This window comes from Enterobacter sp. RHBSTW-00593, assembly GCF_013784105.1.
In the GTDB taxonomy this organism is placed as follows: Bacteria; Pseudomonadota; Gammaproteobacteria; order Enterobacterales; family Enterobacteriaceae; genus Enterobacter; species Enterobacter ludwigii.
Genome location: NZ_CP056393.1, coordinates 3,961,740 through 4,018,342, shown reverse-complemented (window position 1 = coordinate 4,018,342; position 56,603 = coordinate 3,961,740). Strand labels below are relative to the sequence as shown.

Annotated in this window: 56 protein-coding genes, 1 tRNA gene and 1 pseudogene (1 of these 58 only partly in view); 31 read left to right on the top strand and 27 right to left on the bottom strand. The window is 53.5% G+C overall.

Annotated features, from left to right (window positions below):
- Positions 1 to 447: the 5' portion of a MurR/RpiR family transcriptional regulator gene (locus HV242_RS19220; RefSeq protein WP_040018863.1), read on the bottom strand. It extends 285 nt beyond the left edge of the window; only the first 447 of its 732 coding nucleotides appear in the window; the start codon lies at positions 445 to 447; the stop codon falls past the left edge of the window.
- A 266-nt stretch (positions 448 to 713) separates the two neighbouring features.
- On the opposite strand from HV242_RS19220, the gene trhA reads away from it, so the two are divergent.
- Positions 714 to 1,373: a PAQR family membrane homeostasis protein TrhA gene (trhA, locus tag HV242_RS19215; protein ID WP_014171517.1), complete on the top strand. Its 660-nt coding sequence runs from the start codon at positions 714 to 716 to the stop codon at positions 1,371 to 1,373.
- 108 nt (positions 1,374 to 1,481) lie between these two features.
- Here the strand turns inward: trhA and ygfZ are convergent, their stop codons facing one another.
- A complete protein-coding gene (gene ygfZ, locus HV242_RS19210; protein WP_020883730.1) occupies positions 1,482 to 2,462 on the bottom strand; it encodes a tRNA-modifying protein YgfZ in 981 nt (326 codons plus the stop codon).
- 294 nt (positions 2,463 to 2,756) lie between these two features.
- Between ygfZ and sdhE the strand changes: the two genes are divergently transcribed.
- On the top strand, positions 2,757 to 3,023 hold the full coding sequence (gene sdhE, locus HV242_RS19205) for an FAD assembly factor SdhE (RefSeq protein WP_003863437.1): 267 nt from the start codon (positions 2,757 to 2,759) through the stop codon (positions 3,021 to 3,023).
- Positions 3,004 to 3,414 carry a protein YgfX gene (locus tag HV242_RS19200; protein WP_014171514.1) on the top strand — a complete coding sequence of 137 codons (411 nt, stop codon included), beginning with the start codon at positions 3,004 to 3,006 and terminating at the stop codon, positions 3,412 to 3,414. Before sdhE ends, HV242_RS19200 begins: the two co-directional genes overlap by 20 nt.
- A gap of 6 nt (positions 3,415 to 3,420) precedes the next feature.
- Here HV242_RS19200 and fldB read toward each other — a convergent pair whose 3' ends face one another.
- Positions 3,421 to 3,942: a flavodoxin FldB gene (gene fldB, locus HV242_RS19195; protein WP_014171513.1), complete on the bottom strand. Its 522-nt coding sequence runs from the start codon at positions 3,940 to 3,942 to the stop codon at positions 3,421 to 3,423.
- A gap of 101 nt (positions 3,943 to 4,043) precedes the next feature.
- Here fldB and xerD point away from each other — a divergent pair, with 101 nt between their 5' ends.
- The 5 genes from xerD (at position 4,044) to lysS (ending at position 10,132) form a co-directional block, all read left to right on the top strand.
- Entirely contained in the window at positions 4,044 to 4,940 is an 897-nt protein-coding gene (gene xerD / locus HV242_RS19190; RefSeq protein WP_050737268.1) for a site-specific tyrosine recombinase XerD, read from the top strand.
- Positions 4,941 to 4,963: 23 nt separating this feature from the next.
- On the top strand, positions 4,964 to 5,677 hold the full coding sequence (gene dsbC / locus HV242_RS19185) for a bifunctional protein-disulfide isomerase/oxidoreductase DsbC (protein WP_020883731.1): 714 nt from the start codon (positions 4,964 to 4,966) through the stop codon (positions 5,675 to 5,677).
- A 5-nt stretch (positions 5,678 to 5,682) separates the two neighbouring features.
- Positions 5,683 to 7,416, top strand: a complete 1,734-nt coding sequence (gene recJ / locus HV242_RS19180) for a single-stranded-DNA-specific exonuclease RecJ (RefSeq protein ID WP_050737267.1) — start codon at positions 5,683 to 5,685, stop codon at positions 7,414 to 7,416.
- Between the two features lie 90 nt (positions 7,417 to 7,506).
- A protein-coding gene (gene prfB / locus HV242_RS19175) for a peptide chain release factor 2 (RefSeq protein WP_104440355.1) occupies positions 7,507 to 8,605 on the top strand; the annotation gives its coding sequence in 2 pieces (ribosomal slippage) (positions 7,507 to 7,581 and positions 7,583 to 8,605; 1,098 coding nt in all).
- 9 nt (positions 8,606 to 8,614) lie between these two features.
- Positions 8,615 to 10,132: a lysine--tRNA ligase gene (gene lysS, locus HV242_RS19170; RefSeq protein ID WP_044866096.1), complete on the top strand. Its 1,518-nt coding sequence runs from the start codon at positions 8,615 to 8,617 to the stop codon at positions 10,130 to 10,132.
- Positions 10,133 to 10,171: 39 nt separating this feature from the next.
- On the opposite strand, the gene idi is transcribed toward lysS, so the two are convergent.
- Positions 10,172 to 10,714 (bottom strand): isopentenyl-diphosphate Delta-isomerase, encoded by a 543-nt coding sequence (gene idi / locus HV242_RS19165; RefSeq protein ID WP_050737266.1) that lies wholly within the window; start codon positions 10,712 to 10,714, stop codon positions 10,172 to 10,174.
- Positions 10,715 to 10,876: 162 nt separating this feature from the next.
- On the opposite strand from idi, the gene actS reads away from it, so the two are divergent.
- The 3 genes from actS (at position 10,877) to HV242_RS19150 (ending at position 12,380) form a co-directional block, all read left to right on the top strand.
- Positions 10,877 to 11,617 (top strand): amidase activator ActS, encoded by a 741-nt coding sequence (actS, locus tag HV242_RS19160; protein WP_014171504.1) that lies wholly within the window; start codon positions 10,877 to 10,879, stop codon positions 11,615 to 11,617.
- 80 nt (positions 11,618 to 11,697) lie between these two features.
- Positions 11,698 to 11,771, top strand: a tRNA-Gly gene (locus HV242_RS19155).
- A gap of 375 nt (positions 11,772 to 12,146) precedes the next feature.
- Positions 12,147 to 12,380 carry a hypothetical protein gene (locus HV242_RS19150; RefSeq protein WP_050737261.1) on the top strand — a complete coding sequence of 78 codons (234 nt, stop codon included), beginning with the start codon at positions 12,147 to 12,149 and terminating at the stop codon, positions 12,378 to 12,380.
- A gap of 992 nt (positions 12,381 to 13,372) precedes the next feature.
- Here HV242_RS19150 and HV242_RS24570 read toward each other — a convergent pair.
- A pseudogene (locus tag HV242_RS24570) lies at positions 13,373 to 13,484 on the bottom strand (SOS response-associated peptidase); the annotation flags it as partial.
- 234 nt (positions 13,485 to 13,718) lie between these two features.
- On the opposite strand from HV242_RS24570, the gene HV242_RS24565 reads away from it, so the two are divergent.
- The 3 genes from HV242_RS24565 to HV242_RS19135 are packed head-to-tail and all read left to right on the top strand — an operon-like array spanning position 13,719 to position 14,888.
- On the top strand, positions 13,719 to 13,886 hold the full coding sequence (locus tag HV242_RS24565; protein WP_249039596.1) for a hypothetical protein: 168 nt from the start codon (positions 13,719 to 13,721) through the stop codon (positions 13,884 to 13,886).
- Positions 13,887 to 13,892: 6 nt separating this feature from the next.
- Positions 13,893 to 14,291, top strand: coding sequence for a hypothetical protein (locus tag HV242_RS19140; protein ID WP_133164442.1), 399 nt, complete (start codon positions 13,893 to 13,895; stop codon positions 14,289 to 14,291).
- Between the two features lie 33 nt (positions 14,292 to 14,324).
- The gene (locus HV242_RS19135; RefSeq protein WP_063858428.1) at positions 14,325 to 14,888 is read left to right on the top strand and encodes a hypothetical protein; all 564 of its coding nucleotides are present in this window, start codon (positions 14,325 to 14,327) and stop codon (positions 14,886 to 14,888) included.
- Between the two features lie 536 nt (positions 14,889 to 15,424).
- Here the strand turns inward: HV242_RS19135 and HV242_RS19130 are convergent.
- From HV242_RS19130 to HV242_RS19105, 6 genes are all read right to left on the bottom strand, one after another.
- Positions 15,425 to 15,637 carry a hypothetical protein gene (locus HV242_RS19130; RefSeq protein ID WP_080471935.1) on the bottom strand — a complete coding sequence of 71 codons (213 nt, stop codon included), beginning with the start codon at positions 15,635 to 15,637 and terminating at the stop codon, positions 15,425 to 15,427.
- A gap of 69 nt (positions 15,638 to 15,706) precedes the next feature.
- On the bottom strand, positions 15,707 to 16,666 hold the full coding sequence (locus HV242_RS19125) for a LacI family DNA-binding transcriptional regulator (protein ID WP_025203317.1): 960 nt from the start codon (positions 16,664 to 16,666) through the stop codon (positions 15,707 to 15,709).
- Between the two features lie 77 nt (positions 16,667 to 16,743).
- Positions 16,744 to 17,649: an ROK family protein gene (locus HV242_RS19120; protein WP_063858426.1), complete on the bottom strand. Its 906-nt coding sequence runs from the start codon at positions 17,647 to 17,649 to the stop codon at positions 16,744 to 16,746.
- A gap of 41 nt (positions 17,650 to 17,690) precedes the next feature.
- A complete protein-coding gene (locus HV242_RS19115; protein ID WP_020883743.1) occupies positions 17,691 to 17,999 on the bottom strand; it encodes a PTS lactose/cellobiose transporter subunit IIA in 309 nt (102 codons plus the stop codon).
- A gap of 23 nt (positions 18,000 to 18,022) precedes the next feature.
- Entirely contained in the window at positions 18,023 to 19,345 is a 1,323-nt protein-coding gene (locus tag HV242_RS19110) for a PTS sugar transporter subunit IIC (protein ID WP_014171498.1), read from the bottom strand.
- 14 nt (positions 19,346 to 19,359) lie between these two features.
- Positions 19,360 to 19,671, bottom strand: coding sequence for a PTS sugar transporter subunit IIB (locus HV242_RS19105; RefSeq protein WP_014171497.1), 312 nt, complete (start codon positions 19,669 to 19,671; stop codon positions 19,360 to 19,362).
- A 169-nt stretch (positions 19,672 to 19,840) separates the two neighbouring features.
- Between HV242_RS19105 and HV242_RS19100 the strand changes: the two genes are divergently transcribed.
- The 5 genes from HV242_RS19100 (at position 19,841) to manA (ending at position 27,498) form a co-directional block, all read left to right on the top strand.
- A complete protein-coding gene (locus tag HV242_RS19100) occupies positions 19,841 to 21,112 on the top strand; it encodes a PTS sugar transporter subunit IIC (protein ID WP_020883745.1) in 1,272 nt (423 codons plus the stop codon).
- 208 nt (positions 21,113 to 21,320) lie between these two features.
- The gene (locus tag HV242_RS19095; RefSeq protein WP_025203318.1) at positions 21,321 to 22,658 is read left to right on the top strand and encodes a maltoporin; all 1,338 of its coding nucleotides are present in this window, start codon (positions 21,321 to 21,323) and stop codon (positions 22,656 to 22,658) included.
- Between the two features lie 11 nt (positions 22,659 to 22,669).
- Positions 22,670 to 24,865, top strand: coding sequence for a CBM35 domain-containing protein (locus HV242_RS19090; RefSeq protein WP_181616860.1), 2,196 nt, complete (start codon positions 22,670 to 22,672; stop codon positions 24,863 to 24,865).
- Between the two features lie 51 nt (positions 24,866 to 24,916).
- Complete coding sequence (locus HV242_RS19085) at positions 24,917 to 26,335, top strand: glycoside hydrolase family 1 protein (protein WP_063858424.1); 1,419 nt, start codon at positions 24,917 to 24,919, stop codon at positions 26,333 to 26,335.
- Entirely contained in the window at positions 26,332 to 27,498 is a 1,167-nt protein-coding gene (gene manA / locus HV242_RS19080) for a mannose-6-phosphate isomerase, class I (RefSeq protein WP_063858423.1), read from the top strand. The genes HV242_RS19085 and manA overlap by 4 nt, the downstream gene beginning before the upstream one ends.
- Before the next feature lie 77 nt (positions 27,499 to 27,575).
- Here manA and HV242_RS19075 read toward each other — a convergent pair whose 3' ends face one another.
- The 5 genes from HV242_RS19075 to HV242_RS19055 form a co-directional block, all read right to left on the bottom strand.
- Entirely contained in the window at positions 27,576 to 28,646 is a 1,071-nt protein-coding gene (locus HV242_RS19075) for an ABC transporter ATP-binding protein (protein WP_020883751.1), read from the bottom strand.
- Positions 28,639 to 30,408 (bottom strand): ABC transporter permease, encoded by a 1,770-nt coding sequence (locus tag HV242_RS19070; protein WP_020883752.1) that lies wholly within the window; start codon positions 30,406 to 30,408, stop codon positions 28,639 to 28,641. Before HV242_RS19070 ends, HV242_RS19075 begins: the two co-directional genes overlap by 8 nt.
- 78 nt (positions 30,409 to 30,486) lie before the next feature.
- Positions 30,487 to 31,575 carry an ABC transporter substrate-binding protein gene (locus tag HV242_RS19065; RefSeq protein ID WP_020883753.1) on the bottom strand — a complete coding sequence of 363 codons (1,089 nt, stop codon included), beginning with the start codon at positions 31,573 to 31,575 and terminating at the stop codon, positions 30,487 to 30,489.
- A 168-nt stretch (positions 31,576 to 31,743) separates the two neighbouring features.
- The gene (locus tag HV242_RS19060) at positions 31,744 to 32,445 is read right to left on the bottom strand and encodes a response regulator (RefSeq protein ID WP_014171487.1); all 702 of its coding nucleotides are present in this window, start codon (positions 32,443 to 32,445) and stop codon (positions 31,744 to 31,746) included.
- 3 nt (positions 32,446 to 32,448) lie between these two features.
- Positions 32,449 to 34,086, bottom strand: a complete 1,638-nt coding sequence (locus tag HV242_RS19055) for an ATP-binding protein (RefSeq protein ID WP_050737253.1) — start codon at positions 34,084 to 34,086, stop codon at positions 32,449 to 32,451.
- A 178-nt stretch (positions 34,087 to 34,264) separates the two neighbouring features.
- Between HV242_RS19055 and yjdI the strand changes: the two genes are divergently transcribed.
- On the top strand, positions 34,265 to 34,495 hold the full coding sequence (gene yjdI, locus HV242_RS19050; RefSeq protein WP_020883756.1) for a 4Fe-4S mono-cluster protein YjdI: 231 nt from the start codon (positions 34,265 to 34,267) through the stop codon (positions 34,493 to 34,495).
- A gap of 10 nt (positions 34,496 to 34,505) precedes the next feature.
- Positions 34,506 to 34,778 (top strand): GNAT family N-acetyltransferase, encoded by a 273-nt coding sequence (locus tag HV242_RS19045; protein WP_014171484.1) that lies wholly within the window; start codon positions 34,506 to 34,508, stop codon positions 34,776 to 34,778.
- A gap of 28 nt (positions 34,779 to 34,806) precedes the next feature.
- Here HV242_RS19045 and HV242_RS19040 read toward each other — a convergent pair whose 3' ends face one another.
- The gene (locus HV242_RS19040) at positions 34,807 to 35,418 is read right to left on the bottom strand and encodes a LysE family translocator (RefSeq protein ID WP_032680350.1); all 612 of its coding nucleotides are present in this window, start codon (positions 35,416 to 35,418) and stop codon (positions 34,807 to 34,809) included.
- Between the two features lie 116 nt (positions 35,419 to 35,534).
- On the opposite strand from HV242_RS19040, the gene HV242_RS19035 reads away from it, so the two are divergent.
- Positions 35,535 to 36,008, top strand: a complete 474-nt coding sequence (locus tag HV242_RS19035) for an Lrp/AsnC family transcriptional regulator (protein ID WP_032670215.1) — start codon at positions 35,535 to 35,537, stop codon at positions 36,006 to 36,008.
- Between the two features lie 32 nt (positions 36,009 to 36,040).
- Here the strand turns inward: HV242_RS19035 and HV242_RS19030 are convergent, their stop codons facing one another.
- Both HV242_RS19030 and HV242_RS19025 read right to left on the bottom strand, forming a co-directional pair.
- Complete coding sequence (locus tag HV242_RS19030; RefSeq protein ID WP_032678908.1) at positions 36,041 to 37,270, bottom strand: amino acid permease; 1,230 nt, start codon at positions 37,268 to 37,270, stop codon at positions 36,041 to 36,043.
- A gap of 118 nt (positions 37,271 to 37,388) precedes the next feature.
- Complete coding sequence (locus tag HV242_RS19025; RefSeq protein WP_014171480.1) at positions 37,389 to 37,850, bottom strand: multidrug/biocide efflux PACE transporter; 462 nt, start codon at positions 37,848 to 37,850, stop codon at positions 37,389 to 37,391.
- Positions 37,851 to 37,953: 103 nt separating this feature from the next.
- On the opposite strand from HV242_RS19025, the gene HV242_RS19020 reads away from it, so the two are divergent.
- The 3 genes from HV242_RS19020 (at position 37,954) to HV242_RS19010 (ending at position 41,093) form a co-directional block, all read left to right on the top strand.
- The gene (locus tag HV242_RS19020) at positions 37,954 to 38,820 is read left to right on the top strand and encodes a LysR family transcriptional regulator (protein WP_014171479.1); all 867 of its coding nucleotides are present in this window, start codon (positions 37,954 to 37,956) and stop codon (positions 38,818 to 38,820) included.
- A gap of 93 nt (positions 38,821 to 38,913) precedes the next feature.
- Positions 38,914 to 40,092, top strand: coding sequence for an acetyl-CoA C-acetyltransferase (locus HV242_RS19015; RefSeq protein ID WP_020883759.1), 1,179 nt, complete (start codon positions 38,914 to 38,916; stop codon positions 40,090 to 40,092).
- A gap of 317 nt (positions 40,093 to 40,409) precedes the next feature.
- Positions 40,410 to 41,093, top strand: coding sequence for a porin (locus HV242_RS19010; RefSeq protein ID WP_014171477.1), 684 nt, complete (start codon positions 40,410 to 40,412; stop codon positions 41,091 to 41,093).
- Between the two features lie 151 nt (positions 41,094 to 41,244).
- Here the strand turns inward: HV242_RS19010 and HV242_RS19005 are convergent, their stop codons facing one another.
- Complete coding sequence (locus tag HV242_RS19005; RefSeq protein WP_181616859.1) at positions 41,245 to 42,420, bottom strand: oligogalacturonate lyase family protein; 1,176 nt, start codon at positions 42,418 to 42,420, stop codon at positions 41,245 to 41,247.
- Positions 42,421 to 42,718: 298 nt separating this feature from the next.
- Between HV242_RS19005 and kduI the strand changes: the two genes are divergently transcribed.
- The 3 genes from kduI (at position 42,719) to araE (ending at position 46,109) form a co-directional block, all read left to right on the top strand.
- Positions 42,719 to 43,555, top strand: coding sequence for a 5-dehydro-4-deoxy-D-glucuronate isomerase (kduI, locus tag HV242_RS19000; RefSeq protein WP_049023257.1), 837 nt, complete (start codon positions 42,719 to 42,721; stop codon positions 43,553 to 43,555).
- A gap of 63 nt (positions 43,556 to 43,618) precedes the next feature.
- Positions 43,619 to 44,380: a 2-dehydro-3-deoxy-D-gluconate 5-dehydrogenase KduD gene (gene kduD / locus HV242_RS18995; RefSeq protein WP_050737251.1), complete on the top strand. Its 762-nt coding sequence runs from the start codon at positions 43,619 to 43,621 to the stop codon at positions 44,378 to 44,380.
- A gap of 313 nt (positions 44,381 to 44,693) precedes the next feature.
- Complete coding sequence (gene araE / locus HV242_RS18990) at positions 44,694 to 46,109, top strand: arabinose-proton symporter AraE (protein ID WP_014171472.1); 1,416 nt, start codon at positions 44,694 to 44,696, stop codon at positions 46,107 to 46,109.
- A gap of 38 nt (positions 46,110 to 46,147) precedes the next feature.
- On the opposite strand, the gene HV242_RS18985 is transcribed toward araE, so the two are convergent.
- From HV242_RS18985 to HV242_RS18970, 4 genes are read right to left on the bottom strand one after another with little or no spacing between them, the layout of a single operon-like run.
- On the bottom strand, positions 46,148 to 47,434 hold the full coding sequence (locus HV242_RS18985; RefSeq protein ID WP_050737351.1) for an ABC transporter substrate-binding protein: 1,287 nt from the start codon (positions 47,432 to 47,434) through the stop codon (positions 46,148 to 46,150).
- A gap of 14 nt (positions 47,435 to 47,448) precedes the next feature.
- Positions 47,449 to 48,576: an ABC transporter ATP-binding protein gene (locus HV242_RS18980; protein ID WP_050737250.1), complete on the bottom strand. Its 1,128-nt coding sequence runs from the start codon at positions 48,574 to 48,576 to the stop codon at positions 47,449 to 47,451.
- A gap of 12 nt (positions 48,577 to 48,588) precedes the next feature.
- Positions 48,589 to 49,491: a carbohydrate ABC transporter permease gene (locus HV242_RS18975; protein WP_025203331.1), complete on the bottom strand. Its 903-nt coding sequence runs from the start codon at positions 49,489 to 49,491 to the stop codon at positions 48,589 to 48,591.
- On the bottom strand, positions 49,484 to 50,374 hold the full coding sequence (locus HV242_RS18970; RefSeq protein WP_181616858.1) for a carbohydrate ABC transporter permease: 891 nt from the start codon (positions 50,372 to 50,374) through the stop codon (positions 49,484 to 49,486). Before HV242_RS18970 ends, HV242_RS18975 begins: the two co-directional genes overlap by 8 nt.
- Before the next feature lie 540 nt (positions 50,375 to 50,914).
- Here HV242_RS18970 and wzz(fepE) point away from each other — a divergent pair.
- Positions 50,915 to 52,039, top strand: a complete 1,125-nt coding sequence (gene wzz(fepE) / locus HV242_RS18965; RefSeq protein WP_050737249.1) for an LPS O-antigen length regulator Wzz(fepE) — start codon at positions 50,915 to 50,917, stop codon at positions 52,037 to 52,039.
- A gap of 41 nt (positions 52,040 to 52,080) precedes the next feature.
- On the opposite strand, the gene HV242_RS18960 is transcribed toward wzz(fepE), so the two are convergent.
- A complete protein-coding gene (locus HV242_RS18960; RefSeq protein WP_020883766.1) occupies positions 52,081 to 52,404 on the bottom strand; it encodes a cupin domain-containing protein in 324 nt (107 codons plus the stop codon).
- A gap of 136 nt (positions 52,405 to 52,540) precedes the next feature.
- Between HV242_RS18960 and HV242_RS18955 the strand changes: the two genes are divergently transcribed.
- On the top strand, positions 52,541 to 53,233 hold the full coding sequence (locus tag HV242_RS18955; RefSeq protein ID WP_020883767.1) for an aspartate/glutamate racemase: 693 nt from the start codon (positions 52,541 to 52,543) through the stop codon (positions 53,231 to 53,233).
- Here HV242_RS18955 and HV242_RS18950 read toward each other — a convergent pair.
- A complete protein-coding gene (locus HV242_RS18950) occupies positions 53,228 to 54,151 on the bottom strand; it encodes a LysR family transcriptional regulator (RefSeq protein WP_050737248.1) in 924 nt (307 codons plus the stop codon). The two genes, HV242_RS18955 and HV242_RS18950, sit on opposite strands and share 6 nt — an antisense overlap.
- 122 nt (positions 54,152 to 54,273) lie before the next feature.
- On the opposite strand from HV242_RS18950, the gene lysA reads away from it, so the two are divergent.
- Positions 54,274 to 55,536 carry a diaminopimelate decarboxylase gene (gene lysA, locus HV242_RS18945; protein ID WP_025203335.1) on the top strand — a complete coding sequence of 421 codons (1,263 nt, stop codon included), beginning with the start codon at positions 54,274 to 54,276 and terminating at the stop codon, positions 55,534 to 55,536.
- Here lysA and HV242_RS18940 read toward each other — a convergent pair.
- On the bottom strand, positions 55,506 to 56,543 hold the full coding sequence (locus HV242_RS18940; protein ID WP_050737247.1) for a LacI family DNA-binding transcriptional regulator: 1,038 nt from the start codon (positions 56,541 to 56,543) through the stop codon (positions 55,506 to 55,508). The two genes, lysA and HV242_RS18940, sit on opposite strands and share 31 nt — an antisense overlap.
- Positions 56,544 to 56,603 lie beyond the last annotated feature (60 nt).

Here is a 56,603-nt window from a genome sequence, read left to right as displayed (position 1 = left end):
CGGGAAATAAGGATCGTCGATGTGGTTGCTGAATTTACCGATATTCGAAAAGAAGCGTGCGCCATATTTTGCCAGCGAGCCAGACGTGCCCGCACCGACAAATATAATACGTTCGGAAGATAAAATAATATCGACCGCCTCATCTAATAAAGCATCGAACTCTTCGTTATTAACGCCTTTAAAGAAGCTAATAATTTCACTGGCACCAAAATTTGCCTGCTGAGGTTCGTTCTGCTCTAAATAGAGCTTAAAGCGCACGCGGAATTCAGAGTAGCCTTCGCAGTTGAGTTTGCGGCAAAAGCGCAGGATAGTGGTCGTTGAGACGCCAGCCGCATCCGCCAGCTCGCGGATGGTCATGTACATGACTTTGTCACGATTTTTAATGACATAGTTGTAGACCATCATTTCCAGATTATTGAGACTGGCAATGGCTGCGTGGGTGAACATACTCACAATGGCGAAACTCTCATTCAGACATCATTTATTCATCATAACATGCAGCAAGTCGGCAGGATCCAATTTTATGCCCTTGATTCTTAATGATTAAATTTTAATGTGAACAAATGTTAGGTGAATAATTTGTTTATGTTCATGATTTATAGATAAAAATTATGTTTGTGAAATTATTTTAGCTAACAGGTGTTCACTGGAATCATTCTCAGTTAGCATAGACAGGTGATGAATATTCATCGTTAGTTTTCCCGGAGTTTTGTATGGTGAGCAGACCATTAATTGCACAGGGATATTCGCTGGCTGAGGAAATAGCCAACAGTATTAGCCACGGTATTGGCCTGGTTTTTGGGATTGTCGGTTTAGTGTTATTGCTGGTGCAGGCGGTGGATACGAATGCCAGCGCAATGGCCATTACCAGCTACAGTCTGTATGGCGGGAGTATGATCCTGCTGTTCCTGGCGTCGACGCTGTACCACGCTATCCCGCATCAACGGGCCAAGATCTGGCTCAAGAAATTCGACCACTGCGCTATCTATCTTCTTATTGCAGGTACCTACACGCCTTTCCTGCTGGTGGGTCTTAACTCGCCGCTGTCGCGTGGCCTGATGATTGTTATCTGGAGCCTGGCGCTGCTGGGGATCCTGTTTAAGCTGACCATTGCCCACCGGTTTAAGGTGCTGTCGCTGGTGACCTATCTCACGATGGGCTGGCTTTCGCTGATTGTGGTTTATCAACTGGCGATCAAGCTGGCGGTAGGGGGCGTGACGCTTCTGGCCGTTGGGGGCATCGTCTACTCGCTGGGCGTCATTTTCTATGTCTGCAAGCGTATCCCGTACAATCATGCTATCTGGCATGGGTTTGTGCTGGGCGGTAGCGTGTGCCACTTTTTAGCGATTTATCTCTATGTGGGGCAGGTTTAATTTCAGAACGTTGATCTTCTTGCCCCCGCCCTCTCTTCGTGAGAGTAAGCAAAAAAAACGGTAACCGTCAGGTTACCGTTTTTTATCTCGTCGCCGGGCAATGACGCCTTACTCTTCCAGCGAATACGGCAGTGGCTCAATGCTCAGCGTATTGGCATCGTCACGCACGCGGAACACGCTGTCGGCTTCCATATCGTTGTTCATGACGGCCTGAACCAGAAGGCGGCCATCATCCAGTTGAACTGCGGCTAACACCGTGCCGGTACGGCGCCAGTTCTCGCCCATCTTCAGCTCTAAATCTTCACCAGCGTCAGGCACGCGGCTGGCGTGGCCCGCCAGGGTCCACAGTGCGCGTTTGTTGGCTCCGCGGAATTTGGCGCGTGCCACCATCTCCTGGCCGGTATAGCACCCTTTCTTAAAGCTAATGCCACCCAGCGCCTGCAGGTTGGTGGCCTGAGGAATGAACTGCCCGCTGTTTGCGGCGTCAATCACCGGCAGACCAGCTTCAATGTTCAGCGCCAGCCACTGTTGGCTGTTATTAAACTGGGCTTCACCACGCAGCGCCTCGGTGACGCGTTCGGCGGTCGCGGTATCCGTGACTAACAGAAAGCGTTCCGCCGGGTGTTCAAACCACAGGATAGACGTTGCGCCTTCGCTGACGACCTGTTTCTGGGCATCCGGGAGCTCACTGAACAGATTTTTCAGCGCCGCACGGGCCTGGAAGCCTGCCACGCCCAGCAGAACGTGTTCATCATCCGCGGCGATAGTGACTTTTGAGAAGACCGCGTATTTTTTCAGCTCGGTGAGCTGCGCGTCCCGCAGGCTGCGGCGCTCAATAAAGGCAAAACCCTCCTGGCGACGGAACAGGCGCAGGTTGCTCCACATCTTCCCTTTTGGATCGCAGTGTGCGACCAGCAGATGCTGGTGTTCGTCCATCTGGCTGACGTCGGCGGTTACCTGGCCCTGCAGGTATTTTTCGCTGTCTGCACCGGTGAGTGTCGCCAGCGCCCAGTCATCAAGAGTAATAAGCGTCAGCGGCAGACGCGCAGAGGCGGCGGGCTGGCGAGGAGAAAATGGTGTAAAGGCCATAACGATATCCTGAATTGCTTAACGCTTTGATAATGCCTAATGGTAAAAGAGCCTGCTGGCATTGCAAGCGCTTTCAACAGGCCATTTGTGCCATAACCCGGTTATGCGTAGTGCCACGCAAAATAGTGTAATCCGCTGTCTTTATAGGGTTTATTGTGGAAGCGCGCTCGTGGTTCGCAATATTCCAGTAAAGAAACGGTCAAAAACACGTTACACTAGCTGGTGTCCCCGCAGAGAAATCAAGAACACTGGACGGGGTGCCGACTGTGCCAAACGTAATGCAGGAAACAGAACATGGATATTAACAACAAGGCCCGTATTCACTGGGCGTGCCGTCGCGGCATGCGTGAACTTGATATTTCCATCATGCCTTTCTTCGAATATGAGTATGACAGCTTAAGCGATGATGATAAGCGTCTGTTTGTTCGCCTGCTTGAGTCTGACGATCCTGATTTATTTAACTGGCTGATGAATCACGGCAAACCCGCCGACACCGAGTTGCAACGGATGGTGCAATTAATTCAAACACGGAATCAGGAACGTGGTCCTGTGGCAATCTGACCTTCGCGTCTCGTGGCGCTCGCAGTGGATGTCGTTGTTGCTCCACGGCCTGGTCGCGGCCTTTGTGTTACTGATGCCGTGGCCGCTTAGCTATACGCCTCTGTGGCTGCTGTTGCTGTCGTTTGTGGTGTTTGACAGCGTGCGCAGCCAGCGCCGCATTCATGCCCGTCAGGGGGAGATCAAATTACTGATGGATTCCCGCCTGCGCTGGCAGGGAAAAGAGTGGGAAATTCTCGGTATGCCCTGGATGATCGCTTCCGGCATGATGCTGCGGCTACGTAGCGTGGACAGCGGGCGTCGCCAGCATCTGTGGCTGGCCGCGGACAGTATGGATAGCGCTGAGTGGCGGGACCTGCGTCGGATGTTATTACAGCAGCTGACGCAGGAGTAATTCGCGTTAGCTGAACTGTTCTGCCATTTCGCCCAGAATCTGCTCACACCAGCTTTGCAGGCGCTCATCGCTGAGATCGTACTGGTTGGTTTCATCCAGTGCCAGCCCGACAAACAGCTGCCCATCGGCAATAATCGGTTTCTTACTGGTGAACTCGTACCCTTCGGTTGGCCAGTAACCGATAAACGTGACGCCCTTCGGTGCCAGTTTGTCGTGCAGCATGCCGAGTGCGTCCAGGAACCACTCACCGTAACCCAGCTGATCTCCCATGCCGTACATGGCAATGATTTTGCCGTCGAGGTTAAGCGTATCAAGCTGGTCCCAGATGGCTTCCCAGTCTTCCTGTATTTCGCCGAAATCCCAGGTCGGGATGCCGAGGATCAGCACGTCGTACTGCTCCATCAGCGTAAGCGCGTCATCTTTCAGGTTATGCAACGTCACCAGTTCCGGGCCAATGATGTCCCGAATTTTCTCTGCCGCCATTTCGGTGTAGCAGGTGCTGGAACCATAGAACAGACCAATATTCATCGCGTGACTATCTCAATTCTTGCTTTGACTTTGCGCGTAGTGTACCAGAAACCGATCGCAATCAGGCATAATGGCCTGACTGCAGAATCAAAGGGGCTGATGTGGAAAAGGATCTCGCACTCATCGAACAGTTTCTCGATGCACTGTGGCTGGAGAAGAACCTGGCCGAGAATACGCTCAGTGCCTACCGGCGCGATCTCACCATGCTGGTGGAGTGGCTGGCGCACCGTGGGCTGTCGCTGGCGAACGCCCAAAGCGACGACCTGCAGGCGCTGCTGGGCGAGCGGATGGAAGGGGGCTACAAGGCCACCAGTTCCGCACGTTTGCTCAGCGCAATGCGTCGGCTGTTCCAGCACCTCAACCGTGAAAAAATTCGCGAAGACGATCCCAGCGCGCTCCTGGCCTCCCCGAAACTCCCGCAGCGGCTGCCGAAAGATCTCAGCGAAGAACAAGTTGAGAGATTATTACAGTCACCCGCAGTTGACCTGCCGCTGGAGTTACGCGATAAAGCCATGCTTGAGCTATTGTATGCTACCGGTTTGCGTGTTTCTGAACTGGTCGGCCTGACGATGAGCGACATTAGCCTTCGTCAGGGCGTGGTTCGCGTAATCGGTAAAGGAAACAAGGAAAGGCTGGTGCCGCTGGGTGAAGAGGCGGTGTACTGGCTGGAAACGTATCTGGAGCACGGTCGTCCATGGTTGCTTAATGGCGCTTCAATCGACGTCTTGTTTCCCAGCCAGCGCGCACAACAGATGACGCGGCAAACGTTCTGGCATCGCATCAAACATTACGCCACACTGGCGGGTATCGACAGTGAAAAGCTTTCGCCACACGTTTTGCGTCATGCCTTTGCGACGCATCTGCTGAACCACGGCGCCGATCTGCGCGTGGTGCAGATGCTGCTGGGACACAGCGATCTTTCCACGACCCAAATTTATACCCATGTCGCGACGGAACGGCTGCGGCAGCTACATCAACAGCACCACCCACGAGCGTGAGTGCCGACGAATTAGGATCTTATATGAAAAAGTCTTTCGCGCTGTTCACCCTGCTGGCAGCCTCATTTACCGGTTTTGCCCATGCGGATGACGCCGCTATCAAACAGTCTCTGGCGAAGCTAGGCGTCACCAGCAGTGATATCCAGTCTGCACCGGTTGCCGGCATGAAAACGGTTCTGACGAACAGCGGCGTGCTGTACGTGACCGAAGACGGAAAACACATTATTCAGGGGCCAATGTACGACGTGAGCGGTGCACAGCCGGTCAACGTAACCAACCAGCTGCTGATGAAAAACCTGAACGCGCTCGAAAAAGAGATGATCGTTTATAAAGCGGCGCAGGAAAAACACGTCATTACCGTCTTCACCGACATCACCTGTGGCTACTGCCATAAGCTGCATGAAGAGATGAAAGATTACAACGCGCTGGGGATCACCGTGCGTTATCTGGCCTTCCCGCGCGCGGGCGTTGAGAGCAAGCCAGAGCAGGATATGAAAGCTATCTGGTGTGCGAAAGACCGCAACAAAGCCTTTGATGACGCGATGAATGGCAAAGGCGTGCAGCCTGCATCCTGCGACATTGATATCGCTAACCACTACGCGCTGGGTGTGCAGTTTGGGGTGAACGGTACGCCAGCGATTGTCCTGAGCAATGGCTATGTTGTTCCGGGTTATCAGGGACCTAAAGAGATGAAAGAGTTCCTCGACGCGCACCAGAAACAGTTTGGTGGTAAATAATTCGCGTGAAAGCCCCAATAAAACTGCGCCGCCGCGAGGCGGTTGAACATGCTGATTTGCCTGACGACCTCCCGCCGCTGCTAAAGCGGCTATACGCCAGCCGTGGCGTGCGTACCGCCGCCGACCTTGAGCGCAGCGTTAAAGGGATGTTGCCATGGCAGCAGTTAAACGGCATCGAAAAAGCCACAGAAATACTCTACAACGCGCTGTGTGAAGGTACGCGCATTGTGGTGGTGGGGGATTTTGATGCTGATGGCGCAACCAGTACCGCGCTGAGCGTGCTGAGCCTGCGCGCGCTGGGCTGCGCCAACGTGACATATCTGGTGCCGAACCGGTTTGAAGATGGTTACGGCCTCAGCCCGGAAGTGGTCGATCAGGCCCATGCCCGCGGCGCACAGCTGATCCTGACCGTAGATAACGGGATCTCTTCCCATGCGGGCGTCGATCATGCGCATCAGCTGGGGATCCCGGTGCTGGTTACCGATCACCACCTGCCGGGTGAAACGCTGCCTGCCGCGGAAGCGATCATCAACCCGAACCTGCGCGACTGCGATTTCCCGTCGAAATCACTCGCAGGCGTCGGCGTGGCATTTTATCTGATGCTGGCGTTACGCACGCTGCTGCGTGATAAGGGCTGGTTCGACGCCCGCGGTATTGCCGTGCCGAACCTGGCCGAGTATCTCGACCTGGTCGCACTGGGGACCGTCGCAGACGTGGTGCCGCTCGATACCAATAACCGTATTCTGACCTGGCAGGGCTTAAGCCGCATCCGGGCGGGCAAATGCCGTCCCGGTATCAAAGCGCTGCTTGAGATTGCTAACCGCGATCCGCTCAAGCTGGCGGCAAGCGATCTGGGCTTCGCTCTGGGGCCTCGCCTGAACGCGGCCGGCAGACTGGACGACATGTCCGTTGGCGTCGCGTTGCTGCTGTGCGACAACATTGGTGAAGCGCGCGTGCTGGCTAATGAGCTGGACGCCCTGAACCAGACCCGTAAAGAGATTGAACAGGGAATGCAGGTTGAAGCGCTGACCCTGTGCGAAAAACTGGAACGCAGCGGCGATACGCTGCCGGGCGGCCTGGCGATGTATCACCCTGAGTGGCATCAGGGCGTGGTGGGCATTCTGGCTTCGCGTATTAAAGAGCGTTTCCACCGTCCGGTCATTGCGTTTGCACCGGCTGGTGATGGCACCCTCAAAGGCTCCGGGCGTTCGATTCAGGGGCTGCACATGCGCGATGCGCTGGAGCGTCTGGATACCCTCTACCCGGGTCTGATGCTCAAGTTCGGCGGTCATGCCATGGCGGCAGGTTTGTCGCTGGAAGAGGCGAAGTTCGACGAGTTCCAGCGTCTGTTCGGCGAGCTGGTCACCGACTGGATTGACCCGGCCCTGCTGCAGGGCGAAGTGGTTTCCGACGGCGAACTCACGCCGGTTGAGATGACGATGGAAGTGGCACAGATGCTCCGGGATGCAGGGCCGTGGGGGCAGATGTTCCCGGAACCCTTGTTCGATGGCCGCTTCCGTCTGCTGCAACAGCGCATTGTTGGTGAGCGCCATCTGAAAGTGATGGTCGAGCCTGTAGGCGGTGGCCCGCTGCTGGACGGTATTGCCTTTAACGTCGATACTGCTGTCTGGCCGGACAACGGCGTGCGCGAAGTTGAGCTGGCATACAAACTGGATATAAACGAGTTCCGCGGTAACCGCACCCTTCAGATCATCATCGACAATATCTGGCCAATTTAGCGGCAGTAATCTCTATAAAAAAGGGCGTGGATTCGGTACAATCCCGCTCTTATCACCGCATTTTGACAAGTCCATAAAAGAAAACAGACCATGTTTGAAATTAATCCGGTAAAAAACCGTATTCAGGACCTCACGGAGCGCTCTGACGTTCTTAGGGGGTATCTTTGACTACGATGCCAAGAAAGAGCGTCTTGAAGAAGTAAACGCCGAGCTGGAACAGCCGGACGTCTGGAACGAACCTGAACGCGCGCAGGCGCTGGGTAAAGAGCGTTCCTCTCTCGAAGCTATCGTAGATACGCTGGATCAAATGGCTCAGGGGCTGGAAGATGTTTCCGGTTTACTGGAGCTGGCCGTCGAAGCTGACGACGAAGAAACCTTTAACGAAGCCGTGGCTGAACTCGACGTGCTCGAAGAGAAGCTTGCACAGCTTGAATTCCGTCGCATGTTCTCCGGTGAATACGATAACGCTGACTGCTATCTCGATATTCAGGCAGGTTCTGGCGGTACCGAAGCCCAGGACTGGGCCAGCATGCTGATGCGCATGTATCTGCGCTGGGCGGAAGCCCGCGGCTTCAAAACCGAAATCATCGAAGAGTCTGAAGGTGAAGTGGCCGGTATTAAATCTGTCACCATCAAGATTATTGGCGATTACGCCTACGGCTGGCTGCGTACCGAGACGGGGGTTCACCGCCTGGTGCGTAAGAGCCCGTTCGACTCCGGCGGCCGTCGTCACACCTCCTTCAGCTCCGCATTTGTCTATCCGGAAGTTGACGAAGATATCGATATCGACATCAACCCGGCGGATCTGCGTATCGACGTTTACCGCGCATCCGGCGCGGGTGGTCAGCACGTTAACCGTACGGAATCTGCGGTGCGTATCACCCACATTCCAACCGGGCTGGTGACGCAATGCCAGAACGACCGTTCCCAGCATAAGAACAAAGACCAGGCCATGAAGCAGATGAAAGCGAAGCTTTATGAACTGGAGATGCAGAAGAAAAATGCTGAGAAACAGGCGATGGAAGATAACAAATCTGACATCGGTTGGGGCAGCCAGATCCGTTCTTACGTCCTTGATGACTCCCGCATCAAAGACCTGCGTACCGGGGTTGAAACCCGTAACACGCAGGCGGTGCTGGACGGCAGCCTGGACCAATTTATCGAAGCAAGTTTGAAAGCAGGGTTATGAGGAACCAACATGTCTGAACAACAAGCACAGGGCGCTGACGCGGTAGTCGATCTTAATAACGAACTGAAAACCCGCCGCGAGAAGCTGGCAGCACTGCGCGAGCAGGGCGTGCCGTTCCCGAACGATTTTCGTCGTGACCATACCTCAGACCAACTGCACGCTGACTTCGACGGTAAAGAGAACGAAGAGCTGGAAGCGCTGAACATCGAAGTGGCCGTTGCTGGCCGCATGATGACCCGTCGTATCATGGGTAAAGCCTCCTTCGTGACGCTGCAGGACGTTGGCGGCCGTATTCAGCTGTACGTCTCCCGTGACGACCTGCCGGAAGGCATCTACAACGAGCAGTTCAAGAAGTGGGACCTGGGCGATATCCTGGGGGCGAAAGGTAAGCTGTTCAAAACCAAGACCGGTGAGCTGTCTATCCACTGCACCGAACTGCGTCTGCTGACCAAAGCCCTGCGCCCGTTGCCGGACAAATTCCATGGCCTGCAGGATCAGGAAGCGCGCTACCGTCAGCGTTACCTGGATCTCATCTCCAACGATGAATCCCGTAAGACCTTCAAGATTCGCTCTCAGATCATGGCCGGTATCCGCCAGTTCATGGTTAACCGCGACTTTATGGAAGTGGAAACCCCAATGATGCAGGTGATCCCGGGCGGCGCGTCTGCACGTCCGTTCATCACCCATCACAACGCCCTCGATCTGGACATGTACCTGCGTATCGCGCCGGAACTGTACCTGAAACGTCTGGTCGTCGGTGGTTTTGACCGCGTGTTCGAAATCAACCGTAACTTCCGTAACGAAGGCATCTCCGTGCGTCATAACCCAGAGTTCACCATGATGGAACTCTATATGGCGTATGCGGATTATAAAGATCTGATCGAGCTGACCGAATCACTGTTCCGTACCCTGGCGCAGGACATTCTGGGCACCACTAAAGTGCCTTACGGTGAAGAAGTCTTCGACTTCGGCAAGCCGTTCGAAAAACTGACCATGCGCGAAGCGATCATGAAATACCGTCCAGAAACCAACATGGCCGATCTGGATAACTTCGACTCTGCGAAAGCGATCGCGGAAAGCATCGGTATCAAAGTTGAGAAGAGCTGGGGTCTGGGCCGTATCGTGACCGAGATCTTCGAAGAAGTGGCCGAAGCGCACCTGATTCAGCCGACCTTCATCACCGAATACCCGGCAGAAGTTTCTCCGCTGGCACGTCGTAATGATGTGAACCCGGAAATCACTGACCGCTTTGAGTTCTTCATCGGTGGCCGCGAAATCGGCAACGGCTTTAGCGAGCTGAACGATGCAGAAGATCAGGCTCAGCGCTTCCAGGATCAGGTTAACGCGAAAGCGGCGGGCGATGACGAAGCGATGTTCTTCGACGAAGACTATGTGACTGCGCTGGAGCACGGTCTGCCACCAACCGCAGGTCTGGGGATTGGTATCGACCGTATGGTTATGCTGTTCACTAACAGCCACACCATCCGTGATGTGATCCTGTTCCCGGCGATGCGCCCGGTGAAGTAAGCCGTTAAGACAGTAAAAAAAGCCCCGAAAGGGGCTTTTTTATTGCGCCGCGAAGGCCCTGAGCGCGTCGCGGGCGACCGTCGCTTCTTGCACCATCCACGGGCTAAAGCTCCAGGGGGCAGCGTCCAGTGCGCGAAACAACGCTTCCAGCTCGACCCATTCATACTCCATCACTTCATCGTGATTAATATGCAGTTCGCTGGTGACGCGTGCTGCGAATACCGGGCAAATCTCATTCTCCACGATCCCCGAAGGATCGGCTTCACGGTAACGGAATTCAGCGGCTATGGGGGTAATATTGGTGATCTCCGCGCCAACCTCAAAGCGGCAACGGCGGATGATAGCCTGTTCCGTCTTTTCACCGGACTGAGGATGTCCGCAAACGGAGTTGGTCCAGACCCCTGGCCAGGCTTTTTTGCTTAAGGCGCGTCGGGTAACCAGACACTCACCTCTGGCGTTAAAAAGCCACGATGAGAAAGCCAGGTGCAGCGGGGTGTGGGCGGTGTGCGCGGCGTACTTTTCCTGAGTGCCAATCACCATTCCCTGGTCATTTACCAAAATAACGTGTTCTTGAATACTCATTGATGCTCCAGTGCCAACGATGCGGATGGCTCTGCACCATCAGCAGCTGCATTATACTGCATTCCTCCATGCGCCGTTTGCTCTCAAGAGCGGAAAAGGGCTGACCCATATCAGTCTGGGCTGGTATCATAGTGCGCCATTCACTCTGACCGAGGATCTGTTTTGTTTGCAGGAAGCCTGACGAGAAATCCCATTACCGCCGTTTTTTGTCTGACGCTGACGCTATTACTGGCAGGCTGTTCAGGAAGCAAGTCGTCGGATATGGGCAGCTATTCCGGTGCGGTTTATACCGTTAAGCGCGGGGATACGCTGTATCGGATTTCGCGCGCAACGGGGACCAGCGTGAAGGATCTGGCGCGTCTGAATAACATCTCTCCACCCTACACCATCGAGGTGGGGCAGAAACTGAAGGTTAACGGTGGCGCGTCTTCAACGAAGAAATCCTCTAAAGGCAAAACAGCTAAAGTGACGCCGTCTTACGCGGTGCCGCAGTCTTCATGGCCTCCGGTCGGCCAGCGTTGCTGGGTCTGGCCTGCCAGCGGCAAGGTCGTGTTGCCTTACTCCTTGTCTGAGGGGGGCAATAAAGGCATTGATATCGCTGCTGCGCGCGGCACGCCAGTCTATGCATCAGGGGCAGGGAAGGTGGTCTACGTCGGCAACCAGCTGCGCGGTTACGGTAACCTGATCATGATTAAGCATGGGGAAGATTACATCACTGCCTATGCCCACAACGATACGATGCTGGTGAACAACGGGCAGAATGTGAAGGCTGGGCAGAAGATTGCCACCATGGGCAGTACCGGTACGGACTCGGTGAAGTTACACTTCCAGATCCGCTATCGCGCCACAGCCATCGATCCGCAGCGTTATCTTCCGGCGCCAGGCAGTAAGCCAAAGTGCTAAGTGATTATATAATCGCCATTTAGTTGCAAAGAGGCTTGTATGAAGAGGCGTAAGGTCTATAATGCCTTACGCACCTCAAAGCGGGCGTAGTTCAATGGTAGAACGAGAGCTTCCCAAGCTCTATACGAGGGTTCGATTCCCTTCGCCCGCTCCAGTCTCTCCCTTTCTTAAGAAGCCCTTTAAATCCTTCTCTATCAGCAAATTAAAAAGTTACCTATTTTTAGTCGCCTATGGGTTCTACCATTATGATCCGCCCCTGGTAACTGTCACGCTAAGTTACACGGTGAGATGACAGGATAACTCAGCGTTGGCGGCAGTTGCATCCTCACACCGCGATAGTAAAACGTGAAAAAAACCTATCCTGGCATTGTTATGTCATCGACAGAGTAATCACTCGCATTAAAGCCCGATATACAGGCTCTTCCAGCGCTTCGACAGATATACGAGCACCCTGATAAGGTGTGATCCTTCTGACAATCTGATGAAGTCGCTATGCTCCGCTTGTTGCTTGTACCACTAACGGGGCTTTATGGCTTCTATTGTCCAAAATCTGTTAGTTGCGCATTTTATGCACCCTGGATACCCTGAGATTAATCCTATTAACTCAAGGGTGAGCATGGCTATCGGGAAGAGACAGAACCAAAAAGAATCACCTGAAGAAGAGTTAGATCGCTTGCTGGATGATCTTGAACTCACACAGGAGCAACGAGAGTTTATAGAATCCATGCGGCAAAATAACGAGAATAAAAACAACGAGGAGTAGTGTTTATGGCGGGGATCTGTGAAGGGGGGCAGCCGTAGCTGCTAATCTTCATCTTTCTAAACAAAATGGGCTAAACTCTTTATTTGAGCTTTCTTCAAATACGCATCAGGCCTATTATAGAGTAAATTCTCCGCATCCTTATTTATCCAATGCTCATTCTATTAATCTTATAAGCGGAAATTTTTTAACCTAGATCGTTAAGCATATTGGAAGAGGCGAGAGTAACCAGAATTAAAAAGCCTCTCGAAAAGAAAAATGGGTGATAAATTATGTTATCTGAGAACATAAAGTTATTGAATCAATCTCGATGTTGGTAGTATTATGATATAATTCAAGGGTATAGTGATGCTTTTCTTTCTATATGAGTCGACATTTCTTCTGGTTTTTCTCAATTTCATTTGCACATCAAGAACGGCTCTGCTTTTTATATCAGAAATCAATAAATTTATTAGATCAGTTGGTTTGTTATAAACTCCTCGTGCCAACTTGATCTTAAAAGACCGCATTAAATATTAAAAATATCGAAAGAATATACCCCTATGGATGGAGTGCAAAGTGAGAGCAGGTGTTTTTATAACAAACAACGGAGAGGGTTTGTGTATCAATATAGGAGATGGTTTAATTAAACTCCTACAGGGCAAATTAAAGCCTCAATGGGGGGGATTTTATTGGGTGTTTTTTGATTTTAATTAATGAATGATAATGCGCCGAAAAATATTAATTTCCCAGATTTTTTAAATCTATTGTTCATATATATTTCATTAAATACGTGCCTACTCCTTTGCCAGAAAAATTATCGCCGGTGAGCTGTGGACGTCAGAGTGTAACCGGGAAGTGTACTCCATTCTCGTCAGCAGGGAATTGCCGGTATGAATCAGCAAGGTGAACGGCGTTTGCCGCGCAACAGAACGAAAACTAACATTCATTACAATTTGAGTTATCTACTGCAGCCTTATATAAATCAGGATCGATGACTAAATCTTCACATTCCCGACCACTCCGTCAATAGCTATCTCTTCTGCCTCTTTACCGGGCCATTCATTGCCGCACAAATTCAGGGATCAGGACAACCGGATGCCGGTCATGTATATCTACCAGACCTTGAGCTGGGCCTCCGTACGCGTAAAATCGTCACCACGGCGCATGGCATCACCGAAACGCGCTTCCTGTGGCGGGGCTACCGCCTGTTGCAGGAGGAGCAGGAAACCAGGGGTTCAGCACTTATGTTTATGACCCGAATGAATCCTGTAGCCCGCCGGCTGGGATGATCATCTTCGTGACCAGAGCAGCGGTGAGATTTACTGGTTCAGTACCGATTTGAATGGTGCGCAACTGGAGGTGACCGATGCGCGTGGCGAGGTACGCTGGAGCGGCCAGTGTTGCAGTTTTGGCGAAGTTCGCTATCAGACTGCAAGGGCTACAAAGCTTGTTCAGCGCACGGTGATGCCGCATCAGCCGTTTCGCTATGCTGGGCAGTATGCTGACGGTGAAACGGCTGCTCTATAACCTCTTCTGCTACTACCCTTTGCGCGCAGTCGGGCGAGAGCAATAAGCCGAGCATGGGGAGAAGAAAGAGAACTGGTTGCAGCTGGAGGAGGAAGCCGGGACTGGACGGCCGCTGAACGCGAAGTAATACTAAGTACAAAAAATAATCGCCAATTATCGTCGGTTATGTCCGAAATGGGCTATACAGGCCATCATATCAATAGTGTGAAAGGGAACGGTGTTTTAGGAGGAAAATGGCAAGGCGATCCAAGGAATATTGTATTTCTCCAGAATGCTAATCATCCAAGCGGCTATGATGAACATTTACATGGTTTGCAAGGTCACCGAGGAAGTTATGACACTCCAGGTAAAGGACGATTGATAGACCGTAACCTGACCCGTAAGAATTTAAAGAGCTGTCAATAATATCAGTGAATGTGATAAATATGAGGTGTTATTATGAGTGAAATTGAAGAGTCATTAAAAAAATTTGTTGCTATTTGCAATAAATATTCACTGTCCGGGAGTTTCAATATCGTTAATGACATTGACAACGTATTCCCCTCCAACTTACCTCGCTCGGCAGAGTTGGATTATTTATATGGAAAAAATAATCCTGAGAAGTTAAAAATAGAAACAGGTTTTACGCCAATTAAATTTTATTCAGTCAGCGAACTTGCAAAAGCTCAAAGTGGTTATGAATACTTACCAGATAATTATCTTGTAATTGGCGATGATTTAGGTGGTGGTAAGCCTATAATTGCTGTTGTAGATGAAGGTAATACCTCTATTTATGCGTCTTATGACGTAGTTGAACCGTTTAAAATAGCTGACAATCTCTCTGGTTTTTTACTTTCTCTAACAGAGTTCATTGATTTGGTATATGGTTATTACGATATTTTTGATATAGCAGATGATAATGATGAAGTAAAAAAAGATTTTATGGATGAGTTAAAGGTAAAGGTTGTTCCATTTATCGGAGATGAAAATTTCAATGCATTTTATGATTATTTTTATGGGTGAATCTCAGTGTTTCCTTTGATGGGGGATGTGGGAGTATAATTATACGGGCCGTCTTGTAGGTGGTCCGCCTGATTATTTTTGATCTATAATACGATGCTTGATATTATTTTCTTGGAGAAATTATATTATTCCACGTCAGATGAAAGGTCATGAGCTAGTCAGCAAGTTACAGTTGAGTTGATAAGAAAATTTGACCCAGCCTGCGTGTGAATAACTGCACCCACTTTGCCTTCATCCCCATCTCCAGCGCTAATCGGGAGTTAGCCAATTCTACTACATCAATATCCGATTAGTCTCGCTTGATATCTACTGTAAGGACATTTCCCTTCGTAAATGCAAGCCTCATGCCGGTGCTAATTATTACTGGTACCTTTTCCGTATAGCTGCGATCGGTATATTGGGGGTAATATTCACGTTAAGAGCAAAAGACCGGTTCATTAATGAAGATGTAAATGTTTGCCGGTCAAATGACTTAGAAAGTTAAATAGGAACGGTATTTTGCTCCGCCCCCCAAAAAAACAGCATCATATCTGCAATCAGGACTGTTTTACCGCTTTACTCTGTGGGCAATCGTTGCCGCCCTGCATCACAACCTTTTCACTGCGCGAAGCATCGCCATACACGCATAACGTACCTTCATCGGTATGAATTTGCTCTTTCAGCGGCAGGGGCGTTTCCTGGGCGATGGCATAGCAGGAGAGCGCCGGGAAAAGGGTGAGGGCACTTATGAACAGAAAGATTTTCATCATCTCGCTCCAGAACAGGGATAACGTTTATTGTGTTATCACACCCTTAAGCCGGCAATCGCTGCGTACCCGCTAGCTTTTTTCCATCACCGACTGGCGAGGTGTGAGTTTACCAATCACGGGGGAGAGCTCTGACGTGCGAACAGGTCGGCCATCCACCAGGCTTTTAATGCGCTCAACGCACTGAGTGAGCAACTGATCCATTGGCCACGAGATACAGGTCAGCTGTGGATAGAGCTGGGTTGCCAGAGGCGAATCTTCCAGACTCAGCAGCGATACTTCCTGCGGAACGGAAATGCCAAATTCCCGGAACAGACGCATCGCTTCAGCGGCATAGGCATCACGTTTAACCACAATGGCGGAAAACTTGCTCAGGCTATTGATGAGCGTCAGCAGCGCCTGTTCAACATCTTCATTCGCCGTTAACACCAGCTGGCGATTAAACGGCAAAGAGTAGTTTTGCAGGACGTTGCGATAGCCTTCCACCATCTTTTTACTGTTGTCATCGTGTTCGCTGTCAATCACCAGTGCGATATTGCGATGGCCCTTACCCGTCATGTAGCGACAGGCGCTTTCCGTCGCAAAGGCAAAGTCATATCCCTGAGGTTTCGCATCCACCACGGGACGATCGAAGGAGATGACATTCTCTGCGCTACCGGCCGCAACCGGCCCAAAGACTACGACAGCAACGCACTGGCGCTGAAGATCATCAACGGTGACAGCCTGCTCAACAGGATCGTTTACGTACTCTACGATGAGCGTTTTATTCAACGCTTTCATGGCGCGGGAGAGCGCAGGCAGCAAACGTGCTCCGCTGCTTTCATCCTTCGCAGAGAGAACCAGACCAACGTAGCTTGATGACTGACTTGCCAGGTTTTGCGCGGCAAAGCTTGGGCGATAATTAAGCTCTTCTACGGCGCGCAGCACGGCTTCACGGCTCTCTTCGCGCACGCCGCGCGTCCCCGTCAACACGCGTGAGACGGTTGCTCGTGAGACATTGGCTAATCGTGATACATCGTCAATCGTTGGCATAGCATTTTCTGCGTGGTGGGTTTTGGTTATCTTAACATAACCCACCTTAAGAATCTTAGCGCCCCCCACAGGCGGTTTCACGTCTGCGCGGCGTGCAAACCCGGTAGCCACGCTGCGCCACGCACGCCACTGGCGTCGCCGTAACGGGCCGGGACGATACGGGTACGGCAGCTTTCCGAGAAGATGTAGGGCCTGATGGCGGCCGGAAGTTCGTCGTACAGCTGGCTGACATTTGATAACCCACCGCCCAACACAATAACCTGCGGATCAAGAATATTGATCACCGAGGCCAGACTGCGGGCAAAGGCGTCGATAAAGTGTCGCCAGTGGGCCCGCGCGGTCAGGTCTACCTGGGCCGCCGCTTCAATGATGGCCTGCGCGCTCAGTTCGCTGGGATAACGGCGGGCAAAGCCGGTGCCAGAGATAAAGGTTTCGATACAGTTATGTTTCCCGCAATAGCAGGACTGCGCCGGACCATCCGTCTCGGGGGCATAGCCAGGCAACGGGTTATGTCCCCATTCGCCAGCGATGGCGTTTGGCCCCTGAAGCAGACGCTTATGTACCGTCACGCCACCGCCGCATCCGGTACCGACAATTACGCCAAAGACGGTATCTGCTTCTGCGCCTGCGCCATCAACCGCTTCAGACAGCGTGAAGCAGTCCGCGTCATTGGCTATCCACACGGGCTGATTGAGCTGCTTTGCTAAATCATGCTTCAGGTCGTGACCGTTGAGTACCAGGCAGTTGCAGTTTTTAATCAGCCCGCTTTGTGGGTCGATGGCCCCCGGCAGGCCAATACCGATACTGAATGGCACTTCACTTACCGCGCGCGCTTCGCCGATAAACGCCAGCAGATGGTGCATAAAGGCGTCATAACTCTCTTTTTGCGTCGGACGACGCTCACGCCAAAGGCTTTCGCCCTGAGGCGAAAGCAGGACGGCTTCCATTTTTGTGCCGCCAATATCGAGTCCAAGATAGTGCATACGTTCCTCGAAAAGGAGAGGCCAGCGCCTCTCCTGAATGGTTATGCCTGACGAGTGCGGTACAGTTCGATCAGCTCCGTCACCAGTTCTTTCGCCAGAATCGAGGTCATCAAATGATCCTGAGCGTGCACCATCACCAGCGTCATTTTAGTTTTGCCTTCCCCTTCGTCAGCTTCGATCAGTTGGGTTTGCACCAGATGCGCTTCACGGGCGAAGTGCGCCGCCTCTTTCATCCGCGCGTCGGCTGAGGCAAAGTCACCTTTTTTTGCGAAGCCAAGCGCTTCGTAGCAGAGACTGCGTGACTGACCGGCATTGATAATAATGCCCATGACCTGTTCTTCTAATTCCATCAGTAACCTCTGTGTTTTCACTATCAGGCGGACTGTGCCGCTTCTTCAGATTGTTCAACTGCATTTTCATGCTCTTGTTCCAGCAGCTGCTTCTCGTACGCTTTGAGGAACGGGAAGTACATGGCCGCTGAGGTAACCATGCACAGCAGGCAGAGGATCACCGGGCTAAAGCTCCAGTTGGCCGCCCAAGATGCGCCGATAGGGGCAGGCGTTGTCCACGGTGTCATCGAGACCACGCGACTGACCAGGTCGAAATCAAGGGCAAAGTAGGCGAGGGTGGCGTTGACCATCGGAACCAGCACGAACGGCAGGAAAAAGAGCGGATTCATGATGATAGGGGCACCGAATAAAATCGGTTCGTTGATATTAAACATCCCCGGCACCACGCCCATACGCCCAATGGTACGCAGATGCACCGCTTTGCTGCGCAGCAGCAGTAACGCCAGCGGCAGCGTAGAGCCGACCCCGCCAATCAGCAGGTAGTGATCCCAGAATCCCTGAACGTAAATGTGCGGGATCGCCTGACCGGCAGCCATTGCTGCCTGGTTAACCGACAAGTTCGCCATCCAGAACGGGTTCATAATTCCGGTGACAATCAGCGCGCCGTGGATGCCCGCAAACCACAGAACCTGGCACACCAGCACCGAGAGCAGAATGGCAGGCAGCGTATCGGAGGCGGCAACCAGCGGTTTCACCAGCGACATAATCGCTTCCGGAATAATCATGCCGAGCTGAGCCTCAATGAAGAGGTTGAGCGGGTGCAGAGTGACAACAATTGCCAGCACCGGGATCAGAATTTCGAACGAACGCGCAACGCCCGTAGGCACTTCTGGCGGCAGGCGGATGGTAATATTGTGACGCTTCAGGAAGGCATACAGCTCGGTAGAGTAGATAGCCACCAGAATGGCCGTGAAGATCCCTTGCCCGGAGAAATAGGCGGTAGAAATCTGCCCGTCTTTTAACGGCGCAGCCACCAGCAGAAATGCCATCAGCGACAGCATGCCGGCGGTAAGGGCATCCAGATCGTGATGTTTGGCCAGGCTCGCGGCGATCCCGACTGAAATGAAGATCGTCATGATCCCCATGCTGAAGTTGAACGGCAGCATCAGGGCTTCACGGTGATCCAACGAGAATTGCAGCCATGCCCGGGCGAAACCCCAGGACGTGTCGGGTGAGAAGGGCGGGAAAATAAACACCAGCATAAAGGAACCGACGATCATGAACGGCAGGGCGGTGATAAAGCCGTCACGAATCGAGGTCACATACTTCTGCTGCCCGACGGCGCCTGCCATCGGGGTAATTTTCTGTTCAATGACCTGGATAAGTTTCGCGTACAGAGAGCTCATGGGTTTTCCCTTCGTTATTTGTTATCTATCAGGGAGAGGGCGAAATCGAGAACGGCGCCCCCTTTTTGCATGCCGTAATCCATCATGTTGATAGGCTCAACACGGATCCCGTATTTATCAGCTTGTTTCTGAAGATCGCTTTGCATGTACTTCACCTGCGGTCCAAGCAGCACCACCTGATAGTGACCGACCTGCTCGGCGAATTCGGCCACGCCAAACGCTTTGATCTCCGCTTCCAGGCCACGCTTTTGCGCTTCGTCGACCATTTTTTTCACCAGCAGGCTGGTGGACATCCCGGCAGAACAACACAACATGATTTTTTTCATAATGTCTCCTTTGAACTTATGGCTGGAATATAGTCATCATGGAACAAAACGGAAAGCGCTTTCCATTGGTGGATAAGGTAATTGTGACCGCGATCACCTGAGGGAATCTTTCACTTTGTCCGGATGTGCGAGATCATCGCGGCTATTCACGAACTATTAAGGTCGAGTTATGAACATTCATTTGATGAATGTTGCTGTGGATTTGATTGAGCAACGTCTCACACCAGCAGCCAATATAATCACCAGAAATCAACATATTACCGCGATGCGGGACGGCTTTTCCCTCGCCATGCCTTTTGTGATTGTGGGAAGCCTGATGGTGCCACTGCTGTTTCCACCGTTCGCCATTTCAAGTGCATCGCGCCTCGGACACGTCTATCTGCTGCTGCGTCCGATGCTGTTGCCAACCTTTGAGCTGACGCTTGGACTGGTCGCGCTGATTGTCGCGTTTGGTGCCAGCGCCAGTCTGGCCAAGCAGTATCAACTGCCGGAACGGCTGTGTGGACTCACCGGCTGCCTCTCCTTTTTGCTGTTCATTGGCTTTCGGGATAACGGTGCAACGAATATTTTTCTGGGCGGGATGGGACTTTTTACTGCGCTCATTTCAAGCGCTTACTCTATTGAAATAATAAGGTTTTTCTACAAAAGAGGGTGGTGCATTCGTCTGCCGGAGGAGGTACCGGTGATGACGCGAAATGGTTTCCAGCTGCTGATGCCGCTGCTGGTGATCATGCTCTCCATTAGCGTAATGAATGCCGTGATGCTGCAGACGACCGGACAAATTTTGCCGCAGCTGATTGGCGAGGCGTTACGCCCGCTTATCGTGGCATCCGATACCCTTACGGCGGTGCTTATCTCCTTGTTTCTGTGTAATCTTTTATGGTTCGTCGGTATTCATGGCGCCCTGATCATTACGGGCATCATGAACCCGTTCTGGCTCACCTATCTGTTTGAAAACCAGCGGGCCCTGGCCGCCGGGGAAGCCGTGCTGCCCCATATTTATCTGCAGGGATTCTGGGATTTTTATCTACTGATTGGCGGTATCGGCTCTACGCTGCCGCTGGTCTTTATGGCGATGCGAAGCCGATCCCGGCAGTTGAAGAGCGTCGGGAAAATTGGCCTTCTGCCGTCGCTGTTCAACATTAACGAGCCGATATTGTTTGGTTTCCCCGTCATCATGAACCCGGTTTTTTTACTGCCCTTTGTGTTTGTACCGCTGATAAATGCCTGTATAGCCTGGTATTTAACCCAGCTTGGCGTGCTCGACAGAGCCGTCGCCATGCTGCCCTGGTCTATGCCTTCACCGCTGGGCGCAGCCTGGTCGGCGAACGGCAGCTGGAAAAATATGTGCATGTGCCTGTTCGCCTTTTTCAATGCATGGATGCTCTATCGCCCCTTCTTTAAGGTTCATGAACGCCAGTTGATGCAGCTGGAAAAATAATCCCCGCCTCCCTGCTTCTGCCCGTTCCTGATGGGCAGAAGATTATTTCGTGACATTCTTCACAAAAATTTTCTCTTTGATCTTAAATTTGTGATTCAATCCGGCAAACATGGAAAGCGCTTTCCGTTTGTGGATGTACATTTCCAGATTTGATCCTTACATTTCCCCTGCACGTTTAACCGTGAAAATAAAAATTCAAAGGGAACCTATGCAAACGTTAATGAAATCAATACCTCTGTCCTTGATTGCTCTTACTGTCATCAGCGGTTATGCCAGCGCCGATGAGAAATATGATTTCGCCCTCCACGGCTATTTACGCTCGGGTATTCTTGCCAATAGCGATGGCAACCGGGTCGATTCGGTGGGGCTGATGCCTGACGGGAAATGGCGTCTGGGTAACGAAGAAGATACCAAAATTGAGCTGATCCCGACGGTGACGCTGAAGTCGGATTCAGGTGCAGTCGCACGTATTCAGGCCAACCTGACGCACCAGACCAAATGTACTGCCGACTGGAACTGTACTGACGATGACGGCAAAGAGACCCAGTTCCGTGAAGGGTTTGCTGAATTAACGAATCTCGATTTTGCCCCGGACATGACCTTCTGGGCTGGTAAACGCTACAGCAGCTCCAACCTTTCCAGCCACCAGTTCGACTGGGAGTATATTCAGTACAACGGAACCGGGGGCGGGTTCGATAACCTGGACTTAGGCTTTGCGCGCTTTGATGCGGGTGTGTATGCCTTCTCGACCACCGACGAAGCCAAAGCTTATCCGGTAGATCTGGGGGATCAGGGCTATCCGGACGACTATTCGCTTAACCTGTGGTTTAAAAAGATCGGCGGCACCGGGCTCGACGTCGAACTTATCGGCCACCACATGAACCGCAATGAAAACCATCCTACCTCGGCTGAGAAGGGGTACGGCGTGACCGCGCTGTACAACTTTGACAGCTTCTACGGCCTGACTAACGGATACTCCCGCATCGCTTTCCAGTATGGCAAAGGCCTGGCCGCCGCGGATTCGCTGGGTAAAAACGGCTGGGGCTGGGCAAACCTTGAGGATACGCAATCCTGGCGCGTCGTGCTGGACAGCATGGCCAACCTGGGTGATGTGGAAGTATCGACCTTTGCGTTTTATCAGAAAGACAAAAACTACCGCTGGTGGACCAACGACGATGACGGCTGGGGACGGTCCATGTGGGTAGCGGGTATCCGTCCGTATCATCAGATAACCAAAAACTTCGCCATGCAGTATGAGGTGGGCTACGAATATCTGGATGATAAAAACTACATGGGCGTAAACGGTAAAGGGAAAGGTGGCCTGACCAAGGTGACCATTGCGCCGACCCTGACCTTTGATTCAGGTTTCTGGAGCCGTCCGCAACTGCGCTTCTTTGCCACCTACGCAAAATGGGATAAAGGCGTCTCGGATGCGATGGACAGAAATTACGACTGGAGCACTGGCACCCTGAGTCCGGGGGGATATTCACGTAGCGGCGATACCGATACGCTGAATTTTGGTGTGCAGGCTGAAGTCTGGTTCTGAGGAGAAAAGAGATGGCTTTCCCGATTCGAAAACTGCTTCTCGTCTCCTTACTCTCCGCGCTGGGAAGCGCGGGGGCTCTGGCGGCCGAGCAATCCCATTTTGAACACTTTATTACTCGCGATGGCGCAGCGTTAAAAGATGGCGATCGCGTCTTTCGCTTCGCCGGGATCCACGCCCCGGAGCTGCATCGTATAGAAGATGACGCGCGCGGAACCTGTAAGGCGGATCCGCGCGGCTGGGGGCAATACTTTAGATGGCCGACTGCTGAAGAGCAGGAGAACTGGATCAAAGCGCTGGTGCAAACCGGTGCTAAAGCACAGCGCGTATATGTGCTTTCCGTGCAGCAGGAAAATGATGCTGCCTGCGGACGTGAGACACATATTCTGGCACCGGCAACGCCGGACGGCATGCCGCGGCTGAATGAAACGGCCATGAAAGTGTATGACAACATGATTGCCGAGGCGGATAAGCAGGGGCTGCGCCTGATTCTGCCGTTTATTGACCACTGGTGGTGGTGGGGGGGACGCGAACAGCTGGCCGCGTTTTATCATGAAAAGCCGGAAGATTTTTATCGAACCGACAGTAAAACCTACCGTGCTTATCAGGATGTGATCCGTAAGGTGATTACCCGTACCAACACCATTACGGGACGCCATTACTACGATGAAAAGGCGATCATGGCCTGGGAAACGGGTAATGAGCTGGAAAACACCAACGCTGATTTCCTGCAGAAAACGTCGGCCTGGATCCGCAAGTGGGCGCCCCATCAGCTTGTCGTCGATGGTACCTATAAAAAGGTGAATGATTTCGCGCTCAACGATCCGAACGTCGACATCATCAGTAACCACTATTACACCAATGCCGAGAACAACCACCCCGAGCAGGTTCGCAACGATCTGGAGGCGATTGGCGGCAAAAAGGTCTATCTGGTTGGCGAATTTGGTCTGCTCGATCAAAAAGACCTTAACACTATCATGCAGGCCATTGTGCATACCGAGGTCAATGGCGCGCAGGCGGCGGGGGGCTTTATCTGGGGCTTCCGTGGTCATCGCCATGATGGTGGTTTTTACTGGCACAAAGAGTTTACCGGGCACTACAGCTACCATCTGCCTGGCTTCCCGGTCGAGGGCAAAGCAAACCAGGAGATGGAGGTCGTCAATCTGGTGCGAACCGCCTCGGCGCAATTGGCGGGGCTGAGCAAGGCGCCGGCTCTGCCGGTCCCGGAAGCGCCTAAGCTGCGCGAGAGCAACTCACCGTTTGCCATTAACTGGATGGGGTCTCCCGTCGGGCGTTATTACGATGTGGAGAGAGCGACTCAGCCACACGGCCCGTGGACCCGCGTTGGTCAGGATATCTCTGACGGCAAAAATGAGTGGGATCCGGCAAAAATGGATCTCTTCCGTGATGACTATCGCAGCCTGACGCTGGGCCAGACTTACTACTACCGGGTGATCGCAAAGAACGAAAGCGGTCAGTCTGCGCCTTCAAACGTGATTCGCCTTGAGCATACGCAGAAAAACCTGCCGCCGGTCATCACTCTGCAGGAGGCGCTCTCTACCACCGTGGATAAAGGCGTTCAGCTCACCGCGGCCTGGCAGGATGACAATCTGCCGGAGCCGAAGGTCAGCGTGGCATGGCATCACGAAGGCAAGGATAACGTCCACTTTTGTGACAGCACCAAAGCGGAAACCCGTGCCTGGTTCTCGGCTCCCGGTGACTATGCGTTGACCTTTACCGCTGACGATGGACTGCTGAAAAGCAGCAAGACGGTAAACGTTAGCGTGAAGGCCGCGGCGGGACCCGTGCCGGCGGACTACTGTCATTTTGGCGGCGGAACGCTGGACGTCAGCAAGGGGAAACTGAACATTACCAAGAGCGATAAAGATACGTTAGCGATTGGTGAAGACGGTTTCCTTGGTCCTTTTGCCAATGACGGAGACAGCGTGACCTGGCAGGTTAACGCCCCCTGGGACGGTAAGTTTGCCCTGCACGTGAAATTTAACGGCAAATGGGGGAGTAAGAAAAACTCGTTCATTGTGAACGGCGGAACGCCGGTGAACATTGAATTCCCGCAAACGGATGAGAAAGGCCAGACGATGATCGTACCGGTCACGCTCAGGGCAGGGGACAACACCATTAGCTTTGGCAAGTTCTCTGGCGACTGGGGATATATGTTCATCAAATCAATTGAAGTCACTGCAGAGTAGTTATTTGGCTGCCCTGTTCGGGGCAGCCCTTTTTTTCATTCAGGAGGCGTTATGAACCGGTATCAATTCCCGGAAGGTTTTTTTTGGGGCGCAGCGGCATCAGGTCCGCAGACGGAAGGCATAGCCAATAAGCCGCACCGTTCTGTCTGGGACAGCTGGTTTGCCGAACAACCGCAGCGTTTTTTTCAGCAGATTGGCCCGCAGCACGTTTGTGAAACCTACAGTAAATATAAAGAAGACGTAGCCCTGATGAAGCAAACGGGGTTTAACTCGTTTCGAACCTCTATTCAGTGGTCGCGTCTGATCGATGATTTCAAAACCGGACAGCCAAACCGCGACGCCGTCCGCTTCTATAACGATTATTTCGATGAAATGATTGCCAACGGCATCGAGCCCATCATCAATCTTTACCATTTTGATATGCCCGAGGCGCTGCAAAAAGCATATGGCGGATTTGAGTCATCCTACGTAACCGAGCTTTTTGCCCGCTTCGCCCGCACCGCGTTCGAGCTGTTTGGCCATAAGGTGAAATACTGGATAACCTTTAATGAGCCGATCGTACCGGTGGAAGGCGGTTATTTATATGACTTCCATTATCCGTGTAAAAAAGATGGCAAACTGGCGGCTCAGGTCGCCTTTAATATTATGCTGGCGCACGCCAGGGCGGTGAATGTCTACCGTGAAATGGGCTTGCCGGGTGAGATTGGTGTCGTGCTCAACCTCACGCCTTCTTATACCCGCAGCGACAGCGAGGCCGATAAAAAAGCGGCCTGGTATGCCGACCTGCTGTTTAACCGTAGCTTCCTCGACCCGCTGGTTAAACATGAATTCCCCAAAGAACTGTGCGAAATCTTAACCGCAAACGGCTGCTTACCAGAGGTTTCACGGCAGGATGTGGAGACGATCCTGCAGTCGAGAATTGATTTTCTGGGGGTGAATTATTATGTGCCGAGAAGGGTGAAAGCGCGGGAAAGCGTTTACGCGCTCGATTACTTCACGCCGGAAGTCTATTTCGAAAATTACGTCGATCCTCAGGGACGGTTTAACCCTTATCGCGACAATAACGAGATCCACCCGGAAGCTATCTATGACATTGCCTGCAATATTCGCGATAACTACGGCAACATCAAATGGTATCTGGCGGAAATTGGCATCGCGATGGATCTGCAGTCCGAAGGGCCGGTGCAGGCCGATGGCGTGATAGATGACACCTTCCGTATCGCTCTGATGGAGGAACATCTGGCTCAGCTGCATCGTGGTATTGCTGACGGCGCCAACTGTTTTGGTGTTCATCAATGGACCTTCATTGATAACTGGTCCTGGATCAACAGCTTCAAGCGGCGATATGGCTTCTGGCGTCTGGATTTAGCCACCGGGGAGCGACAAATCAAACGTAACGCGTTGTGGTTTGCGCAGCTGGCGGCTGAAAATGGCTTCACCCCTGGCGAATGTGAAAAGGATACGCAATGAGTCAGCCTTTTTACCGGATGCGTAACGGCATCAAAAATTACGCCTGGGGCAGTCGCGTAGCGCTTAATCATCTTTTTGGCCTGCTCAACCCTGACGATCAACCCCAGGCCGAGGTCTGGATGGGAAGCCACCCCGCAGGCTGCTCGGAGATTGAAACCGATACAGGGTTACGCTCTTTACAGGATCTTATTTCACAGAGGCCGGCAGAGATGTTGGGCGCGTGCGCGGGAGAAACTGCGGGGCAGTTGCCTTACCTGCTGAAGTTGCTGTCAGCGGAGCGCGCACTGTCGCTGCAGGTACATCCCAATAAGCTTCAGGCAGAAGACGGGTTCGCCCGTCAGGGCAACCTGCCCGGAGAGGATTACACCGATGCGAACCATAAGCCCGAGCTGGTTTTTGCCCTGACGCCTTTTATGGCCATGAACGGCTTCCGGCCGTATCAGGAGATTGCTAATCACTTTTTGCGCCTGGATGCCCCGGCCCTGACGTCCGCACTGTCGCTGTTTCGCAACAACCTGCATGCTGAAGGGCTTAAGGCCTTTTTTACGCGTCTGATGGCGCTTGAGCCGGCGGAAAAAGAGGGCGTGCTGACGTGTCTTGAAGCGCGACTTGCATGCGGGGTGTTTGCTCCGGTAGCGCCCTTTATCGAACGGCTACTGCGAGACTACCCGGGGGACATCGGGGCTCTGGCCCCGCTGTATCTGCACTGCATTACGCTTGCGCCGGGTGAGGCGATGTTCCTGCGCGCCGGTACGCTACATGCCTATGTGAACGGTACGGCGGTAGAGGTCATGGCCAGTTCTGACAACGTGCTGCGTGCGGGCTTAACCCCCAAGAACATCAACGTGGCAGAATTAGTGCGCTGTACGGTGTTTGACGAAACCCCAGCCGACCGCCTCAGGATGCATCCGCACCGGGAAGAGGGGATGCAGCAATACCCGATCCCGGTAACGGATTTTCGCTTTAGCGTTATTGAACATTGCGAGCAGCAAAGCATCGGGACAGACCGTGCGCAAATTCTGCTGGTGCTGAAGGGGAGTGCCACGCTCAGCCACGCCGAGGGTGCCACCATGACGCTGAACGCCGGTCAGTCTGCGTTCATCCCGGCGGTCACAACCTTATGGACGTTGACTCAGCGCGGGCAGTCTTGCCTGGTAAGCTGATGACGTAAGGCTTTCACTGCCGTGTGCAGGCAGTATGTCGGGCATAAAAAAGGCTGCTTATCGCAGCCTTTTTACATTTAGTTTTTCGGGAAGATCCACACGTGCTTTTCAGGCAGCGAAAGGTGGCAGTGCAGCGGGTCCCGGGCCTCGTGACCATAGGCGCGAATGACAAAATCATCCCCCGGCGTGCGGAACAGGTATTCCCAGCGGTCGCCGAGATACATGCTGGTCAGTAACGGGAGCGCCAGCTGGTTTTCCCCCGGCCCCTCGACCACCGCCACGCGCTCGACGCGGATCACCGCGGTGGCGTCTTCACCGCTTCGTACCCCTTCACCGGCCTGGCCCCACAGCACCCAGCCTTTGCCTTCGATACGCGCTTTACCGTCGCGTACTTCCGTTACCTTGCCGTGCAGGCGATTATTGCTGCCCATAAACTCAGCGGTAAACAGCGTTTTCGGCGAGCCGTACATCTCCTGCGGTGTGCCCTGTTGCTCGATTTTACCGTTGTTAAGCAGCAGGATACGGTCGGAAATCGACATCGCCTCATTCTGGTCGTGCGTTACCATCAGCGCGGATAAGCCCAGCTTGATAATCAGTTCACGCAGGAATACGCGAGCCTCTTCGCGCAGCTTGGCGTCGAGGTTAGAGAGCGGTTCATCCAGTAAAATGACCGGCGGGTTATAGACCAGTGCCCGGCCAATTGCCACGCGCTGCTGTTGTCCACCGGAGAGCTGGTGCGGGTGGCGTTTGCCCAGATGGCCCAGCCCGAGCTGGTCCAGCACGTCCTGTACGCGCTGCTGGATCTCTTTGGCCGGAACCTTGCGCAGCTTGAGCGGATAGGCCACGTTTTCAAAAACGGTTTTGTGCGGCCACAGCGCATATGACTGAAACACCAGGCCCAGGTTACGCTCTTCCGCCGGGATCTCACTGCGCGGCGTGCCGTCATAGACTTTGTTTTTGCCAATGATAATCGAGCCCTGAGTCGGTTTTTCCAGGCCCGCCACCGCACGCAGCAGGGTGGTTTTCCCGCTGCCGGAAGGACCCAGCAGGGAGACCACTTCGCCGCGGTTGAGGTTCATGGAGACCCCTTTTAAAACAGGATTGTCACCGTAGGTCAGGTGCAGATCGTTAACCGCTAATTCAATCATGTATTTTGACTCCGAAACGAAGGGCAATGCCCAGACCTACCACTACCAGCAGGATGTTAATAAAAGAGAGCGCCGCCACAATATCAATGGCTCCCGCGGCCCAGAGGGATACCAGCATCGAGCCGATGGTTTCCGTGCCGGGTGAAAGCAGGTACACACCCGTTGAATATTCGCGTTCAAAAATCAGGAACATCAGCAGCCACGAACCGATAAGGCCGTAGCGGGAGAGCGGGATCGTGACATGGCGGGTGATCTGGCCACGCGTAGCCCCCGTACTGCGGGCGGCCTCTTCAAGCTCCGGCGCGACCTGCAGCAGGGTGGACGAGATGAGTCTCAGCCCGTACGCCATCCAGACCACCGTATAGGCCAGCCAGACGCTGAATATGGTGCTGCGCAGCGAACGTAGCCAGACAATCAGGTTTTCACGCATCCAGTCGCTCCAGGCGAACCCGGAAAGCCAGCCCGATTTCAGCGAGTTATCCAGCCACATGGGCAGGAACAGGAACACCCAGAGAAAGGCCAGACCCGCGAGCAGGCCAGGCACGGCGCGCGGCACCAGGACGCTGTAATCCAGGAAACGCGTGGTATTGTCCGGTTTGCGGTGCATGGCGATACCGACAAACAGGTAGCACGCCACGGCCAGCGCGCCGCCAATGACCCCAATGGACATGGAGTTGACGATGGCGCGCAGCAGGTTCGGCTGCGCCCATATCGTGCGAAAAGTACTCAGGGAAAGCTCGTCCCACAGCGAAACGCCCACGCCCCAGTTTGAGATAAACGCGCGCAATACCACGCCGAGCAGGGGAACGCCGATCGTGACGGTAAGCCAGAAGGCGACCACCGCGCCCGCCACCCAGCGCCATTTACCCAGAGGTAAGGCCCGGGCCTGGGACGCTTTACCTTTCATGGTCACGAAACGGTTGGCGGTACGCATCAGGCGACGCTGCAGCATGACCAGCGGAATGGTGATACAGATAAGCACCACCGCAACCGCCGCCATCAGGTGGTAGGAAGGGGTACCAAGCTTGTTGGTCAGCTGGTACAGGTAGGTTGCCAGCACCATGTTGCCCTCCGGATCGCCGAGGACCAGCATCAGACCAAACACTTCAAGACCGAGGAAGAACAGCAGAACGATGGCGTACAAAATGGACGGGCGCACCATCGGCAGGCTGACCGAGGTCATCACCTGTAACGGCGACGCGCCCGCGGTACGTGCGGCCTCTTCCACATCGGAACCGACGCTTCGCAGCGCGGACGAAATATAGAGATAGGCATGCGGAACATGCGTCAGGCCAGCAATGACCACGATGCTCGACATGTCGTAGATATTCCACGGTACGAAACCAATCAGCGCCTGCGCCCAGAGGGATAAAAAGCCCACCGGACCGGCGGCCACCACGTAGCCGAATCCCAGCACCATTGGCGACACGAAAACCGGCACGAGGATCAGCGGTTCAATCAGACGGCGGCCGGGCAGGTCGGTACGCACCATCAGAAAGGCCAGCACGCCCCCTAACGGAATGGCGATGATGACCAGCCCGAAAGCGAGAATAAAACCGCTTTTCAGCGCCTTATAGAAATCAGGGTCGGTGAAGATAAAACCAAATGATTCAAGGCTCCACTCTTTTGCCGGTGAAAAGAACGGTGCGGACAAGAAGCTCTGTATCACGATAAACGACAGCGGCGTGTAGATAACCAGGGCGGTTATCAACACGACAATACCGCGCGGCAGGCTTTGCCACTTTCTGCGTAATGTATTCATGGGGTATCCCTGGTGTTGCAGCCCAGCAAAACGAACTCAGGTAACAGGAGCGCGACGGCCCGCGTCGCGCTCAGACGCTTATTTGGCGGCGGCGGTACGCCACTGTTTGATGTACTCCAGGCGTTTTTTCGGCTGCAGATACTCCAGCAGGCTTTCATCAACCGGAATAGGTTTCAGCGCATTGCCGAGCACTTTCGTCAGGCCGTCGATATCATTTTTGCCGTCGATATCGTTACGAATGGACGGGATATCCGCCTGGCTTGCCAGAATACTTTGTCCTTTTTCAGACAGGACGTAGTCCAGCCACAGTTTCGCGGCATTGCTGTTTTGCGCCTGCTGGCTGATGAACGACACGCGTGATAACACCAGGGTGTAATCTTTTGGATAGGCGATCCCCAGCGACGGATCGTTCTTCGCGCGCGCTTCCGCGTAGGATCCGAGGATATTAAAACCGATCAGGTTTTCCCCTGATGACACCCTCTCCATCATGGTGCCGGTTGAAGACTGAACGGCTAAGCCACCTTTGGCGATATCGGCCAGGGTTTTGAAGTAGTTAGGATCGGCCTTGTGATCCTGCACCGAGAGCATAAAGCCCAGACCCGATTTTTCGATGTCGTAGGTGGTGACTTTGCTCTTGAATTTATCCGTCTGGCTGGCAATAAGCTTAGCCAGCGCCGCATGGGAATCAGGCACGTCGCCCGCCGGGATCAGCCGTTTGTTGTAGATAAACACGACGGGCTCATAGGTGGTGCCGTAGGCTTTATCTTTCCAGACCGCCCATTTCGGCAGCTGGCTTTGCTCCGGTGATTTGTACTCCATGGCGTAGTCGGTAGCGAGCTTTAGCCCGGTGTCCATGGAGGAGCTCCAGACCACATCGCCGCTACCGCCACCCGAGGCCTGTTCGCTGATAAAACGGTTGTACAGCTCGGTGCTGTTCATGTCGTTATATTCAACTTTGATGCCCGGATAGGTTTTTTCGAAGCCCTCAATCAGCGGCCCGGCAGCTTTGGTGTCGGTGGTGGAGTAGATCACCACTTTGCCCTCTTTGGTCGCGGCATCGACCATTTTTTGATAGTCAGCAGGGTAGCCCTGCGGCAAAGCAGACAGTGCGGAAGCAGAACACAGTACGGTAGCGGTAATCAGAGAAATTCGGAAGATGTTCGACATTATAGTTAACCTTTTAGTTACATTTGAGGAACTAATTGTCAACATAGCGCATGGCTCCGCGCCGACAATAGGGGGGCACGGGTTGCGGTTCCGAAGTGTGATTGTCGGCGTCGTTTCAGCAATTAACACCATAAAATCCGCGACGCTTAGCAAACGAACGGTTGCGGATTACGTTTTCTCCGCCGCTTTGCGGTAAAGCCTTCTGGGATGACCGATATTGCCATACAGCATTTCGATGCTGATTAACCCACTTTCCACGCAGTATTCCAGATAACGACGGCCCGTGGTTTTGCTGATGCCGACGTATTCCACCACCTCTTCCACCGACATTGTTTTTTCGGGGTGTTCCGCAAATAAACGCTTAATACGGTCCAGGGTGTGAGGCTCAATACCCTTTGTGGACGGGGTTTGCGAGGTGTCCGCGGCGGGGAGGTTAAACAGGCGATCCAGCGCATGCTGGTCGACAACCTTCACCTGCTGCACGGTGTGGATGAAACGCATAAAACGCTCCAGCGAGGCGTGCAGACGCTGGAAAAAAACGGGCTTAATCAGGTAGTCAAACGCGCCGCTGCGCATGGCATGGCTACAGGTCTGCATATCGCTGGCTGCGGTGATAAAGATCACCGAGCATTCATAGCTTTTCAGGAGCGGGTTATCGATTAACGCCACGCCTTTACCGTCCGGGAGATAATTGTCCAGCAGTATCAGCCTCGGCTGATGCTGGCGTATCAGGTTACACGCCTGCTCAATCGACGCGGCAATGCCCACCACGCGCAAATGGAAATTTTGCTCGATATACTCGCGATGCAGTTCCGCCAGGTGCGGCTCATCCTCAACAATCACAACATCAAGTGCTCGGGTCGTGGTCATGCGTTAGCCCTGTCGAACGGGGAGTGGATTGGGAATAAACACTGAGAATATCGTGCCTTGAGGAGCGTTATCCGTTATCTCAATGCTGCCGCCCGCTTTGTTGATATAGCCTGCCACCAGAAACAGGCCAATACCGTGCTCTGTGCCCACAATGTCGTTCTCGCTTTCCGGCTTGCTGCTGAATCCCTGGCGGAAAAGATGCGGTTTCATCGCCTCATCCACCCCGCAACCCCGATCGGCCACCTCTATCAGCAACTCCTGGTTGCGATCGGAAATGTAAAGCTCTACAGGTGCGGGAACCGGGGCTTTCAGGGTGGCGTCAACGGCGTTATCCAGCAGGTTGCCAATTACCGACACCAGCTCCATTTCCGTGATGCTGGCAGGCATGCGGGTGAGCTGGCAGGCGGGATCAAACTGCAGTTCAACGCCCTTTTCCCGGGCGCTGACATATTTCCCTAGCAGCAATCCGCACAGGGCCGGCGAGACAAAATGGGCTGAGACGAAGTCCAGCACGCGCTGCGCCCCTTCTGACTGTGCCTGGATGTAACGGATCGCCTCGTCATAGTGTTTCATCTGCAGCAACCCCACCAGCGTGGCGGTCCAGTTCAGTTGTTCATGACGCATAATGCGCAGGTTATCCGCATAGCGTTTAATCTGGCTTAGCTGGCTGCTGAGAGTGTTGATATCATTCTTGTCGCGAAAGCTATAAACCCAACCGCTTTCAACACCAGGTTCAACCTCAATCGCCACGCGGTTCACAATCACCTCGCGCTGGTTAAGCACCGCAATCTGGTCGTGGCTGCCGCGGCTAACCGAGGCGTAGCGCTGCGATAAAAAACCGGGGGACGTTTGCAGAACGTCTTCCAGCGGTTTGCCGATAAGCGCTTTCTCACTTTGATGAATATCCAGCATCTCTCTGGCGGCACGGTTAATTAAAATCAGCTGCTTTTCTTCATTGACGGCAAATACCCCTTCATACATTGCTTCCAGCAGCGCGCGTTGCTGTAAGACCAGTTGCGCAATATCTTTTGGCTCAAGGCGGAACATTTGCTTTTTAAGATTGCGGGTAAACAACCAGGAAAAAATAAACAGTAACAGCAACAGACCCATACCGTATAACCCGGACTGCCAGAGAATACGCGCATTGATATTCGCAATGTACGACGTCAAATAACCGACCGAGACAATCCCAATCACCTGATGCTGCGCATTAAAGATGGGCGCTTTGCTGCGCAGTGAAACCCCAATCCCACCCTTACGCACCGAAATAATTGTTTTGCCTTGTAATACCTCCGCATTATCCCCGCCGATCATCGGTAAATTGATGCGCTCCGGTGATTCTGAATGATAGAGATGCTGTTCCCGGGTATCGCCAATGACAATATAACTGGCATCACTTTCGGCCCGTATAGGCTGAATTAAACGGGCGATGGCGGGGATATTTCTGGCCGCGACGTTTTCCGCCAGACCCGGCATCAACGCGATTTCGCTGGCCTGAACCCGGGCGCGCTGGCCGAGATCGTGATGTAATTGCCGGTCAATAAAATGAAACAGGATGGTTCCCAGCAGAACTAACAGCAGGCAGGAGAAGCACACCAGCGCTAAAAAAAGTTTTACCTGAAAAGAGAGTCTGCGTTTCATACGACCTGATGCGGGGAGTCTGATTAGAGCGGTCTGCGCAGACTGACATGAGGAAATGGGGGATGCAATCTGGCGAAAACAGAGTTGTGACCTGGCTTTTCGTTTTGGGGGTTATAGCTATCAGGATCGCGTAAGGCTATGCTTCATTCAGCACCCGAATAATTACAGAGGCAATGTCGTGGATAAAGCGCTACTGGATGCAGGCTACCGGGCCTATACCGGAGAGAAAATTGACGTTTACTTCAACACCGCGATCTGCAAACACTCAGGAAATTGCGTGCGCGGGAGCGCTAAGCTCTTCAACCTGAAACGTAAACCGTGGATTATACCGGATGAAGTGGACGTCGAAACGGTTGTACATGTGATTGATACCTGCCCGAGCGGTGCGCTGAAGTATCGCCAAAAATAAGCGAGGAACCATGGATATTCTGGAAGGCCATAACAAGTTTTACGTCAACGATGCTGACGGTAACCAGGTTGCAGAGATTGTCTTCGTACCGACCGGTGAGCATCTGAGCATTATCGAGCACACCGATGTGGATCCGAGCCTGAAAGGGCAAGGTGTGGGTAAACAGCTGGTGGCAAAAGTGGTCGCGAAGATGCGCGGTGAAAATCGAAAAATTATCCCGCTATGCCCGTTTGCCAAACATGAGTTTGATAATACACGGGAATATGACGATATTCGGGCGTAGAAACACACCGGCAATGGCCGGTGTTTTTTCATCTGATCTGTTCAAACAGCAGCACCACCGCAATCACTACCATCATTCCCCCTGATGCTCTGCTCACCAGACGCGCGGCCTGCGGGCGGGTGGCCAGGATGGCTTTTGAACCGTATCCCACCAGCAGATAGACCAGCGTACAGGTGATGAGGTGTAGCAAGCCCAGCGCGGACATCTGCATCGCAACCGACCAGCTTCCCTTCGGGTCAGTAAATTGTGGAAGCAGGGCCAGGAACAGCAAAAAAACTTTCGGGTTAAGGCCGCTGATACATAATCCCTTCACCGCCCACTGTTTCCAGTTTGCCGCCGAGGTTGTGGCGCTTTCCGGTGCGCCAGGAGCGCGTAACAGTGAGATACCAAGCCACAGCAAGTAAAGTGCTCCCGCTATCGTCAGCCCGGATAATGCCAGCGGATGTTGCGCCATCATGACGCCCACGCCCGCGACCACAATCAGTGTCGCCAGCAGATGCCCGGACATGAGGCCCATCACTGCGGGTACCACGCGCCGCCCGTGGATGCCGGCGCTAATGGCGTAAGCCCAGTCGGCGCCCGGCGTCATGATGAGCAGGAAAGACACCACCCAAAACCCAGCCACAATACTCATTTCCATCGTCTGTAAAACTCCAGAATTTCACCCGTCAACAGAGAGAAAGCATATCGGTATCCGGACGAAATGAGTTTTCAATGTTATGCTCAAAAGACGGTGAAATTGACAAAATCTTCCATATGGACAGCATCGATCGAAAAATTCTTGCGCAGTTGCAGGCTGATGGCCGTTTATCTCTTACGGAGCTGGCTGAACGGGTGAACCTGAGCCTCTCGCCGTGTCACCGGCGCGTGCGGGCACTGGAGCAGAGCGGGGCCATTACGGGATACCGGGCCAGTCTCGATCCCGCCAAAATGGGGTTTAACTTTCTGGCGATCGTGTTTGCAACGCTGAAAGAGGGCGACAGAAAGGCGGTGAGCGCCTTTGAGGAGGCGGTGGAAGAGATCCCGCAAATTGTGCTGGCGCAGCGTTTGTTTGGCGATCCTGATTATCTGATGCACGTCGTGACCCGCGACCTGCCGGCTTTTCAGAAACTCTATGATGAAAAGCTCTCTGCGATGCCCGGCGTTCAGCATCTTCGCTCAACGCTGGTCATGAAAACGGTCGTGCAGGACAGGCCGTTTCCGCTCGACATCTCAGGGCGTGACGAATAACGCGCCCGGCAGAACGCCGGGCGCAGGGGCGTTTAGCCTACAAACATCACTGACACGCACAGTACGCCAACGATCAGCGTCAGCAGGTTGCCGACAGATCGGTACGGTTTCAGGGACGGGATCAGGTACGTCGACAGCGTCGGCATGATAAACAGGATCATGGCGATAAGCGGACCGCTGATGGCATAAATCATCGAAATGGCATTCGGGTTAATGCAGCACACCGCAAAGGTGATTAACGACACCCCCATGATGGAGATCGCGCGGTTAAAGGCGCGGCTCTTTTTCACGCCCACCTGGTTCAGCGATGACTTCACAATCTCCGTCGCCCCTTCGATCACCCCAAAATAGGTGCCGAGGAACGATTTCGACATGGCGATAATCGCCACAATTATCCCGGAAATCCCCAGCCATGCCGGAGAAGAGGGCATCATCGACAGCGCCGACAGAATGGTTACCCCTTCCTGTTTTGCCGAAACGATATAGGACGGTGGAATAGAGAGCAGGCAGCTGAACACGAAGAACAGCACGCTCAGGCAGATAATCAGGTACGCCACCTTCATGATTTTCTTGCACTTGTCCATGGCGGCGTCGCCAAACTTCTCACGGCGGTCAACGGCAAACGTCGAGATAATCGGCGTATGGCTGAAAGCGAATACCATCACCGGGATCGAAATCCAGACCTGATGCAGCGTATGGCGGTCAAATGCCATCTGGCTAGTGAGCAGCGCGGGTTGCCAGCTTCCGGTTAGATAGAGCGAGACAAACAGGAAGTAGGCGATCAGCGGAAACACCAGGAAGCCCATCACTTTTATGGTGATATGCCGTCCCATCAGGAAGATCAGATTTAACACCAGCACCACGCCAAAACTGACCAGCACGCGAACGGCGGTATCCACCGTCATGTGTTTTGCCAGCTGCTCAGTTAACGAGTTGGTGATGGCCACTGCATAAATCTGCACCACCACGAAGAAGGCGATGAAATAGAGCGTGGTGATCAGGTTGCCTATCTTCCTGCCGTAATAATGGGAAACGGCGCCGGTGATCCCTTCATTGCCTTTTGTTTTCGACGACAGGATGAATTGTGCCAGCGCGCGGTGCGGCCAGTAGGTTAATGGGTAGGCCACAAGGGCAGTGATAAACAGGACGATAGCGCCTGCGGAGCCCAGCTGTATGGGCAAGAACAGCGTTCCTGCGCCCACGGCCGTGCCATAGAGAGCGAAACTCCAGAGAGTCTCATCTTTTGACCAAATTTTCGACATTAGAGCAACGTATCAACTATCAAACCAACAGAATGGAGCGCAATTTACCATAATTATGGGTTGAGAGCGCAGTTGCTTCGAAGGAGTTTGGCCGGAGCGGGCGTCCGGCCAGAGGGAATTAGCCTGCGAGGGCGCGTCGCTGCTGGCGACGTTTAAGGAATTTCTCGCGCAGCGTATCGTAAGCCCAGTTATAGAACATGGTGTACGGCAGGAAGAACAGGAAGAAACCAATTTCCAGTGTGAATGCCTGCAGCAGCGTGACGCCCAGCACCGCGGCGACTATCGACACGCCGATCACAATAAACCCGCACTCGAATCCCAGCGCATGCAGTGCGCGGATTTTTGCCGTGCGTGTGATGCGATGAACCGGCCAGAAACGGTCGAAGCCGACGTTATAGATAATGTTCCAGAGCATGGCCGTGGTTGCCAGGATAATGGTCAACCCACCCATCTCCACCACGGAACGTTGCATAAGCCACGCCGCCGTCGGGGCGAGGATCGCCGTGGCAATCCCTTCGAAACAGACGGCATGAAAGATCCGCTCCGGCAGTTTACGTTGGAGTGCATCCTGATGTTGCATAGTTTTAGACCTCGTGAATACGCATTTTGGCGTTGATGCGGCCTATTGTTATCGCTAAAGGTGATATATTAAAGATGGTATCCATCGATAAAGTAGATAGTGCATGCGTTATTCACCTGAAGCCCTTACCGCATTCGTTGAGACCGTCGCGGCGGGATCTTTTTCTGCCGCCGCGCGTCGGTTACGTAAAAGCCAGTCGACCGTGAGCACATCGATCGCCAATCTTGAAGCCGATCTGGGCTTCGATCTGTTTGACCGTTCGGCCCGTCAGCCGGTGTTAACCGCCCAGGGCGAACAGGTGCTGGGTTATGTGCAGGCGATCCTCGCGGCCAGCACGCGGCTTGACGAGCTGGCGGTGTCGTTAACGGCACAAACGGAGGCGCGCCTGACGTTTGTTCTTTCCGATACCCTCAACCCGGACGTGCTGGAAGACCTGATGAACCAGTTCGACCAGCGCTTTCCCCATACCGAATTTGAGTGCCTGATTGGCGAGGAAGAGGACGTTATCGATCTGCTGCAGAAGTCGCGTGCGCAGGTTGGTCTCACGGAAGCGCGTGACAGTTATCCGACCGATATTGGTTTTACCCGGTTGCCGATACAGACCCGGATGGCAATCTATGTCGCGACCAACCATCCTCTGGCCGGGCAGCAAGAAATCCAGGCCGATGAGCTGCACGGCTGGCGGGAATTGCGGCTCAGCACCTATCTGGAGCGGGAGGCAACGCTCGCACGCGGACCCGTCTGGTCGGCACCCAACTACCTGTTACTGCTGAGTATGGCGGTTCAGGGGTTTGGCTGGTGCGTGCTGCCGTGCGCGCTGGTGGATGAATTTGCCGCCGCGAAATCGCTGGTGCAGCTGAATGTCCCCGGCTGGCCACGGGCGATCGGTATCGATCTGCTCTGGAATAAACGATCCCCGCCCGGCGTTGCCGGAAGCTGGCTGCGGCAGTATCTGCAGGATGCGCGCTAATCCTTGTGATTAAACTCACTATTTTTAAACAATTAAGATAATTGCCAATAACAATCCACTACTATCGTCATGTCATTTAACACAGAGGTTGTGATGAAAGATGTCGTTATAGTGGGTGCGTTGCGTACGGCTATCGGCTGTTTTCAGGGGGCGCTTGCACGCCACTCGGCTGTTGATTTGGGCAGCGTAGTGGTGAAAGCGCTGGTGGAACGCAGCGGGATTGCAGCACATGAAATTGATGAGGTGATCCTGGGACAGGTGCTGACCGCCGGTGCCGGGCAAAACCCTGCCCGTCAGGCGGCGCTCAAGGGCGGCCTGCCCAATACTGTCTCCGCTATCACCATCAACGACGTCTGTGGCTCAGGGTTAAAAGCGCTGCATCTGGCGACGCAGGCCATTCAGTGTGGTGAAGCGGATGTCGTGATTGCCGGCGGACAAGAAAATATGAGCCGGGCACCACACGTGCTGACCGACAGCCGTACCGGCGCGCAGCTGGGCAACAGCCAGTTGCTCGACAGTCTGGTGCATGACGGTCTGTGGGATGCGTTCAATGACTATCATATGGGCGTGACGGCGGAAAATCTGGCACGTGAGTATGGTATCAGCCGTGAGTTGCAGGACGCTTACGCGTTAAGCTCGCAGCAAAAAGCGCGCGCGGCGATTGATGCCGGGCGCTTTAGGGATGAAATCGTCCCGGTCAGCACGCAGCGTCAGAACGGTGAGGTTGCCGTGGTGGATACCGATGAGCAGCCGCGCACCGACGCCAGCGCTGAAGGGCTGGCGAGGCTCAATCCTGCGTTTGAAACTCAGGGCTCAGTGACGGCGGGAAACGCCTCCTCCATTAATGATGGCGCTGCGGCCGTGATGATGATGAGTGAAAGCAAAGCCCTCGAGCTGGATCTGCCCGTTCTGGCCCGCATTAAGGCATTTGCCAGCGTGGGTGTTGATCCTGCGTTAATGGGTATCGCCCCGGTTTATGCTACCCGTCGCTGCCTGGAACGCGCAGGGTGGCAACTCTCTGATGTGGATCTGATTGAAGTCAACGAGGCCTTTGCCGCACAGGCAATCTCGGTTGGCAAAATGCTGGAATGGGATCCCCTGCGGGTAAACGTTAACGGTGGGGCAATCGCACTGGGTCATCCTATCGGCGCGTCCGGTTGTCGAATTCTGGTATCGCTGGTGCATGAGATGAAAAAGCGCAATGCCCGCAAAGGCATTGCGACGCTCTGTATCGGTGGTGGACAAGGTGTCGCCCTCGCCATTGAACGCTAAAATCCCGCCCGCATAAAAGAGCCTCCCTTCAGGAGGTTTTTTTTTACATAACGTATGACGAATTAACCGTTATTAGTACATTCTCACTCTGGTATTGAATAATTACGGCCTTAATTATTATCGTTGTTAACGTCTTAGTGTGATCCCCCTCCGATAATTTTACGTTAATACACCCTGTTTGTTGATGGATGTCACGTCCATCTTTGCCAAAAAAAATGAAACAAATAATTACGATCTTTGTCACTAAAATAATGTTCTTTAAAAAATAAACTGCAGTTTCATAAATAAGAAACATTATTTCAGTTGAGGGTTTTTTCATGTTTAAGAAATCTCTGGTCCTTACTTCCCTTATCGGTACGTCCTTCATGGCTCAGGCCGTTACCGTCGATCTGCGCCATGAATATATCGACAGTGGTGCCAATGCTGACCGTGTCTCGGTCTCACATCGCTTTGCTAACGGGGTCGGTTTTTCTGTAGAAGCTAAATGGAAATCCGGCGGTGATAAAGCCGACCAGCCGTTTGCGGATGTGGTGGGTAACGGGCATGAAGATCAAATTAGCTGGCGCTGGAAAGCGACTGAGAATATTGCACTGACGCCGGCGTTTACCCTTGAAAGTAACGACAGCCGCACAATATATAAACCGAATCTGCATCTGCAATATAGTTTCGACAACGGCTTCTACGTTGCCGCGCGTTATCGTTATGAATATACCCGCTACCCGTCAAGCTCGAATAAAGATGACGACAAAGTTAACCGTGGTGATGCCTGGGTTGGCTGGGTAATGGGTGACTGGCGTACCGAACTCAATTATGTTTATGCGAAGAGTTCTGAAGGTATGGTTCGTAATAATAACAAAGATTATTCCAACGAATATAACGCCAAGCTGGCGTATAAATGGGATAAAAACTGGGCACCGTATGTTGAAGTGGGTAACATCGGCGTGAAAGACACCGATGAACGCCAGACCCGCCTTCGTTTGGGCGTGGCCTATTCTTTCTGATATCACGTTATTCCGCTGAACATTGCCGGGTAGCGCCAGTGCCTACCCGGCTTACTCATGCCTGATAAGCGCCGCCCAATGGGCAAAAGTCCACTAAAAAAAGGCCCTCCTAAACGGAGGGCAAGGCCAGTTACAGAAACACAAACTCAAATCATGCATGCAACATTTCAGGTTGCTCAGGAAGTTTCGCGATATAGAGGGCGGGTTGACCGTCTTTATCGGAACTGAACAGCACCGCTTTCTCATCCGGAGTAAAGGAGGGATGCGGGTGGGTGACCTGGCGGCTATTTGCCACCGTTGCCCAGGAGGTGTCGTGACGGGCAATGCGGAAGTAGCTTTTTTTCGCCACGTCAAAGGCGTACAGATACGGATCGTTATCGATGGTGTAACCGTGCGTATCCTTCACATCAACCGGCGTGCCTGAACCGTCGCCCACCAGCAGGGAACCGTCAACGTTGCTCATCAGATGGGAACAGGCGGGCATTGGCATGACTGCGTCATTGACGCCCGTATCCGGATTGAAGCTGCAGATGGTGCGGCCCTTTTGGCCCTTCAGATAAGAGACATACACAAGGGCAGAACCGTTCGGCACCCAGAATTCATGGGTACAGCTTTCGCCTTCCGCATGCGTTTTCACTTTGCGCACGTGCGTACCATCTTCGTTGACCAGCCACATGCGGGCGTCGACCAGGTCGTGCGGCCCTTCATGGCAAAACGCCACCGTGTTGTCATCAAACGGACGATAGATAGGGTGGCCAAGCCAGTTTTTCTCTTCGTGGATTGTGGTGCTTAAACCGGTTTTCAGATCCACCCGCAGCAGTCGACAGTGCGGCCCCTTATGGAAGAAGTCGTGGAAAATTTTCCAGTCGTTGAGCGGCGTCCAGTCACGTCGGGCGATTTCTATCCCAACCAGTTTGGTGCAGTCGCTGTTGGCGACCCAGGTACCGTAACCGACCCAGTCATCGGGGACACGGTACACCTCGCGTTCTACCAGGGTATGGAGATCCACCTCCAGCAGCGTGCGGTCGTTCTTCACATAGTAGAAGGATTTATTATCCGGAGAGAGGAACCCGCCAAAGGTATTATCCCCTGCGCCTTCCGTCAGCTGTACCGCTTCGGCCTTCTGCAGATCCAGCAGGTAGTAGTTCCAGTGACCGTCAAACGCCCCTGCGAACAGCAGGTGGCTGCCATCATTAAAGAAGCACTTCTGATAGAAGTAGTTGCGGTGACAGGTCACGTCGGGTGGGGTCAGGCGGGTGACTTCCACGCCTGTATCCGGATCGTGGCTGATCTCGTAGTTCAGCTTGACCCGCATACCTTTAGCCATAATGCACTCCTTTGAACGATAAAAGTAGATTAAAAAGTGAGTATTAAATTATCAAAACAATGTTTCATTATGTGTGACTGATGGCGCACTTTGTCTGTTTCATTGGCGAGATTAATGTCTGGCTCTCTTTATCGTGATCCGAACGCCATTTCTGGTATAAACAAATAGAAAAAATGAAACGTTGTTTTAAATGTAATTGAAAACCCCCTTCTCTGGGGCTAGACTGTGCTTATCATGAAAACGGAACGTCGTTTCGTTAATTTTCTGCCTGCGGGCACGATCATTTCTGGAGGTTACGGTGGACGTCAGACAAAGCATCCACAGTGCGCACGCCAAAACGCTGGATACTCAGGGGCTGCGCAATGAGTTTTTAGTCGAGCAGGTGTTCGAGGCCGATAAGTACACCATGGTCTACAGCCATATCGACCGTATTATCGTTGGCGGGATTATGCCGGTGACGCAGACCGTCTCCGTGGGCGGAGAAGTGGGTAAACAGCTTGGTGTGAGCTATTTCCTTGAGCGTCGCGAGCTGGGCGTGATTAACATCGGTGGCCCCGGCACCATCACCGTAGACGGACAGTGCTATGAGATAGGTCATCGCGACGCGTTGTATGTCGGTAAAGGGGCGAAAGAGGTCGTGTTCGCCAGCATCGACAGCGGTAAACCGGCGAAGTTTTACTACAACTGTGCGCCCGCACATACCCCGTATCCCACCAAAAAAGTGACCCCGGCGGATGTCGCCCCGGTGACGCTGGGTGACAACCTCACCAGCAACCGTCGCACCATCAATAAATACTTTGTTCCGGATGTGCTGGAAACCTGCCAGCTCAGCATGGGGCTGACCGAGCTTGCTCCGGGCAACCTGTGGAACACCATGCCGTGCCATACCCACGAGCGCCGTATGGAAGTGTATTTCTACTTCAACATGGACGAGGACGCCTGCGTGTTCCACATGATGGGGCAACCGCAGGAAACGCGCCATATCGTGATGCATAACGAGCAGGCGGTTATTTCGCCGAGCTGGTCTATTCATTCGGGCGTAGGCACGAAAGCGTACACCTTCATCTGGGGTATGGTCGGTGAAAACCAGGTCTTTGATGACATGGACCACGTCGCGGTTAACGAGCTGCGCTAGCCGCAGGCAGTTAAGCATAAACCTGCCTGTTGGTGACAGGCGCTGAAAGATTAAGGAACAAACATGATTCTGGATGCATTTTCTCTGCAGGGTAAAGTGGCTGTGGTGTCCGGTTGTGACACCGGACTGGGCCAGGGTATGGCGTTAGGGCTGGCGGAAGCGGGCTGCGATATCGTCGGGATTAACATTGTTGAGCCTACTGAAACCATCGAGCGCGTCACCGCGCTGGGTCGTCGTTTTCTGAGCCTGACCGCCGATCTGCGTAAAATTGACGCCATCCCTGAACTGCTGGATCGCGCGGTGGCGGAATTCGGCCATATTGACATTCTGGTGAACAATGCCGGACTGATTCGCCGTGAAGACGCGATTAATTTCAGCGAGCGCGACTGGGACGACGTGATGAACCTGAACATTAAGAGCGTGTTCTTTATGTCCCAGGCGGCGGCGAAACACTTCATTGCCCAGAGGAAAGGCGGCAAGATCATTAATATCGCCTCTATGCTCTCCTTCCAGGGCGGTATCCGCGTGCCGTCTTATACCGCATCCAAGAGCGCGGTGATGGGCGTTACCCGTCTGCTGGCAAACGAGTGGGCGAAGCACAACATCAACGTCAACGCGATTGCGCCGGGGTACATGGCGACGAATAACACTCAGCAGTTGCGTGCTGACGAACAGCGTAGCGCGGAAATCCTCGACCGTATCCCGGCGGGCCGCTGGGGCCTTCCGGACGATCTTAAGGGGCCGATTGTATTCCTGGCCTCTCCGGCATCCGATTACATCAACGGCTATACCGTGGCGGTCGATGGCGGCTGGCTGGCGCGTTAATTGCGTATTCCGTCTTAAACCTCTGCCGGTGGGTGGAGGTTTTTTTTGCCCAAAAATTGCCATTATCCATATGGCTCAAGACGAAAAATCCATACTAAAAAATCATAAATGATATGCATCACAGTTTTATTGCTTAAAAATTAAATGATTAATAAAAACTGGCGGTATTTCATCGTTAGTTGAAATTGTAATGTCCATCACAGATCGCTATGCCACAGCGAAATAATCCATATCTTCGCGAATTACGGCCTGACACTTTTCCGCGCTATCTCGTAATTTCAGTTAACGAATTTCGCTGTTCAGGCAGGAAAATATGACATCTATAAATGACTCTACCCTTATGCCCGCCGCGTTGCGTGATACCCGACGCATGAATCAGTTTGTCTCCATCGCGGCTGCAGTGGCCGGTTTACTGTTCGGTCTGGATATTGGCGTGATCGCCGGGGCGCTGCCCTTTATCACCGATCACTTTACGTTGAGTAACCGCCTGCAGGAGTGGGTGGTCAGCAGCATGATGCTGGGTGCGGCCATCGGCGCGCTGTTTAACGGCTGGCTTTCGTTCCGCCTCGGGCGAAAATACAGCCTGATGGTGGGGGCGATTCTGTTTGTCGCTGGCTCCATTGGGTCAGCATTTGCCACGAACGTGGAAATGCTGCTGCTCTCCCGCGTGCTGCTCGGCGTGGCGGTGGGGATTGCCTCTTACACTGCGCCGTTGTACCTCTCCGAAATGGCGAGCGAGAACGTGCGCGGCAAGATGATCAGTATGTACCAGCTGATGGTGACGCTGGGTATCGTGCTGGCGTTTCTGTCTGACACCTATTTCAGCTACAGCGGCAACTGGCGCGCGATGCTGGGCGTGCTGGCGCTCCCGGCGCTGGTGCTGATTGTTCTGGTGATTTTCCTGCCAAACAGTCCGCGCTGGCTGGCGCAAAAGGGCCGTCATGTGGAAGCGGAAGAGGTGCTGCGGATGCTGCGTGATACCTCAGAAAAAGCACGTGAAGAGCTGAATGAGATCCGCGAAAGCCTGAAGCTGAAGCAGGGGGGCTGGGCGCTGTTTAAGATCAACCGCAACGTACGCCGCGCGGTGTTCCTCGGCATGCTGCTGCAGGCGATGCAGCAGTTCACCGGGATGAACATCATCATGTACTACGCGCCACGTATCTTCAAAATGGCGGGGTTCACCACCACGGAACAGCAAATGGTTGCCACGCTGGTGGTGGGGCTGACCTTTATGTTCGCCACCTTTATCGCGGTGTTCACCGTGGATAAAGCCGGACGTAAACCGGCACTCAAGATTGGCTTTAGCGTCATGGCGCTCGGTACGCTGATCCTTGGCTACTGCCTGATGCAGTTTGATAACGGCACGGCCTCAAGCGGTCTTTCCTGGCTCTCTGTTGGCATGACCATGATGTGTATTGCCGGATATGCGATGAGCGCTGCGCCCGTCGTGTGGATCCTGTGTTCCGAAATTCAGCCGCTCAAATGCCGCGACTTTGGTATCACCTGTTCCACGACCACCAACTGGGTGTCGAACATGATCATCGGCGCGACCTTCCTGACGCTGCTGGATTCAATTGGCGCGGCAGGAACCTTCTGGCTCTATACGGTTCTCAACGTCGCGTTTATCGGGGTCACGTTCTGGCTGATCCCTGAAACCAAAGGCGTCACGCTGGAGCATATCGAGCGCAGGCTGATGTCCGGCGAGAAGCTGCGTAATATTGGCGTGTAGTCTGTTGCCGGGTGGCGAAGAGGCCACCCGGTTTTTCGTTAGCGCATCGCGCGTTTCAGAATACGTTCAGCCTGACGCTGGAAGTCAGCGGCGGTCTCTTCCACGGATTTCTGTCCATAATCGATGTACTGTAGAGAGGTGCCGAACTGGGCCACAATCTGCGGATCGTCAAAGTAAGGTGACACGGAAAGTTTGGCCGGCAGAGACTGCGCCAGACGCAGCCCCGCGACCGACGGATCGCTCTCTTTGATGGTGCCGTCTTCGGTCAGGAACTGCACCGCGGCTTTACTCAGCGGCACGCCACGCTCCAGACCCAGCGTATCTACTCCCTCTTTGCTGTTCAGCAGGAAGTTAATCAGTTTCGCCGCCGCTTCCGGGTTTTTGGTGGATTTACCAATCGAGAGCATCTGCGCCGGTTTGAAGAAAAGGCCCGCATCGGTTGCGCCCGGCAGCATCGGGTAACTGCCCAGCACCAGTTTTGCCGGTGGCTTCAGGTTATCGGAATACTTGTTGATGGTGGAGTTCCACATGTAGGTTCCCGCCCATTCTCCCTGGATCCACGGCTTCATCTCATACATGTTGCTCTTACCAAACGACGCATAGTATTTGGTGTCCGGCATGACGTGGCTATCCACCAGCGTTTTGTAGGTCTGGAAGAATTCCACCCACTGCGCTTTGCTGTAGGCGAACTTCTTGGTTTTCTCGTCCACGGCAGGGATGTTGTACTTCTGAATCATGTACGAGTTCAGCAACGCCAGCGTGTCCTGATGCTCCAGCACGACCGGGTAGTACTGCTTGCCGAGTTTACTCTCGAATGTTTTACCCGCCGCCATTAGCTCGTCCCAGGTTTTCGGGTATGCAATACCGGCTTTTTTCCAGGTCTCGTCGTTGAAGTAGAACACGCGTGCGGTGACGGAGATCGGAATGCCGTTCAGCTTGCCGTTGATGGTGGTGGACTGAAGTTCTTTGGGATCGAACTGGGTCAGGTCGATCACGTCTTTCATTTTGTTCAGGTCGTAGAACCCGTCGCCGGTTTTCGAGAAGATTGGCAGCCAGTTCCAGTTGGTCTGCATCACATCCGGCTCGGTTCCGCCCGCGATTTGGGTGGTCAGGCGGGAGAGGTGCCCATCCCAGCCGGTGTACTCTGCTTTAACGTTGATATCCGGGTTCTGCTTATGGAATTCCTCCAGCGCTTTCAACGTCACCTGATGGCGGCCATTACCGCCCCACCAGGACATGCGTAATTCGACATCTTGCGCCATCGATGGCAAAGCGGTAAGGGCCAGCGTCGCGGAGATTGCTGCGCTTAAAAGCACTTTTTTCATTTTTATAAACTCCATCAGAGAGAGAGGTTCTGTTCAGTTTTTGCGTCAAAAATATGACATTTATTCATATCAAATTTGAAATACACCTTGCGATGAAGGCCTTTATCAATCATGGGCTTAGCTTCATCGGAAGGAATTCTGGCGGTCAGTTCGTAGTCCGCAACCTTCAGATAGACGAAGAATTCGTGGCCCATGTTTTCCACGCGAACCATTTCGCCACTGCAGCCCCCGTCAACGAATGGTACGTCGGAGAGGGAAACGAATTCCGGACGTACGCCGTAGTAAATGGCCTGCCCGGCATAAGCGGAGACTTTCTCCTGCATCCCGGCGTTCAGCGGCATGGTTTCATTGCCGATGGCGATGTGCAGTTTCCCGGCGCTTTTCACCAGCAGGCTTTGACGAATGTTCATCTCCGGCGCGCCGATAAAGCCTGCCACGAACATGTTTTTCGGCTTGTGGTAGAGGTTGTCCGGGGTATCAACCTGCATGATGTGGCCGAGCTTCATCACGCAGATGCGGTCGCCCATGGTCATCGCTTCGGTCTGGTCGTGGGTGACGTAGACGGTGGTCGCCGGTTTACCGGATTTCTTCAACTGCTTGTGCAGGTCGGAAATACGAATGCGCATTGAGGCGCGTAGTTTGGCGTCGAGGTTTGACAGCGGTTCGTCGAACAGGAATACATCCGGCTTTTTCACAATCGCACGGCCTACCGCCACGCGCTGTGCCTGGCCGCCGGAAAGCTGGCGTGGCAGGCGGTCGAGTAACTCTTCCAGCTCAAGGATTTTGGCCGCTTCGTTGACCTGAGATTCAATCTGATCTTTTGGCAGTTTGCTCAGCTTCAGACCAAAGGCCAGGTTTTCGCGCACCGTCATGTGGGGATAGAGCGCGTAGTTCTGGAACACCATCGCAATCCCGCGCTCTTTCGGCGCGAGGTTGTTCACAATCTTATCGCCGATGCGGACTTCACCCCCGCTGATGGTTTCCAGGCCGGCCAGCATGCGCAGGGTGGTGGATTTGGCGCAGCCGGAGGGGCCGACGATCACCATGAACTCTCCTTCAGCGATTTTCAGGTCAATGGCATGTACCGCTTTAAAGCCGTTGGAGTAGACCTTTTCCAGTTTGTTGAAGATAACTTCAGCCATAATATTTCCCTCTTAACCTTTAATTCCGCTGCTGGTGACGCCCTGGACGAAGTAGCGCTGTGCCAGGAAGAAGACAATGATGGATGGCAGAATGGAGATGCTCGCCATTGCCAGAATTTCGTTCCACGGCGCCCCTTCGGTGACGTCGATGGACATTTTCAGCGCCAGTGCAATCGGGTATTTATCCACGCTGTAGACATAAATCAGCGGCCCGATAAAGTCGTTCATTGACCACATGAACTGGAACAGGGCGACGGAGATAATGGCCGGTTTCAGGATCGGCACCACCACGTACCACAGCACCTGAAGCGAGTTACAGCCGTCAATTTGCGCCGCCTCCTCCATGTCACGCGGCACGCCGCGCAGGAACTGGATAAGCATGAAGACGAAGAACCCCTGGGTAGCGAAGGCCAGCGGCAGGTACAGCGGCATATAGCTGTTGAGCATGCCCATTTCACGGAACATCAGGTACTGCGGGATCAGCAGCACGGTGCTGGGGAGCAGCATGGTGGTGATGAGGGTAGCGAACCAGAATTTCTTCCACGGGATTTCAAAGCGCGCAAAGCCGTACGCCACGATGGTGGAGGAGATAATGGTCAGGATCACTTTCGGGATCACATACTTAAAGGTGTTCAGCATGTAATGGCCGAAGTTGTATTCGGTACCGGTTTTCCAGCCATTCACAAAACCGTCCCAGGTCGCATGGGCAGGCCACAGGCTGAGAGTGGTGAAAATCTCGTGGTTCGGTTTGAACGACGCCGAGAACATCCACACCAGCGGATAAAGCATCAGCAGGCCGACAAACAGCAGGATCACGTAGCGCACAGCGGCGTTAATTTTCTCTCTGCGCAGCGTGCGGGCGACTTCACGCTCGGCAATCGTCCTCGCCGTGGAAAGTTGTTGGATATCAGCCATTTTTGCCTCCTTTATCGGCGGAGTAGAACACCCAATATTTCGATGACTTAAAGGCGATACCGGCAAAAATGGCCACCACCAGGAACAGGATCCACGCCAGTGCTGCGCCGTAACCCATGTCAAAGTATTTAAACGCGGTTTCGTAGATGTAGAGTGAGAACAGGTAAGTGGAATACGTTGGCCCGCCGCCGGTAATGACATACGGTCCAGTAAATTCCTGGAACGCCTGGGTGGTCTGCATAATGAAGTTGAAGAAAATCACCGGCGTGATCAGCGGCACGGTCACTTTCGTGAACATCTGCCATTTGGATGCCCCATCGATCATCGCCGCTTCATACTGCGACTGCGGTACGTTTTGCAGCGCGGCCAGGAAGATGACCATCGCGGAACCGAACTGCCAGACGCGCAGCAGGGTGACCGACATCAGGGCCAGCGAGGGCTCACCCAGCCAGTTCACCGGGTCAAAACCAAATACGCCAATAAAGCTGTTCAGCAGACCATCAATGGCAAAGAGCGCGCGCCACAAAACAGCAATGGCCACGGAGCTGCCGAGGATCGACGGAATATAGTAGGCGGTACGGAAGAATCCAATACCGCGTAATTTAAAGTTCAGAACAAACGCAATCCCTAATGCAAAGGCGAGCTTCAGGGGGATAGTCAGAAATACATACGCAAACGTCACTCCCATTGATGTCCAGAAGAGCGTGTCTTCCGTAAACATGTAGCGATAATTTTCAATGCCGTTAAATACCGGCGGGCTCATCAGGTCATAATCCGTAAAACTCAGGAAAAACGATGAGACGAAGGGGAAAGCCGTAAAGAGTATCAACCCAATGATGTAGGGTGATATCCACGCGAGCCCCAGCAGCTTGTTTTCATTCATACTTACCTACCTGGTAATCAATGGTTTAAAACGGAATCTGCGTCTGTAACAACCTTTCAGGCTGTCGAAACCGAGCCTGAACGGCAATGTTCTGGGTAATACGTGTCACGGTTACTTCATTTAACTTTGTTTTATAAGACTTTTTCCGATTTCATCGTTGAGCGAAACGCCTGGGTTTCAATACGGTAGAACTCGTGTTCCTGGATAATAAAACGCCGTTTTATTTTATATTATTGCTATTTGTTTCTGCGTCATTCGCTTAATAGCGGAAATGTGATCAAAGTCGAAACGGTGTTTCAATAAGGTGATGAGGATGGCATTTTTGCGCTATTTCAGGCGTTCAAAGAAGAGAGAGGAGGGCGGGCGGAAAGAACCGGATGATTAATAAAGACAATACCGTGGAGAAACTAACTACTAATTCTGATAGCAGGTCTACAGCTGGATCATTCTTTCGTTCAGATAATTCTTACTTTCTTGTATCATCGGACCACTGTAACCAATCAGGCAGAAATGGTCTGCACCCTCAAAAGAAGAATGGCTATGTCAGCAATGGATTTCAAAAAAAATACGGATCTCGACTTCCCCCATTACGCGGCCCCGGCAGTCAGTTCCAAAGAAATTGACCTTCTGGGACTGTTAGAAGTTCTTCTGGCGGCAAAAAAACGTATCGTCGTGATTGCCTTCGCATTCGCACTGGTTGGACTGGCCATCGCGTTCTTACTGCCACAAAAATGGACCAGTAAAGCGGTGATCACACCGGCGGAACAGACGCAGTGGAACCCGCTGCGCCAGATGATGGTCGCCCTGCAGGTGCTCGACGTGGACGTGAAAATTACCCGTCCGGACGTGTTTAACCAGTTTATTAAAAAGTTCCAGTCGCAGTCGTTGCTTGAGGAGTACATGAAATCCTCACCTTACGTGATGGCACAGCTGGAAGGCACTGATGTGGATCCGCTTGAGCTGCATCGTGCGGTGGTCAATATCTCCGAAAAGATGAAAGCGGTAGATAACACCCTGGCAAAAGACGCGGATAAAGCGCCGTACGTCTCGTGGACATTGAGCTTCACCGCGCCGACGGCGGGGGATGCGCAAACGGTTCTTAAAGGTTACGTGGATTACATCTCGCAGATTGTTGAGCAGGAAACCATGGAGAATATCCGTAACCAGATCACCCTGAAAACCAAAGTGGTGGAGCAGCAGCTGGAGCTGGATCGGGTACGTCTGACGAATGTTCACAACACCAATCTGCAGCGTCTTAACTATTCTCTGGAAGTGGCCAACGCGGCGGGCATCAAAAAGCCGGTCTACAGCAACGGTCAGGCGGTTAAAGACGATCCGGATTACTCCGTCGCGCTCGGTGCCGACGGTATCGCGCAAAAACTGCAGATTGAAAAAAATCTCAAGGATATCGCTGAGCTGAACGCGGACTTCCAGAACCGGGAATACTACCTGGCGCAGCTGAAAAAGCTGTCTGTCGAAGACGTCAAACTTGAACCGTTCAAGTATCAGCTCTCTCCATCCATGCCGGTGAAAAAAGACGGTCCGGGCAAAGCCCTGATTGTGATCCTGTCGGGACTGCTGGGCGGGCTATTTGCCTGTGGCAGCGTATTACTGCGTGAGGCCATGCTCAGCCGCAATCCTCTGGTCGAGCCTGTAACGGAATAAAAAACGCAGACGAGAAGGGCGCTGTCATCAGCGCCCTTTTTTTATTTCAAAAAATCCTCACGTACCGGCGTGAAGGTATCCAGCAGCGTGCCGGGTTTAAGACACACGCAGCCGTGCATCACATGTGGCTTTTTGTAGAGGGTATCCCCAGCCGTCACCACATGTTTTTCATCTCCAATCGTGAACTCAAACTCGCCGGACAGCACATAGGTTAACTGTTCATGAGGATGGTTATGCAGTGGGCCTGTCGCGCCCTGTTCAAAATTCACCTCCACCGCCATCATTTTACCGCCATGGGCAAGAATACGGCGCGTCACGCCGTTCCCCAGATCGTCAAGCGTGGTCTCGTTGTGGAAAATAAACATATCGTCACCCCAGAATGTATTAAAACAATGTTTCATTTAATTTATATCACCAGGGGTTAAAAAGAAACGACGTGATAAAGAACTGGAAACACGATCACAAGTTTGCTTCACTGGGATAAACACATAAGGAGGGATGATGAAAACGATCGGCCTGTTAGGGGGGATGAGCTGGGAATCGACAATCCCCTATTACCGCCTGATTAATGAAGGGGTGAAGCAACGTCTGGGGGGCCTGCATTCTGCCAGCCTGCTGCTGCACAGCGTAGATTTCCATGAAATCGAAGCCTGCCAGTCGAGCGGTGAATGGGATAAAGCCGGGGAAATACTGGCCGAGGCCGCGCTGGGGCTGGAGCGTGCGGGAGCAGAGGGGATTTTGCTCTGTACCAACACCATGCATAAAGTCGCGTCCCATATCGAAGCGCGCTGTTCGCTGCCCTTCCTGCACATTGCCGATGCAACCGGGCGGGCCATCACCGCATCCGGGTTACGTCGTGTGGCGCTGCTGGGAACGCGCTACACCATGGAGCAGGATTTTTACCGCGGTCGGTTGAGCAGCCAGTTTGGCATTGAAAGCCTGATCCCGGATGAGGCAGACCGGGCCCGCATCAACCAGATTATCTTTGATGAACTCTGCCTCGGGACCTTTAGCGAATCATCCCGGGCATATTACGTCAGCGTGATTGAAAAACTCGCGCAGCAGGGGGCGGAAGGGGTGATCTTCGGCTGTACGGAAATCGGTTTACTGGTGCCGGTTGAGCAAAGCCCGATTCCGGTCTTCGATACCGCCGCGATTCATGCCGCCGATGCCGTGGAGTTTATGCTGTCATAAACTTTGCCGATCGGATAAACGAAGCGCCACCTGACGGGCATGGGTTATCAGGTGCTCCGTAAACGCCTCCACCAGCGCTGAGACCGGGCGATGGAGGGGGCGGATCAGGCTCACGGTGAACGGGACTGACAGGCTAAACGGGCGGATGACAATATCGCGCCCGGCGTAATCCAGCGCCGTCAGTGGATTCACCACCGAAACGCCCACCCCGGCGCGCACCATGGCGCAAATGGAGGCCGCACTGTGGGTCTCGACCACCATCCTGCGCTTCACCTGATGCTCGGCAAACAGTGAATCCAGCAGCTGCCGGTAGCTGTCGGTTTGTGACAGGCTAATGTAGTTTTCACCGTGAAAATCCGCTGGCGTCAGAATCTGCTTGCGGGCAAGCGGGTGCCCGGCTGGCAGCACGCACACCTCATCTAAAGAGAGCAGTTCCGTGCGTTCCGTTCCCGCGGGCGTAGAGAGGGTTTCGGTCAGGCCTAAATCATGGCGCTGTGCGGAGAGCCACTCCTCGAGCAGCGGTGACTCCTGCGGGACAATCGTGAGATTCACCTCCGGATATCGGGCCAGAAAAGGCTGGAGCAGCGTCGGCAAAAAAGACTGCGAAAAGACGGGCAGGCAAACAATCGATAGCTCGCCCTGCCGAAACTCGCGCAGGCTTTCCGCCGCACTGACAATGCGATCCAGGCCGTACCATGAGCGCTGCACCTCTTCGAACAGGCGCAGCCCCTGTACCGTCGGGTGAAGCCTGCCCCGGGTGCGTTCGAACAGCTTCAGTCCCAGCACTTTCTCGAATCGCGCCAGCTCGCGGCTGACCGTTGGCTGCGAGGTATGGAGCATCTGCGCAGCCTCGGTGAGGTTGCCCGTGGTCATCACGGCGTGAAAAATCTCGATATGGCGCAAATTGACGGCGGGCATAGGTCACCTGAATACAAAGAACTGTCCATATCATTTTTGCATAGACTCGCGATAAAACGATATTTTTTATTCTCTTCCTGCTGTGGCGTAATCATAAAAAAATGTCACCCCGGAGAAAGACCATGCCACGCCCGCTTAACCAGACTGATACCGATTTGAATGCCGAAAACCTGCTACGCCTGCCTGCCGAGTTTGGCTGTCCGGTGTGGGTCTACGACGCGCAGATTGTTCGCGAGAAGATTGCTGCCCTGCATCAGTTTGACGTGGTGCGTTTTGCCCAGAAGGCGTGCTCCAATATCCACATTCTGCGTCTGATGCGTGAGCAGGGTGTGAAGGTCGACTCCGTCTCCCTGGGGGAGATTGAGCGCGCGCTGGCGGCCGGGTTTGATCCGAAAGCCGATCCTGACGCGATTGTGTTTACCGCCGATGTGATCGACGACGCCACGCTTGCTCGCGTCCATGAGCTGCAGGTGCCGGTAAACGCCGGGTCCGTGGATATGCTGGAACAGCTTGGGCAAGTTTCTCCGGGCCACCGCGTCTGGCTGCGCGTGAACCCTGGCTTTGGTCACGGTCATAGCCAAAAAACCAATACCGGCGGCGAAAACAGCAAGCACGGTATCTGGTATGCCGATATGCCCGCCGCCCTGGACGTACTGCAGCGTTACAATCTGAAGCTGGTGGGCATTCATATGCACATCGGCTCCGGCGTGGATTACGCGCACCTTGAGCAGGTTTGTGGCGCAATGGTGCGCCAGGTGATCGAGTTTGGTCAGGATCTGGAGGCGATCTCCGCCGGGGGCGGTCTTTCCATTCCTTACCGTGAAGGGGAAGAGGCGATCGACACCGATCACTATTACGGCCTGTGGAGCGCCGCGCGTGACCAGGTCGCCGCGCATCTTGGTCATGCCGTGAAGCTGGAAATTGAGCCGGGTCGTTTCCTGGTGGCTGAATCCGGGGTGCTGGTGGCGCAGGTTCGCAGCGTGAAAGAGATGGGCTCGCGCCACTTTGTGCTGATTGACGCCGGCTTTAACGATCTGATGCGCCCGTCAATGTACGGCAGCTATCACCACATTTCGGCTCTGGCTGCCGATGGCCGCGATTTAACTCACGCGCCGCGTATCGAGACGGTTGTCGCGGGCCCGCTGTGTGAGTCTGGTGATGTCTTTACCCAGCAGGAAGGGGGGAAAGTGGAAACCCGCGCGCTGCCGGAAGTTAAACCAGGCGACTATCTGGTGCTGCACGATACCGGTGCGTACGGGGCGTCAATGTCCTCAAACTACAACAGCCGCCCGCTGCTGCCAGAAGTGTTGTTTGATAACGGCAAGGCGCGGCTGATCCGCCGCCGCCAGACCATTCAGGAACTGCTGGCGCTGGAACTCGTCTGAGTGAAGTACGGCCCCGTCGTGACCGAGTCGCGTAATACCAGCGTACCGGTGAACGGCGGGATCGCATCGACCGGTTGGTTTTTTGCCAGCCGGATCGCCTGATCGATAGCCGTAACGATCATATTGTCGATAGGCAGGTAAACCGACGAGAGCGCAGGCTCCAGCCATTTCGCGCATGGGGCATCGTCAAAGCCAAACAGGGAAATATCCTGTGGGATCCGCAGCCCCGCCTGGTGTAGCGCCTTGGACGCACCCAGCGCCATATCATCGTTACAGGCAAACAGAGCGCTAAACGCTATACCGTCGGCAATCAGCTCTTTGCAGAGCTCATATCCTCGCGTCATTCCCGCATCGCCATACTTAATCCGCCGCTCGTCCAGACGAATGCCGTGCTTTTCCAGCGCCTTACGGTAGCCCATCAGCCTCGCTTTCCCGGTTGGCGTGTGGATCGGGACGGTGATACAGGCGATCTCCCGGTGGCCGTGGTTGATCAGGTAATCCACGGCCTTAAAGGCGGCATCCTGCTGTTCGAAGAACACGCAGCGATCGGGCGCCTGGCTGACTTCACGGTTGATGACCACCAGCGGGGTTTGCACCGAATGGATCAGCTTCATGATCGCTTTTTCGCTCATGTAGCGGGTGTAAAGCACGATGGCATCGCATTTGCGATCGGCCAGCATTTGTACCGCCTGCTCTTCCTGCTCCGGGGCGTCGTGACCATCTGTGACGATCAGCTGCTTGCCGTGGGTTTCCGTCTGTCGGGAGGCCTGCTGAAGAAGACGACCAAAGTAAAAACCATCAAAGGTAGAGACCACCAGACCAATGCTGTTGCTGGTCTGGTTTGCCAGCGAACGCGCGAGAAAATTCGGGCGGTAGCCCAGCTCTTCCATCGCATTAAACACCTGCTGACGCGTACTCTCTTTAACCTGACCTGTGCCGTTCAGCACGCGCGATACCGTGGCTTTCGACACGCCCGCGCGCAATGAGACATCCAGCATTGTTGCCATTAGACATTCCTGATTCCACGTAACGATCTGCAGTTTAACACAGACCATCCGGTGCATAAG

Bases quoted from the DNA above. Each gene is read 5' to 3' on its own strand.
- HV242_RS18955 (WP_020883767.1), top strand. From the start codon at position 52,541: ATGAAAACGATCGGCCTGTTAGGGGGGATGAGCTGGGAATCGACAATC.
- HV242_RS19070 (WP_020883752.1), bottom strand. From the start codon at position 30,408: ATGAATACATTACGCAGAAAGTGGCAAAGCCTGCCGCGCGGTATTGTC.
- manA (WP_063858423.1), top strand. From the start codon at position 26,332: ATGAGTCAGCCTTTTTACCGGATGCGTAACGGCATCAAAAATTACGCC.
- HV242_RS18980 (WP_050737250.1), bottom strand. From the start codon at position 48,576: ATGGCTGAAGTTATCTTCAACAAACTGGAAAAGGTCTACTCCAACGGC.
- HV242_RS19105 (WP_014171497.1), bottom strand. From the start codon at position 19,671: ATGAAAAAAATCATGTTGTGTTGTTCTGCCGGGATGTCCACCAGCCTG.
- HV242_RS19120 (WP_063858426.1), bottom strand. From the start codon at position 17,649: ATGCACTATCTTGGACTCGATATTGGCGGCACAAAAATGGAAGCCGTC.
- dsbC (WP_020883731.1), top strand. From the start codon at position 4,964: ATGAAAAAGTCTTTCGCGCTGTTCACCCTGCTGGCAGCCTCATTTACC.
- HV242_RS19005 (WP_181616859.1), bottom strand. From the start codon at position 42,420: ATGGCTAAAGGTATGCGGGTCAAGCTGAACTACGAGATCAGCCACGAT.
- HV242_RS19035 (WP_032670215.1), top strand. From the start codon at position 35,535: ATGGACAGCATCGATCGAAAAATTCTTGCGCAGTTGCAGGCTGATGGC.
- HV242_RS18970 (WP_181616858.1), bottom strand. From the start codon at position 50,374: ATGAATGAAAACAAGCTGCTGGGGCTCGCGTGGATATCACCCTACATC.
- sdhE (WP_003863437.1), top strand. From the start codon at position 2,757: ATGGATATTAACAACAAGGCCCGTATTCACTGGGCGTGCCGTCGCGGC.
- HV242_RS19075 (WP_020883751.1), bottom strand. From the start codon at position 28,646: ATGATTGAATTAGCGGTTAACGATCTGCACCTGACCTACGGTGACAAT.
- HV242_RS19090 (WP_181616860.1), top strand. From the start codon at position 22,670: ATGGCTTTCCCGATTCGAAAACTGCTTCTCGTCTCCTTACTCTCCGCG.
- kduD (WP_050737251.1), top strand. From the start codon at position 43,619: ATGATTCTGGATGCATTTTCTCTGCAGGGTAAAGTGGCTGTGGTGTCC.
- HV242_RS19065 (WP_020883753.1), bottom strand. From the start codon at position 31,575: ATGTCGAACATCTTCCGAATTTCTCTGATTACCGCTACCGTACTGTGT.
- HV242_RS19045 (WP_014171484.1), top strand. From the start codon at position 34,506: ATGGATATTCTGGAAGGCCATAACAAGTTTTACGTCAACGATGCTGAC.
- HV242_RS19010 (WP_014171477.1), top strand. From the start codon at position 40,410: ATGTTTAAGAAATCTCTGGTCCTTACTTCCCTTATCGGTACGTCCTTC.
- HV242_RS19150 (WP_050737261.1), top strand. From the start codon at position 12,147: ATGGCTTCTATTGTCCAAAATCTGTTAGTTGCGCATTTTATGCACCCT.
- HV242_RS19060 (WP_014171487.1), bottom strand. From the start codon at position 32,445: ATGACCACGACCCGAGCACTTGATGTTGTGATTGTTGAGGATGAGCCG.
- HV242_RS19100 (WP_020883745.1), top strand. From the start codon at position 19,841: ATGAACATTCATTTGATGAATGTTGCTGTGGATTTGATTGAGCAACGT.
- HV242_RS18950 (WP_050737248.1), bottom strand. From the start codon at position 54,151: ATGCCCGCCGTCAATTTGCGCCATATCGAGATTTTTCACGCCGTGATG.
- HV242_RS19020 (WP_014171479.1), top strand. From the start codon at position 37,954: ATGCGTTATTCACCTGAAGCCCTTACCGCATTCGTTGAGACCGTCGCG.
- HV242_RS19015 (WP_020883759.1), top strand. From the start codon at position 38,914: ATGAAAGATGTCGTTATAGTGGGTGCGTTGCGTACGGCTATCGGCTGT.
- HV242_RS19085 (WP_063858424.1), top strand. From the start codon at position 24,917: ATGAACCGGTATCAATTCCCGGAAGGTTTTTTTTGGGGCGCAGCGGCA.
- HV242_RS19115 (WP_020883743.1), bottom strand. From the start codon at position 17,999: ATGGAATTAGAAGAACAGGTCATGGGCATTATTATCAATGCCGGTCAG.
- trhA (WP_014171517.1), top strand. From the start codon at position 714: ATGGTGAGCAGACCATTAATTGCACAGGGATATTCGCTGGCTGAGGAA.
- HV242_RS19110 (WP_014171498.1), bottom strand. From the start codon at position 19,345: ATGAGCTCTCTGTACGCGAAACTTATCCAGGTCATTGAACAGAAAATT.
- ygfZ (WP_020883730.1), bottom strand. From the start codon at position 2,462: ATGGCCTTTACACCATTTTCTCCTCGCCAGCCCGCCGCCTCTGCGCGT.
- lysS (WP_044866096.1), top strand. From the start codon at position 8,615: ATGTCTGAACAACAAGCACAGGGCGCTGACGCGGTAGTCGATCTTAAT.
- HV242_RS19040 (WP_032680350.1), bottom strand. From the start codon at position 35,418: ATGGAAATGAGTATTGTGGCTGGGTTTTGGGTGGTGTCTTTCCTGCTC.
- HV242_RS19025 (WP_014171480.1), bottom strand. From the start codon at position 37,850: ATGCAACATCAGGATGCACTCCAACGTAAACTGCCGGAGCGGATCTTT.
- HV242_RS19055 (WP_050737253.1), bottom strand. From the start codon at position 34,086: ATGAAACGCAGACTCTCTTTTCAGGTAAAACTTTTTTTAGCGCTGGTG.
- HV242_RS19135 (WP_063858428.1), top strand. From the start codon at position 14,325: ATGAGTGAAATTGAAGAGTCATTAAAAAAATTTGTTGCTATTTGCAAT.
- HV242_RS18975 (WP_025203331.1), bottom strand. From the start codon at position 49,491: ATGGCTGATATCCAACAACTTTCCACGGCGAGGACGATTGCCGAGCGT.
- HV242_RS18985 (WP_050737351.1), bottom strand. From the start codon at position 47,434: ATGAAAAAAGTGCTTTTAAGCGCAGCAATCTCCGCGACGCTGGCCCTT.
- HV242_RS19125 (WP_025203317.1), bottom strand. From the start codon at position 16,666: ATGCCAACGATTGACGATGTATCACGATTAGCCAATGTCTCACGAGCA.
- araE (WP_014171472.1), top strand. From the start codon at position 44,694: ATGACATCTATAAATGACTCTACCCTTATGCCCGCCGCGTTGCGTGAT.
- HV242_RS19130 (WP_080471935.1), bottom strand. From the start codon at position 15,637: ATGATGAAAATCTTTCTGTTCATAAGTGCCCTCACCCTTTTCCCGGCG.
- fldB (WP_014171513.1), bottom strand. From the start codon at position 3,942: ATGAATATTGGTCTGTTCTATGGTTCCAGCACCTGCTACACCGAAATG.
- HV242_RS19095 (WP_025203318.1), top strand. From the start codon at position 21,321: ATGCAAACGTTAATGAAATCAATACCTCTGTCCTTGATTGCTCTTACT.
- lysA (WP_025203335.1), top strand. From the start codon at position 54,274: ATGCCACGCCCGCTTAACCAGACTGATACCGATTTGAATGCCGAAAAC.
- HV242_RS18960 (WP_020883766.1), bottom strand. From the start codon at position 52,404: ATGTTTATTTTCCACAACGAGACCACGCTTGACGATCTGGGGAACGGC.
- HV242_RS18940 (WP_050737247.1), bottom strand. From the start codon at position 56,543: ATGGCAACAATGCTGGATGTCTCATTGCGCGCGGGCGTGTCGAAAGCC.
- HV242_RS19030 (WP_032678908.1), bottom strand. From the start codon at position 37,270: ATGTCGAAAATTTGGTCAAAAGATGAGACTCTCTGGAGTTTCGCTCTC.
- idi (WP_050737266.1), bottom strand. From the start codon at position 10,714: ATGAGTATTCAAGAACACGTTATTTTGGTAAATGACCAGGGAATGGTG.